This is a genomic window from Fluviispira vulneris, assembly GCF_014281055.1.
Taxonomy (GTDB): Bacteria; Bdellovibrionota_B; Oligoflexia; order Silvanigrellales; family Silvanigrellaceae; genus Silvanigrella; species Silvanigrella vulneris.
The window spans coordinates 173015-230685 of the sequence record NZ_JACRSE010000001.1 but is presented as its reverse complement, the minus strand read 5'-3'; the positions used below and the strand labels follow the sequence as shown (position 1 = coordinate 230685).

Here is a 57671-nt window from a genome sequence, read left to right as displayed (position 1 = left end):
TTAATTGATAAGAGAAGCTCATAAATCTTGCAATTAATATGCCCTCTCATATTTATATGAACAAGCTTTGCTACTTCTGTAAAAAAAAAAGACATTTGGTAATTTCATAATAAAAATTTGATCACATTGATTTTTTATGCGATATTAAATCTTATATAGCCTTTATCTTTTTAAGGCAGCAATTAAAAAATATTTTTAATATATAATTGTCTTGATTTCAGACAGAGCGAGCGACAAAATTTTGTTATGCGGCTCTCATTTTTGGATTCTGCGCTTCTTTTTTCAACTCTTTTTCTTGTTCAGTTAAAAACCTAATAATCATTAGAGCAATATCATCTTTTTGTGGAATACCTTCAAAAAATAAATAAGCATCATGAATGATACTTTTGATAAATAAATCAGGCTTATTCGCACAATGATTTTTCATCGACTGTTTAAATTTTTTCATTCCATATTCTTTTGCAGATGAATTTTCTCCTTCTATGATTCCATCCGTATAAAAAATAATCTGTTCGCCTGGAAGAAATGGAAAAGCCTGTGTCTCATATTTCGCTCCCTTTTCATAGCCAAGCCTTGAGCCGAGTTTAGGATAAATGTATTTGACTTCTGGTTGTCCTGAATTCAACGTAATCAAAGCTGGAGGAGTATGCCCCGCCGATGCTGCTATTATTTGCTGTGCACTAAAATCAATTAAAGCGGAGACCATAGTCATATAATAAGTTTTTCTCCCAGTCTCTGTTATACACTCATTGATAAATTCGAGCACATGTCCAGGTAATTTCTCATCCACTTTCATGCTACCCGATAGTATAAACTGTTTTATTATATCAGCAGCCCCGCGAGTGACAGCAGTGATCAGAGCTGCCGGTGTTCCATGACCTGTGACATCGCCAAATAAAACGAGAATTTTATCAGGCGCAACTTCATAAACTCCATACCAATCTCCACCACATTGACTGGCTGTCTTATAAAATGTTGAAAAGTCAAAATGAAGTGAATCTGGAATTTCATTCGATAAAATTGAATCTTGCACAGCACTCGCAAGTTCAAAGTCTCTTTCAATATTCGCTCTTTCTTTTTCTTTTAACACATGCCAGTAGTTTTCAATCGCTGTTGATAAAGAAACACCTAACCCTTTTACAATTCTATTTTCTTCTTCCCCATATTTGAATTCAGACAACGAAAATTCAATTTCAATGAGTCCAAGCATGACACCTTTTGAATTTAAAAGAGGAATGACAATTTTATTATTTTTTTCTTCGTTTTTAATATTATCAAATTTATCATGAAACTCTTCAACAGATGTAAGAATAAGTTTTAGGATAGGATCATTTTGTTCAAGCTCTTTGTCATCAGAAAGTCGTCTCATTCCGCGAGCAGCGTTGGATAATGCATTGCTTGTGTCGAGCCACACACTCACTTTCTTAGCGAGAATTAACTTTTGACAATAATTGCTATATACTTCCGATATTTCTTGTAAATCTTTACATTTTACAATTTCTTGAGATGCTTCAGAGAGTCCTCTGATTAAACTCAAACTATTTTCAATTTTAACAATCATATAATTAAAATTTTCTGTTAATTTATTAATCTCATCTTTTCCTTTTGTTGTTTTAATCTTTGTAAAAACTCCGGATGCTACGTTTAAACTGGCTATCATAAGCTTTCGAATAGGAGTGATAATTTCAATTTCTAGATAAGCATAAGTTAATAAAATAATAGAGACACATAAACCAACCGTTAAATAAACAAAACCTATCTTTTGTTCGTTCAATCTCAAAGCAATAAATTCTGTCGAAAAATGCATGATGGCTAGACCCAAAAATCGGGGTTCTGAAAACTCTGTTTCTTTCCACCATAAAGATCCTGTAATTTCGTAGGTCGTGTCTGTTAACTTTTCAGGTTTAAATAGAAGTTTAGAAGGGATAATAGTGAAAGGCATTTTTTTTGAATTTATTTTAGAAATATCCATGTTATATATTTTTTGAATATTTTGTGCATCAATTACTTCAATATCATTATTATTTCTATAGAGTCCATTAAATAAACTCCCAGTGTAATCGAAGATTAATATGTTTTTTACTGTACCTGTTTCAAATAATGGCTTCATACCTCGAATAGATATATCTTTATCCAATTCCCACAGAGATTTGGATAAAAACCCCAGAGAATTTGAGAGCATTAGAGAATGATTTTCTTTTGCATCTTTTATAAGTTCTTGCTCCATATTTTTAATTTGAATAATACTATAAATTGTCATAACCCCGAACGTAACGGCAAGTAAAAGTATTATTATTTTTGGAGCCAATTTCATGCAACTTCCCCAAACTCAAGCACATTTGGACAGAACATATTCAATTTCCCTTGAATACGGTTCAGGCAGGTATCGGAGTTTTATATGGGAACTTAAAATTTGCGCTTAGGAGGCATTTATTTTGGGTAACACACTAAAAAAACTGAGTCTTTACTGAGCTTCACTTTAAAGTTTTTGCCTGCTGAAAGGTATAGGCATTGACCAACTTCACAGGAAAATTCTTCTGAAATTTCGTTTATAAGTTTAATTTGTCCTTTTAGCAAAAACAATATTTTATAATCGTCGTTCTGTAAAAAATGATAGACACAATCCTGTTTTACAGTCACTCTTGTTGAGTCAAATTCATTAAATGAACAAACAATTTCTTCTAAAAATTTATCATTATTATCAATGACTCTAAGTTCAGAGCACACAGGAGGAAGGACATTCATAATTGAAATGGCCTCTACAGTATCCCATGTTGATTGAGTTAAAACCTTTTGCGCAAAACTTATAATTTTACGTTCATAGGTTGGTGTTTGAAACTCAATTACTTTGACACCATGTTGTAAGGCATGCGGAAGATAAGTTGGCACACAGACAACATCACCGATATTTAAATTTAGATATCCAACAAAAGAATCCATTTCCTGACGAAGTTTTCTTTCTATATCAAGCATATCTTTTGGAATTCTCTCTTGCCAAGATTTTATTTTATCGGCAGATATTGGTAAATTCAATTCAATACCTTCATCTTTACGAAAATCATCGAAAATTGCATCTATATCCCGTCGAATTGCTTCATATTTTTTAACACTGTTCAAAAATAATTCTTTATAATCTTTAGTATCCTTAAACATTTTAAGTTTATCAGGGTTAGCCCCCAATTTTATCCGACCACTTTCCGCAGAAATTTCTGTGACAACATAAACTTCATTTTTCTCCTCATGCAATTCAAAATAAAGATCACCAAAAACTTCATCTGGCAGAGGGTCAAGTATTTTCACCAGAGTCAAGTTTTTCCCTGCAAATCTTGTCCCTTGTAGAGTTTGAGGCATAGCAGAAAAAACCCAAGGTAAAGGCAGACTTTCATCCCGATTTGCGAAAGGTCGGATACAAGAAACACCTCTTTTTTCAACCCCAGTAAACCATATTTCTTGTCCCCAAGGTTTTTGGATTGAGACTGGTTCAAAGATAAATGGTTCATTAATTTTAAAAATAGCATTATTTTTTTGAGTAATTGTAATTTCATCAAACAATAATGAATCACAATTTACGGTTATGGTATTCTTGAAAAAATCCTCCCCACACTCAAACTCATAATTTTTATGTGAATGAAGATCTTTTATAAAAAAAGTCGGTGATAATTCTTTGACAATAAATGATTCGATTGTTAGCTGATCTTTATAATTTACAAGCGAATATATAATAATCAAAGATATAGAATTATTTTGCCATGGTTGCTCGAGATTAAAAGGAACAACACAATAAAATTGTTTTAAATTTTTTACATTAATTTGCTTATTTAAATAGTTAAGAACATTTTGAGCCGTTCTTTCTGGATCTGTACTTAAATCAGAATAAAGAACAGCATATTCCATATTTATTAAGGGTGATTCGTAATTCATATAATCCTTACTTTAAAATTGGCAAACAGGACAAAACCAAGAACTGCGCCCACTTTGAGCAATTCTTTTTATATATCCTTGACACCCACTCTTTAAACATTTTTCATTTTCTCTTCCATAAACTTTATGTAGATTTTGAAATGAACCTTTGTCACCTTTAAATGATCGATAAGTTGAAATACTAGAGCCACCTAAATTAATTGCTAGATTAAGTATGATTGGAATTTCTTTAGCCAAACTTTTCCATTTCAAGATCGATAAATCTACACAACGTGTCGTTGGCAAAATACCAGCAAGAAAAAGAGCTTCGAGTGCATAAATATTACCAATTCCACCTATTAATTTTTGATCCATAAGCATATCTTTAACAGAAATATTTTTATTTTTGACAGTCTCAGATAAAAATAACTTAAGAAGATCCTTTTCTAAAAGAGGATCACAACTTGTTTCTTTCTGCTCATTTGATTCACATATTTTCCAGAAGCCAAATCTTCTTGGGTCAACAAAGGCAAGAGACTCACCATTTTTAAAGTTTAAAGTAACATGTTGATGCTTTTCGACATCACTTTGATTTGCTGCTTTAAATGCGCCTGTCATACCCAAACTGACCTTCACAGCTCCACTTGATGTTTCAAGAATAATTTGTTTGCCTTCGCGATAGCAATTTAAAAACTCATTGCCACTGGCAAAAATTCTCTCTAATTTTTCCTTTTCAAATGGATATCTTAAATTGTCTCTATGAAATACAATATTTTTAAATTTTTTTCCTACATAATTGGAATGAATGGATTGAGCAAAATTTTGCACCTCTGGTAGCTCAGGCATAGGATCTCCGTCACAAAAACTTTATGTTATGAGAGCTCAATTTAAACAAGAAAAGAAGCCCATTCAATGGGCAAGACTAAGCTCAGAAGAACTGAATTTCAAGTTCTTTCATTGGTTACAACATATTGATTTCAAAGTGTTTTAAAAATCATACAAAGGAAGATTTTTCACAGGCAGAGATTGACGCCTTCCCATTTTTAAAAACAAAAGAAATATATGCTGTTTATAAGAGCAGTAATCAAACAAAAGGAGAACAGATGAGCCAAATATTCCGCACCGCAACAAGTCAAGCTATCCGTGAAATCATTGAAGAGAGTGGTGTTGAAGGCCGTTTTGGCCTCATATTAACAGAAGACAGTCTCGAAAAAATAACTCATAGAGTTGTTGATTTATTCGAAATGACTCTAGAACTGAGAGCTAAAACTCAAGAAATATTTGGAAATTTAGGTGCAACTGCAAAACCAAAATCAGTACAAGCAAATAAAATAGATAACAAAAAGAAAAATACTTTTTTCGACGAAGATTCACCATTTCCGAAAACAAAAAATGCATCTGAACTTTTGGATTATGGTTCTCATGATTCTATTGGAATTGATAAAATTCCAACCGCACCAGCTCATAATATTAAATTGCCTAGGAAGAGATTTGAATTGAGCCTAGAAGAAAGAGAAAGAATCAGTCGTAAATAAATTTATCTTTTTTCCTGCAACCAACGGGCAACTGAAGCTGCAAAACTTCTCGGCAGGAGCTTAGCAGAAAACGTCCCAATCTTATTACTTATACCTGGGATTACAACACGTTGAGAAGACAGAAGTCCTTTATAACCTGCATATGCCACGGTCGAAGAGTCGGCTGTCATGGTCGAATGGAATAATTTTAAATCATTACCCATCTTTGCTGCTGCCTGAAACCCAGATTGAGTAGGCCCAGGGCAGAGCACAGTGACTGAGACTCCCGTACCAGCTAATTCATTGGCTAATGCTTCTGAAAATGACAGAACATAAGCTTTTGTAGCATAATAAACAGCCATAAGAGGTCCGGGTTGATAAGCGGCCGTCGAAGCGACATTTAATATTTTCCCTGAACCTTTTTCGAGCATTGGCGTCAAAAAAAGCTTTGTCAATTCTGTCAAACTTGTAATATTTACTTGAATCATATCAGATTCAGTTTTTAACTCAATATTTTTAAAAAAACCATGTGCCCCAAATCCAGCATTATTTACAAGAATATCTACTTTAATTCCTAAAGTTTTTGTTCGTTTGTAAATTTCTTGAGCAGCTCCTATTTTTGCAAGATCACAGGCAATTATTTTACAACTAATTTTATATTTTTCGCTTAATTCATTGGCTAAGTGCTGAAGTTTATCTTCACTCCGCGCAATTAAAAGAAGATTATAATTTTCCTTTGCAAAAATATGAGCAAATTCAAGGCCAATGCCACTCGATGCGCCCGTAATAAGCACATTTCCTGCATTGCCAACGCTATTGATTTCGAGATTTTTCATACTCCAGGCTTAACTCCATTGCGTTTTAATAAAGATACCATTTTTAAAAATGCTGCAAGATCACCCGTGATTGTAACTTTACCAGTTACAAAAGCAATACGCGCCTTCAAAGTTCCTATTAATAATTTATGCAATGTTAAAGAATCCGTATATATTGTTGAACGGGATGATCCCATAATGACGTTATTAATTTGTGAAAGATCTACTGGCCAAGGGCAATTTTCGTCGACAGTAAAACGTACATGTTTGTCGTCGTTGGTCAATGCAACGGACCAAGAACCGATTTCATCTATCATGACGATAAATCGAGGTTTATTATCAACAACAAATAGATAATCCCCTCTGAGTGATATGCGCTCTGAAAACTCAAGATTTCTGAGTTCAGAACACACCCAAAAACGAAATCCATCTGCAATTTTCCAAAGACGTTGCTCTTCTGTCAGATGATTTGCTTCAGATTCAAAATTCTGTAATAATCCCAAAATATATTCCTTCCAATAAAACTATTTTTTAACGATTCCAAGAGAATTTGATTTGTACTTCCCCTGAATTCATTGTGAAGACAATAGTTCTATCTCCGTTTTGAGGCAAATTCCTTTTCCCAACATTTTGTTCTGCAGAAATCTCATCAATCACATGTGAAGGAAGTTTAAAAATTACTACATAAAATCGACTCCAGTGAGAGTTATCAGGAAAATACGAGGATAATATATCTTTATTTTTGTAAGGTATCACGCTTTCAGGTGAGTAAGATTTTCCATCTATAAAAAGTTGTAAGTTCCATAACTTATTATCATATAATTCTAATAAAGCCTTAGTTTTAATAAAATGGTTAACCACTATTACGAATGAAGTTGCATCACCCATAATATTTTTATCGATTTTTACTCCGACACCTTGTGTCTCTATTAATCTTTTTTCATAAGCTTCTTTCATTTCGGGAGACATCAACGTGGCGGAAGATTTAAAGAGCATCTCTAAATCTCTATAAATTGAATTTTCCCGATACCATTTTGCTAAAATGGAACCATATTTTTTGTCTTCAAGGGGGGGCACGGAATATGTAGAATTGCTTGAGTCTTGATCTTTTAAATCTATAGAATTACAAGCTATACAATTAAATAAAAAAAAGATAATTATAAATCCCTTAAAATGGGATTTTATTAATTTGGAAAGAAATGGTAAAATTTTTAAATAAAACACGTGTGCTTAACCCCTTCATACTAAAAACAATCACATAGATATCATGGGGCTTTTTGCATAAATACGTCAAGAAGCTGGAGAAAAAAATGAAAGCTCTAAAAACCTTTATAATGGAGGATTGGCTTGAAACATATCGGTTTAATGCGCCATTTAATCTTGGAGAATCAGGTGGTTCACCTCGCTCTGTCAAGGATTTGCTCTTAGGTTCAGGTGTATCAGAAGAAAAATCTTCTGAGATTTTTTTAGGCACTGTCTTAAACGACAGCCCCAATCGTGGCAGAGAGGACTTGCGCAAATTAGTTGCTGATATGCATCCTGGCGCTCAAATAGACAATGTTTTAATTACAACTGGTACGAGTGAAGCACTTTTTTTATTGTTTCGTTATCTATTGCCTAAAAAAATAGCATTACCACTTCCAGCATTTCAATTACTTTATGAAATTCCAAGTGCTCTTGGCGCACAAATCATTCCGTTGCCAATTCGTTTCTCTGAACATGGAAAACCATTTGCAGATATTTATGAATGGAAAAAAATAATAAAAGAAAATAATCCAGATTGTTTACTTATAAATAATCCTCACAACCCATCAGGCTTGGTTTTAGAAAAAACTTTTTTACTCGAACTCAAAAAATTAGCTAAGGAAATTACTTGTAATATAATTGGAGATGAACATTATCGCTTTTTATCATCCGAATCAGAAACTTTAGGGGAAACTCTTTTTGATACAAGTGAAAATGTATTTATCACGGGTTCTTTTATTAAATGTTTTGGCGTCCCTGGCTTACGCATTGGCTGGTGTGTGGGCAATAAAAAAGTATTAGACATTATGCAAAATGAGAAGAATTACACAACCCATACGGTCAATCCAATTACAGAATGGATTTCTTATGAAGTATTAAAAAATAAAGAAAGTTATTTATTTAAAACTGTAAAAGAAGAGTGGATAAAAAATAAACAAATTTTAAAAGATTATTTGGCTATTTCACAAACGGTTTATGGTGCCACTCCAGTGGGTGGACTTGTAACTGCATTGGGATTTAAAAACGTACATAGTCAAGAGGAAGCTGATAAACTAATAAAAAAAATAATAGATGGTGGTGTATTTATTTTACCACTATCCAGCATGGAATTTGGACGCTTTTCTTTTCAAAATGAGTTTGAATATAACGGTATTAAGCTTTCTTCAATAAATAAAGGATTCGGATTTCGTCTCGGACTTGGCTGCGCAAGTGAAAAATTCAGTCGCGCACTGAAAAGCATAGAGCATATAATACACAGAGCTGAATAAATCGATTTTAATCATAAAAATAATAATTTAAATTATTATTATTTTAAAAGATAATTCTTTAAACATTCTAAGACACGATCGATTTCGTCTCGTGTTGTGCTTGTTGACAAAGATAAGCGAATCGCATTTTTTGCAACAGTATTCCCTTTTCCGAGTTCCAATATAACTTTTGAGGGTAAATTAGCGCCACTGCTACAAGCTGAACCCGAGCTTGCGCAAATTCCTTGCATATCAAGTTCTACCAGCAAATCTTCACCTCGTAACCCTTTGTCACTGACTGAGAAATTGATAGTATTTGGCAATGCATTTTCTGCGGGTGAGTTCATAACTATGGAAGATATTTTTACAAGCTCTTTATAAAAATTATTTTTTAACTCTTCCATTCGAGCGATACTTTCCCACCAATGATCGGATAAAATATTTTGTGTCACCATTCCAAAACTCACAATACCTGGAAGATTCTCGGTTCCAGCTCTTCGATTTTTTTCTTGTGCTCCACCTAAAATAAATGGCTTGAATTTTCTCCCACGTCGTAAAAACAAAGCACCAATCCCTTGCAAAGCACCTAATTTATGTGCAGATAACGCGCAGGAATCTATACCTAACGAAAACCATTTTTCTATTTTTAATTTACCAAAAGCTTGAACCGCATCGACGTGAAAATGAATGTTTTTTAGGTTTTCAGATGTGACTTCACTGCTGAGACTAAGACTTAATTCTTCAATTTTATTTAATTCTGCAGAATCAGGCACAGTTCCCCAACGTTTATAATGCAAGAAATCACCTAACAATTTGGTCGGCTGGATAGAGCCTATTTCACTGTTTGCAGCCATAAGAGTGATCAATCTTGTCTTGTTATTTATACTTTTTACGATATCGTTTGCAGAAACAAAACCATCCACACTTGCTTTCACCCAACTGAGGTTTAACCCCTCTGCATTCTGGAGATACTCCAATTGCTCACGTACTGCAGGATGTTCTATTCGGCTAGCAACTACGTGCTGATTTTCAAAAGAGATATTATTTTGCCGCAAAACACCTGTGACTCCGAGATTGTCAGCCTCTGAACCTCCAGAAACAAAAAGAATTTCTGCAACATCGACTTTTAAAGCTTGAGCAAGACTTCTCCTTGCTTCTGTGATTGCAACTGATGCCGAGCGCCCAACAGAATGCGGACTCGAAGGATTGCCTGAGCACTGAGCTAATTTTGTCATTAACGATTGTAAATGCTCTGCCGTTGGCGGGCTTGTTGCATTGTGATCTAAATAAATCGTCTTCACTTGTAAGTCCTCGTTGACTTAGCTCGCGAAACTTTAATAACTTTTCTATTATTTTCCTGTTTCTTTGGTGCTGACTTGTTCTTTATTTTCTTATTCTTTGCAAATGCAATCGACAGCACTTCATTTAATGTAGATACAGGCATAACTTTCATTTCTTTTAGCACTTCATTCGGTATCTCTTCAAGATCTCTTTCATTCTCTTGAGGAATTAAAACCTTTTTAATTCCATATCGATGCGCAGCAAGTAATTTTTCTTTTATTCCACCCACGGCTAAAACATCACCTCGCAGTGAAATTTCTCCCGTCATAGCAAGATCGGATGCGATGGGTTTCCCAGTGAATTGACTGACCATTCCTAAGAATGCCGCTACCCCAGCACTTGGCCCATCTTTCTTAACAGCACCTTCAGGAAAGTGAATATGAAGATCTTTTTTAATCACACTATTTGAATTGACTCCACAAAGCTTTGCATTTGAACGGATATATGCAAATGCTGTCTGAACTGATTCTTTCATAACATCTCCAAGTTGGCCTGTCAGACCAAATTTCCCTGAACCTGGAGCACTTGAAGCCGTTTCGATGTACAAAACATCACCACCATTTGGGGTCCAAGCGAGACCTGTTGCAACTCCTACCGGTAACTCCGGTGGCCGTTTTTTATCTGAAAATATTTCGGGTCCTAAAAACTTTTTGATTTCTGCGAGAGTAATAAGCCTTTCAGTACGTTTCATATCAGTTAAAGATTTTTCCGATTTTTCTTTTACTTTATCATACCCAGCTTCAACATACTCTCGTGCAATTGAACGAATAATTCCTGCCAATTCACGTTTTAATTGTCTCACTCCTGCTTCACGTGTGTAAAGATGAATGAGATTTTTCATCGTTTCTTGATTGATTTTAACATCGATTACATTGGCCATACCGTGTGATTCAATCACCTGCGGTAAAAGATGTTCAAAGGCAATATGTGACTTTTCCTCTATTGTGTAACTACTCAATTCGACAATTTCCATTCTGTCACGCAAAGGAGCAGGAATAGAATGCAAGCTATTTGCAGTCGCAATAAAGAAAACTTTACTTAAATCAAGGGGAACATTTAAATAATGATCTGTGAACGTGCTGTTCTGTTCTGGATCAAGAACTTCAAGTAGAGCACTTGAAGGATCACCACGACCATCATTGGCAAGTTTATCAATTTCATCAAATAAGATAACAGGATCCATCGTTCCTACTTTTTTCAATGCATCAGCAATTTTACCTGGCATACTTCCGATATAAGTTCTTCTGTGACCACGAATTTCAGCTTCATCACGCACACCACCAAGCGCAATTCGAGCAAATTTACGCCCCAATGCTTTTGCAATAGATTTGCCTAGGCTTGTTTTTCCAACACCTGGAGGACCAACAAAAAGGAGAATTGGGCCTTTTAAAGAATCTTTCAAGGCACATACAGCTAAAAACTCTAAAATTCTTTTCTTAACTTTATCTAAACCATGATGATCTTGATCTAATATAGATTTTGCTTCCTTTAGGTTGATCTCATGTTGAGTATGAATTTCCCAAGGAATATCGAGCAGCCACGTGATATAAGTGTGGCTGACCATGAACTCAGGGGAACCAGGCTGCATGAGCCCCATTCTTTCCACTTCTTTCAAAGCAATTTCACGAACTTCAGGTGACATTTTGCTATTTAATATTTTCTCATGGAGATCGATTGGATCGCTTGAACCATTTGTGCTCCGCCCGTCCAGTTCTCCAAGCTCTTTTTGCAAAAGTTTAAGCTGTTCTCTCACGTAATATTTTCTCTGCTGTTTGCCCATTTCTGAGCGTACATCGGAGTTGATTTTTTGTGAAATTTCTAAAACTTCAATCTCACGCATAAGCAGCGTATGCACTTGTTTAAGGCGTTCTTCTAACTCTTCAATTTCAAGCAATGCTTGCTTGCTTCTAAAATCAACGCTTAAATAAGGTACAATCAAGTCAGCTAAATATGCAGAATCTTGAACATTATCTATAAATAAGCTGGCTTCATTGGGAATGTTGGGAGAAAGGCTAATTGCTTTTTGCACCAACTGCTTTAATGCACGGCCAATTGCAATTGCCTCTATATTTTCTTCAGCAGGTTGGAAATCAGGAATGTACTCAACCTCAGCAGAAATGCGATCCTTTTCAGTGCTGATGAAATTGCGAATTTTAAAACGCCTGACTCCTTGGATAACTGCACCATATGTATTATCAGGAAACTTCATTATTTTTAATATTTTAGCCTCTGTACCAACTGTATAAAGTTCACTTGGTTCAGGCGAATGCGTGTCTGGGTTTATCTGTGCCAAAATCCCAATTTTTCCACCAATTCGAATAGCGCGGTCAACAGATTCAGTTGTCCACTCTTTTCCAGCTGTAAACGGAAGAACATTGTGAGGAAATAAGACAATATTTTTGACGGGAACAATTTTTAAAATATTTTCTGAGGAATCATTTTCGTCCGATTTATCTAATACTTCTTTAGCTTTACCTGGAATAACTTTAATTTTTTTATTAATAACTACAGGTAGTTTCTCAGAGTCTTGCTTTATGACTGGCTCTTTTGCTTGTTTTTTATTTTTATCGTTCGGAGATAATCTATCGCTTTTTTTGTCTTCCATGATATCCTCTTACCGCCTTTGATAGCACTTACCAAAGGAATTTATTTACGTTCTGTGCAAATATGGACGCAATAGGGAATCTGTCAATATCCCAAAAGAATCTTATGCGCATGCATTGAAAGACTCTTGCCTCCTCTTAGAATATCTGCTACAGCCTTTAAGCTTGCGACGACTTCTTGGGGTTTTATACTTCCATTAAGCCAGTTGTTAAACTCATTTTTTGAAGAAAAAACTCTTGGAGGTTTTGCTATGTCACGTGTATGTGAGCTTTCTGGTAAAAGCGGTCTTGTCGGCAACCGCGTTTCACACGCTAAAAATAGAACTAAAGTTCGTCTACTCCCAAATTTACAAGAAAAGAAATTTTATGCTCAAGGTCTTGGCAAATTTGTGAAATTTCGCCTTAGCACAAGCGCTTTACGTACTGTAAATAAAATTGGTATTGAAGCTTATTGCGCTAAAGAAGGCATTAGACTTGGTTAATTTCAATCTACTGCAAAATAAAAAGGGTGGCTTCCAACTGCGAAGACCACCCTTTTTATTTTTTAATAATACTTTTGAATAATACTCGATATTTTTCCAGATTTTTTTGCCTTCAAATAATTTTTTTCAAATTCATTTATTATTTTTTCTGATTCAGGAAAATTTTTTCTTAAGCAAAAATAAAAATGAATGCTCGCAGGTTGTAAAAAATCTATCGATCTAAATTTTAAATTTTTGAACGCATGCCTTTTTGCTAAGTATTTATCAGCTTTTTCATTGCTAGAGACATATATATCCGCAGAATTATCGTCGACCATTTTTAGTACATCGACTAAATTTGCCGTTCTATAAAACTTTACATCTTTATCATCATGAAATTGTTCTTTAGCCCAACCATCTCCGATATATCCAACCATTTTAAAATTATTTAATTCATCTTTTTTTGAGATTTTAAGAATTTCTTTAATCTTTTTATTATCTTTAGAAAAAACCAAAGCTACATTTGAACTTATAATTTCAGTATTCTGAAAAAGTAGAAATTTCTCTCTTTCAGTCGTTTTGGCAGTTATATGTGAGTCAAATTCAGATTTTTTAACCAAGTCTTGCGCACGCCCCCAAGGAAATGAATCCACTTGCACCTGAAATCCCATCATATCGTGTAAAATCAACTGAGAAATGTCGATAAAAATACCTTTTGTTTGGCCATTTTCTTTAAAAGAAAAGGGAGCAAAGCTGTCATAAAATGCGATTTTAATTGTTTCTTTTTTAAGAGAGAAAGCTAATTGTTTAAATTGAATCGAAAAAAACACTAAAAAAATGAGAAAAAATTTCTTTTTAAGCATTTTTAATGGACTCCATGAATTTCCTTATCCAAAGACGCTATTTTATTCTTCATGAGAGTATGAGCATTATTAACAATATTTTCAATATCTTCAACATTGACATCCTTTGTTGGGATCGGATCAAGAACTTCAACGAGGACTTTACCTGAGTTCCATTTTGAAATGTCAATAGCATTTCTAAATGTACTAGAAACAATGGGTTGAATATTTACTCTGTTTTGAATAGCTGCATAAAAAGCACCTTTTTTGAAGCCGTTGAGACCACGTCCATGACTGCGAGTTCCTTCTGGAAACATCCAAAGTGAACGCCCCTGCTGAATAGCTGTGTCAACGACCTTCATCGTATCCATAGCTTTCGCATGATTTTTTCGATTGATAAAAAGGTTTCCACCTAAAAGAAAAATCCACCCAAAAATTGGTAGCCAAATAAGAGATTTTTTACCCATAACAACCGTTTGGTTGGGGAAAATCCCACCAAATACCACTGAATCAAAATAGGATTGGTGATTCGCAATCAAGACCGAGGAATTCATAACTTTGAGATTATTTTTTCCTCTATACTCAATTTTTACCCCGAGAAGTCTAATAAATACATGCGAAAGTATTCTTGAATATAGATAATTATTGTTCGGATTTTTATATCTGAAAATAAAAAAAATGAGACAAAATATATTGATTAATGTAAAGAGAATAACGATCAATGAATAACGAAGAATTTTAATTAAGAAACCAAGCATAAACCATCCAATCCTGAAAAGAACACTTGAAAAATATACGATTAACTTAACCTTGTAAAGACCTAAAAATATCAACAGAATACAATTAATTTGACATATAACTCCGTGTCATTTACTCTAAAATGAAAACCTTAAGAACTAAAATATTATGGATCTCCTGATATGTTGCAAAGTCAACTTAATCTATTCGATTCTTATACAAAACGGTTTCCTGGCCCTATTGCGGACAGTGTGTCGTTCAATTTTGGCCGCTATAATCACCACATCGTGTTTGGTTGTCTTATCCATGGTGATGAAGTTGGCTCATTACCAGCAATCAATCGGATAATTCAAGAATTATCAACACAAAAAATAAAATATGGAGGTATTGTTACTTTCATTTTAGGTAACAAGCAAGCGGCACTTCAAGAAAAAAGATTTCTTGAGTCAGATCTCAATCGATCCTTTTCAGAAAAAAATTCTGAACAGAATAATACTTTTGAAAAAAAACGTGCATTGGAAATCATGAAGGTTCTTAATAATTCAGATGTCTTTATTGATTTTCATCAGACCAATCTCCGATGCAAAAAACCCTTTTATATTTTTGAAATGCATTTAAAAAGTTACTTATGGGCACGTTCGATTGGCTTGACTGAATATTTTGTAACGCGGAAAAAAGGCGAAGCATATAACCCAGCAGGGATGTGTTCCGATGAATATGTCCGAAAACTTGAGAAAGTCGGAATCACATTTGAACTTGGAGTCAAAGGTTTTTATAAAAGTGCAGAATTAAGTTGTTTAAAAGCAATTCATAAAAGTTTATATCGTATGGATCAAATCTATTTATTCGGTAAGGAGATTAAAAATATTGCCAGAAGAAATTCTGACTTTACATTTTTAGAACGCAGATATTCTGAACCTTTTTCATCACCCAAAAAAATATTAATGGATGGTTTTTTTAATTTGCAAAAAATAAAAAAAGATCAAATTCTAGGTTATGATGAATTGAAAAAACCATTGCGCAGCCCTTACAACGGTTTCATTATATTTCCGCAATATCCGATCAGAAATAGCGAAGGAATTTCGATTGAAAAAAATGATCCCTATCTCTATTCAATAGCTTGTAAAATTGAGGACCCCAAACTTTTTATTTCTTAATACCTTGCTTTTATAGTCTCCCCTATGATTTACAAAAGATGTTAGCACCCATATTGGGTTTGTCTTCATACCATCGATGAGGTGAGCATGACACAATTTGCCAAAGTACAAGCTTCCCGATCTGCATTTTTACGCGCAGACATAATTGTTGTTTTTATCGCTATAATTATAGGCATGGGTTTTACAAACTTTTTATCAACCGGAAGCTCACCATTCATTGAGCAAGTAAAAATAGACACATCTATTTCTGCTTTGCCAAATTATGCACTTCTTTCATTTATCCGTAGTATGCTCGCTTTATTTTTAAGCTATATTTTTGCAATTATTTACGGAACACTTGCAGCAAATAATAAATCGCTTGAGCGCTTTTTAATTCCTCTTCTCGATGTTTTACAAAGTTTGCCTGTTCTAGCATTTCTTCCAGGTTTTGTCCTTGCCCTCATCTCAATTTTTCAAAGCAATCGCTGGGGGCTCGAGTTAGCTTGTTTACTTACTATTTTCACGGGACAAGTTTGGAATCTTGCCTTTGCTTATTATGAGTCACAAAGAACACTTCAACCTGAATTTAAAGAAGTCTCGAAAATTTATCGTCTCTCTGTTGTACAAAAATTCTTTTTTGTTGATCTCCCGAACGGATATCGCCCTTTAATTTATAATGGAATGATGTCTATGGCGGGGGGGTGGTTCTTTTTAACAACCTGTGAAGCATTTACATTAGGCAACAAAGATTTTCGTCTTCCGGGTCTTGGCAGTTATATCTCAGAAACTTTTACAACTGGAAATTATTTTAATTTTTGCTCAGCACTTTTTGTTCTTATTGTTATAATTATTGGTACAAATTTATTTCTTTGGAAACCTTTAATTGCATGGGTAACACGATTTCGTGATGGTGATGATGGGAAAAGCACTGCTGTAGATGAAAGTTGGTTTTTAAATATTATTCATCAAACAAGTATTCCAGATCTTATTTCCACTGGATTTAAACGCACAGTTTTATTTCTATTTCCAAAAGCAGATATTGCTGAGAGTGGCGCCACCCGTAAATATTTAATAGATAATATCGAAAAATGGGGCACCGTAATCAGTCCGGCAAATTGGATAAGCACTGATAAAGTAAATAAAATAAAACATTCATCTTGGCTCCCTTGGCTTGTTACCTTTGCTGTAGGAGGGCTTGTTTTTTCAATTCTTCCTAAACTTCCTTCTTTTGGTCAATCGCTTGCTTCTCTTTCAAATAAAGATTGGTTTACGTTAATTCATGCTGTTTTTTTAACAGGCTCAAAGGTATTTTTTGTAATTATTATTAGCACAATTTGGACAATACCCGTTGGTTTATGGCTTGGCTTAAATCCACGCCTTGAACGGATTTTCCAACCCATCATCCAAAACTTAGCAGCATTTCCTGCTCCTGTTCTCTTTCCATTTTTAGCTCTTGCGTTGAGTTTCTTAAAATTACCTAGTTTTATCAGCGCAACTCTTCTGATGTGTGTTGGTAGCCAATGGTATATTTTATTTAACGTCATTGGTGGTGCATCGAGAATACCTGCAGAATTAAAACTTGTAACTCAAATATATAAATTTTCTCTCTGGCACCGCTTTAGCAAGCTCTATTTTCCAGCTATCTTACCTTCACTGGCGACAGGATGGATCACGGCAGCAGGAGGGGCTTGGAACGCAAGCGTTGTTGCTGAAATAGTTGAATACCCAGGCGGTTCGTTGCGTTCAGAAGGAATTGGTGCTGAACTCGTTCACGCAACAACTTCAGGAAATTATCAAAAACTTATTGCAGCAATTATCTGTATAGTCGTTGCTCTTGTTATATTAAATCGCACAGTTTGGAGAACATTATATATATTTGCCGAACGAGTTAAGGATTAATTTATGAAAAAGAAAAAAGTTGTGCTTTCTGTGCGCTCTCTCTGCAAAGATTATCGCCGACCTAACGGAAATATGTTTACTGTTCTTGAAGGCATTAATTTAGATATTTTTGATGGAGAGTTCCTTGCTTTGGTAGGACTTTCGGGTTCCGGTAAGTCAACTCTCCTACGCTGTATGGCGGGATTATTAACGCCAGACAGGGGAACAGTGAGTTATGCGACCCCCTCACCAGAAAATATGCAATTAGGGGCTTTTGTCTTCCAAAGTTTTGCCTTATTTCCATGGATGACAATTCGTGAAAATATAGCAGTTTCCATGCCCAAACTCAGTCGTAATGAACAAAATGAAAGAATTGATCGCATTATACAAATGGTTGGTTTGAAAGGTTTTGAAGATGCTTTTCCACGTGAATTGAGTGGTGGAATGCGACAAAGAGTGAGTTTAGCGCGCGCTATGGTTTCTGATCCCATGATTATGTTCATGGACGAGCCCTTTTCAGCGCTCGATCCATTGACAAGCGAATCTCTTAGAGCTGAGCTCGTACGCATTTGGTCGCAACCTGATCGCAAAATCCGTTCAAGCGTACTTGTCACACATAGATTTGAAGAGGCCTTACAGCTAGCAGATCGAATCCTTATTCTATCCTCAAATCCAGGAACTATTTTCCGTTCAATTGAAATAAATTTACCTCGCCCACGTATGCCAAATTCTAAAGAATATAAAGAAATAGAAGAACAACTTGAAAAGGCATTTGGCCTCTTGCACCTTGATAAAGTAACAGATGAGCACGATTACGAAACTCTTGTGCCTGACATAACTCCAAATCAAAAAACGAATTTGACTCAAGAACAAAGCTCTGTAGTTATAAAAAGTAGCGAAAAACATCCTGCAAGTGAAAATAAAAAAGCAAAAGAGACTAGCCAAACAAAACAGAAGAGAGTGAAGCCCCTTATCAATACAAACCTCACTCTCGTTGAAGGTCTGGTAAGCCGTTTGAGCACAGAAGATGAAGAAACCGATCTATATGATTTATGTGAAGAAATGGGACAAAGTGTCGACCAAGTGCTACCAGCTGTTGCTGCTGGCGAAACACTTGGATTTATCACAACCCCAGGGATTCGTGTTGTCTTGACTGAACAAGGAAGGCTCTTTGCTACAGAACATGACACCGAAGTGCGCAGTGAAATGATGCGCAGCGCAATTTTGAAACTTCCGGTTGTTTATTCAATTTATGCTCTCGTCAAAAATGCCGGACAAGAAGGTCTCGAAGCTGATATAGCCATTGAACAAATCGTAATGATGCTTCCATTTGAAGACCACGACGTTCAATTTCAAACACTTCTCAAATGGTGCCGCTATGCCAATTTATTAATTTACGATTCTGATGAAGAAAAATTGTTTATACCCGATTAAATTTGTTAGGCTGTGCAACAACGCTTTGGGTAAAAAATCTCTAAGCCAATGATTCCTGAAATTCTGTTTACTTTCCTGATAAGGACTTGTGGAAATTATGAGTGGTAATTTTAATTCTATTTTTCAAAATAACGCTGGCTATGTTGAAGAAATGTTTGCTCGTTATAGTTCGGATCCAAACTCTGTTGGAATCGAGTGGCGAGCCTATTTTGAAGGCTTCAATGAAGGATTTGGAACTGCTTCAGCTCTCGCTAATGATACCCCTCATTTTCAAGAGCTATTAAAAAATGTCAGTGAAAAAACCCAAGTTCAAGCGAATTCTAAAGCTGCAGAATCTGCAGGATCCGAGGCACTCGCTTTTGAAATGAAAGTCGCTGAATTTGTTCATGCCTGGAAAGCAAACGGTCATTTACAGGCAACGACAAATCCACTCCCAATTCCACCTAAAAAATTTCCCATTTTAGCCCTTGAATCCTACGGTTTGACCACAAATGATTTAAAACGCGCAACACATGCGGGCGCTTTGATAGGCCTAGGTTCCATGAGCCTTGAAAAACTCATGATTGAACTGGAAAGAAGATTTGCAGGCACTGTTGGTGCAGAAATAGAACACGTTGATTCCGATGAAGAACGTAGATGGCTACATGCTGAGTTCTCAAAGATCTACAATCCAATTTCAAAAGAAACACAGAAGTCAATATACTCTGAATTAGCAAAAGCTGATTCCCTCGAAAAAACCATAGCAACCAAATACATTGGTAAAAAAAGATTTAGTATTGAAGGTGCTGACGCTCAATATCCTGCAGTCGAATCTTTTATCGATGAATCGACTAAACTAGGTGTTAAAGAATGCACTGTGGCCATCGCCCATCGTGGTCGTTTGAACTTTTTAGTCAATGTAATTGGCAAGCCGCTTGAGAAACTCTTCGCAGAATGGGAAGGATACTATCATGATGGATTACATGGTGACTGCGATGTAAAATATCACTATGGTTATGAATCCGAACGCAAATCTCGTACAGGGAATGAAGTTACTGTATCAATGCCATTTAACCCAAGTCACCTTGAATACGTCGATAGTGTGGTTATGGGAGACACAAGAGCCCGCCAAGCAATGTATCACAATGGCGATACCTCTAAAGTTGCTTCGATTGTTTTACATGGAGATGCAGCATTTTCTGGACAAGGCATTGTATTTGAAACAGTGCAAATGATGTCCTTAAAGGGTTATAATGTCGGTGGGACAGTTCACCTAGTAGCAAACAATCAAGTTGGCTTTACAACAGATCCAAAAGATTCTCGTTCTTCTACTTATTGTACAGACGTAGCTAAAGTAACGGGATCACCTGTGTTCCATATCAATGCCGACAACCTTGATTCCCTGCACAACCTTATGGTCTTAGCAGCAAACTATCGAGCTAAATTTAAAAAAGATATTTATATTGATCTTGTTTGTTTCCGTAGATATGGACACAATGAAGCAGATGAACCCGTTTTCACTCAACCACTTTTATATAAATTAATCAAAGATAAACCTGCACCATATGAAGAATATGCAAAATATTTATCCTCTGCACATGGTTTTTTAGAAGGTGATTTAAAAAGTGTGTACGACAATTTCCGCTCAGAAATGAATGCTACTTTTGATAAAGTAAAAAATAGTCACGCAAAAATTGAGCAATTCACTCCACCAAGAGATGCGGGAGAACTTAAACTTGCTTCAGAAAAAGACATGCTAAAAGCAGTAAAAACTCAACTATCCCTGAATAAAATTAAAGCTCTTGCACAAAAAATCTGCACAGTACCAGAGAGCTTCCGTGTAAATCCAAAACTCGGTCGCATTATTATTGCAGAGCGCAAAGAAATGGCTGATGGAAAAAAGAAAGTTGACTGGGGTATGGCAGAATTACTCGCATATGCAAGCCTCCTTGAAGAAGGCTATAGCATTCGTCTTGCAGGTGAAGATGCACAGAGAGGAACTTTCTCACACCGTCATGTTACTTTAGTAGATTCTGAAGATGCGAGTCTGTATACTCTTCTTTCTCCATGCGCTTCTGAAACAGCAAAAGTTGAAGTCATTAATACACTTCTCTCCGAAGAAGCAGCCATGGGTTATGAATATGGTTATGCTGTGCGCCAAGCAAAAGGACTCGTCCTATGGGAAGGACAATTTGGTGATTTTGCTAATGGAGCTCAAGTTATAATCGATCAATTTATCGCTGCAGGCGAAACAAAATGGTGTCAAACACAAGGTCTCGTTCTGTTACTTCCACATGGTATGGAAGGACAAGGAGCAGAGCATTCAAGTGCTCGTCTTGAAAGATTTTTACAACTGTGTGCCGATGGTAACATGCAAGTTTGTTACTTTACAAATGCAGCGCAAATATATCATGCATTCAGAAGACAATTGCATCGTAATTTCAGAAAACCTCTTATTTTAATGACGCCAAAAAGCTTCTTGAGAAGCCCACGCGCTTCAACGACTTTAGAAGAATTAGCTACAGGTCATTTTGAAGAAATTCTTGACGACCTACGCATTGGTAAATCAAACAAAGTTGAACGTGTATTATTCTGTACTGGAAAAATATCACTTGATCTCTTTGATGCCCTTGAAAAAGATGAATATAAAAACAAGGCTGAGACAACCGCTATTATTCGTATAGAACAACTTTATCCATTCCACATGGAAAAAGCTGTGAGCATACTCTCACAATACAAATCTGCAAAATGCATTGCTTGGGTCCAAGAAGAGCCTGCAAATATGGGTGCTTGGAGCTTTATTCGTCATGAACTTGAAAATGTTCTAAAAAAATCAGGGATATCAAGCCATCTAGAATATTTCGGCCGAAGAAGACGCGCAACACCAGCAGTTGGTATTGAAAAATGGCATTTTATTGAACAAGAACAAGTCATAAAAGCCGCTCTTGAAGCAAATACAAGCACAGAAGTGTGATTTTCTTATTCAACTTTATCCACTGAAATAGCTTTCCAGCCTGACAATTTTATCCGTCAAACTAAGCGCCATCGTCACATTGATGAATGGCGATTTTTAGTAAATAATTATAAATATTCAAATAAAATTGAACGAGGAATCCCATGGCAAAAAGAATCACCTTTACGCTTGTCGGTCTTCTTATAGTTTTTGGAGGAATATTCGGTTGGTATATTATGCGTCAGTATTTTATGAAAAAATATTTTGCGTCGTTTGTTCCTCCCCCTCAAGTTGTTTCCGTTGCCATTGCAAAGTCAGAAACATGGCAACCATTTTTATATTCGGTTGGAAATTTAAAGGCGGTAGACGGAGTAGAAATCAGTTCTGAAGTCTCGGGGCAAGTAAAAGCAATTTATTTTAAATCTGGCGAATTTGTGAAACAAGGACAGGCGCTTGTGCAATTAGATGATGCCAGTGAACAAGCTCAATTAAAAGATATCAGTGCACAATTGCAATTAGCTAAAGTAACAGATATGCGCACAAAAAAATTATTCACACAAGGTGCGACATCACAGGCATCGGTTGATGACTCATCTTCAAAAACAAAGCAACTCAAAGCAAACTATGAAAATATAAGCTCTGCAATTGCTAAAAAGTTAATTCGCGCTCCATTTAGTGGAAAAATTGGAATAAAACTTATTAATGTTGGACAATATATTTCTCCAGGTTTATCTTGTGCCAGTTTACAATCTTCGCATATTTTAAATGCACATTTCACATTACCACAACAAGAAGTGAGTAAAATTGCTTTACGTCAGGAAGTCATCGTTGTCAGTGATGCATATCCTAATTTAAATTTTAAGGGAACGATTACCGCAATTGATTCTAAAATTGATGAATCAACCAGAACTATCGAAGCACAAGCTACAATTGAAAACATTGATAATAAATTATTACCAGGCATGTTTGTAAATGCAAAAATATATTTACCACCAATTCCAAATACGATCACTTTACCGCAAACGGCAATAACTTACACTCTCTATGGAGATTCTGCCTTTCTAGTCCATCTCAGCGATAAAAAGTCAGAAACTGGACAAGAATTAGGAACAGTCAGTCGTATCCTTGTTAAAACAGGGGAAAAAAGAGACAACACTGTGGTCATTTTAGAAGGAATTAAAGCTGGTGATATGATTGTAAGCAGTGGACAGCTTAAACTTGTTGATGGTTCATCTATTGTTATTAATAACTCTGTAAAATTATAAATTTTATGTGCAGAGGAATAAAATGAAATTCACTGATATTTTTATTCAGAGACCTGTTTTATCTACAGTTGTAAGTCTTCTTATTTTTATAGTCGGTTTAAAATCTGTTTTTAATTTGGATGTGAGACAATATCCTAAAGTTGAAAACACTGTGATAACAGTAACGACAACTTATCCCGGTGCCAATGCACAACTTATGCAGGGATTTATTACTCAACCGCTTCAAACTTCCATTGCATCGGCTGATGGGATCGATTATATAAATTCAACGAGCAGCCAAGGTGTGAGCACAATTCAAGCACATTTAAAATTAAATTTTAATTCCGCAACTGCATTTGCTGACATTTTAGCAAAAGTAAATGCAGTGACAGGACAATTACCTCGAGATGCGAATAATCCAGTTATCACAAAAACAACTGGAAGCTCAATTGCGTTACTTTATATAAGTTATTCTAGTGATAAAATATCGAGTCAGCAAATATATGACGTTTTAACTCGAATCGTTCAACCCAATATTCAATCTGTATCAGGTGTCGCCAGTGCAGATATTCTTGGAGGAAATCCTTTTGCAATGCGCATTTGGTTACAACCTGACAAAATGGCAGCATTAAATATCACTGCAGATGATGTGAATAAAGCTCTCACATCAAATAGTTATTTATCTGCGGCAGGTCAGCTCAAAGGACAATATACCATCACAAATATAAAAGCAGAAACTGATTTACACAGTGTAGAAGAATTTAACAATCTCGTGGTTAAAGAAACAAAAGGTAAACTCATACGGATGCGAAATATTTCAGAAGTTGAACTGGGTTCAGAAAACTATTCTTCTTCTGTTACTTTCAATGGGAAAAAAGGAGTTTTTATTGGAGTCAATTCTGTTCCAACAGCAAATCCCCTGACCGTTGTGCAAGATGTAAGAAAAATATTACCAGATATTTTAAAATCACTCCCCCCTTCTCTCAATCAAGTCGTTGTGTATGACTCAACAGAATTTATTTCAGCGTCAATTAAAGATGTTATTAAAACTCTTGGTGAAGCAACAATTATTGTCATAATTGTTATTTTCTTATTCTTAGGCTCACTCCGCTCTGTCATAATCCCAATTATAACGATTCCGCTTTCTCTTGTCGGTGTCTGTTCCATAATGTTTTTACTTGGATATACAATTAATTTACTCACACTTTTATCCATGGTTCTAGCAATTGGACTGGTTGTTGATGATGCCATCGTTGTCGTAGAAAATATCCAGCGTCATTTAGAAGAAGGAAAAAATGCATTTGAAGCCTCTTTGATCGGTGCAAAAGAAATAGCATTACCGGTTATAACAATGACCATCACCCTCAGTGCAGTGTATGCACCTATCGGATTAATGGGTGGGTTAACGGGTGCGCTATTTAAAGAATTTGCTTTAACTTTAGCTGCTTCAGTCATCGTTTCAGGTGTGATTGCATTAACATTATCGCCCATGATGTGTTCTAAAATTTTAACAACTGGTGACACAAGCAAAGGCTTTGCCCATTGGATAGATCATAAGTTTACTGATCTCCAAAATTTTTATGAAAAAAAATTAAAATCTATACTAAATTTTAGACCTGTGGTCCTTTTATTTGGAGGAGTTGTACTTATCAGCGTTTTCTTTCTTTTTATTTTAACACCTAAGCAGCTTGCTCCGCAGGAAGATCAAGGATTTTTATTAACAATTGCGACAGCACCAAAATACGCAAATATCCGATATTTAGAAAAATACACAGATCAAATCAATAATATATTTAGTAAATATCCAGAACGAGCAGCTCACTTTATTGCAAATGGCAGAGGCAGTGAAACCGATGCTTTTGCAGGATTTGTATTCAAACCATGGAGTGAACGACAAAGAAGTGCTAAAGATTTGCAAACAATTATCCAAAATGATTTGAATGAAATATCAGGTATAAAAGCGTTTATCTTTGCTTTACCTGATTTGCCAACAGGTAGCTCAGGATTTCCTTTGCAAATGGTACTTAAATCAACAGATAATTACACAAATATTTATTTAGTCATGGAAGAACTAAAGGCTATTGCAAAAAAAAGCGGACTTTTTATAGTTGTTGATAGTGATTTGAGTTTTGAAACTCCACAATTAAATATCGCAATCGACAAATCGAAAGCAGCTGATGGAAATATATCTATGCAGCAAATAGGCCAACAATTATCGACATTTTTAGGTGGTAATTATACTAATCTTTTCAGCATGGACGGAAGAAGTTATAAAATAATTCCTCAATTAGCAGATAATGATCGCTACAATCCTTCTGATCTTAAGAAAACTTATATAAAAAATAATTCTGGATCATTTGTTCCGTTATCAAACTTTATTAATTTTAATATCAGCTCTGAACCCAATTCACTAAATCAATTTCAGCAACTCAACTCTGCTACATTTTCTGCCGTCATGATGCCAGGACAAACAACTTCAACAGGTATTGCTTTTTTAAAAAAGGCTGCTGATAAAATTATGCCCTATGGGATGACTTACGATTTTTCTGGTGATTCTAGAACAGAACAGCAGGAAGGAAATGCACTGATTCTCACTTTTGGTTTTGCTTTGATCATTATTTTTCTAGTTTTGTCTGCTCAGTTTGAAAGTTTTAGAGATCCACTTATCATCATGATCAGTGTGCCTATGGCAATTTGCGGTGCACTTATACCACTTAATTTAGGTTTTGCTACCATTAATATCTATACAGAAATTGGTCTTATTACACTTATTGGTCTTATAACGAAACATGGGATTTTAATGGTTGAATTCGCCAATCAATTGCGTCTTGAGCAAAATTATGACATTCGCACAGCAATTGAAAAGGCAGCTTCAATTCGCTTACGCCCAATACTGATGACAACGGCCGCAATGGTTTTAGCTGTAATACCTCTTATAATTGCTTCTGGTGCAGGTGCTGCAAGCAGGCATGATATCGGAATTGTTATAGCATCTGGACTGACAATTGGTACCTTATTTACGCTCTTTGTCGTACCAACTATGTACACATATTTAGCAAAGCAAAATATACACTTGAAAAAACTAAAAAATGAAAAAGAAGAATCTTAAGTTTAATACCTAGGAAAAAAATTTCTATTCTTACATTTTTTTGAAAATTAACATTTAAAATTCAACCCTTATATATATTCATCCGATTTATAGAGCATTGCAGGAATAACTCGGAGAGTATTTTCTAGTGCATATTTATTTGAGTTTCTACAAATTAATTATTTATATTATTCTATTTATTTCTTTTTCATTTAAATTGCATGCTTTTGCTGAAAGTAATTTCGCCGAAAATTCTCAATGCACTCAATATGAAGTGAAAGATAAAGAAACAATAATTCAAATACTCAGAAAAAACTCACTCATCCCAGTTTTCGGCAAAGAAGGCTCACTGCAAAAAACTTATGAAATAAATAATTTGGATAAAAAAACTCGAAAAGAACTCATCCATGCGGGAGATAAGTTATGCTTGCCAATTCGTATACGATTTCCAAAAGACTTTAATAAGCAGATAGTTAATGATAAAGATAATGTTAAAGTGAGTAAAAAAACAGATGAAAATTCTAATATGGATGCATTAAATAATGATGCAGAAAAGGAAAATTTAACTCAAAAATTAGAAATAGAAAAACATAACAACAATAAAGAAATTGACAATAAATTCAATAACAAATGTACTACATATACTGTTAAAAATGGTGATACAATTATCCAAATTCTAAAAACCCATAAACTAAGACCGATCTTTGGCAAAAATGGCAGTTTACAAAAAACCCTAAAAATAAATAAGCGTGAGGGAAAAAAAGGATATCTTATTCGTCCTGGAAATTCACTCTGCCTACCAGACAAAACAAATAATTATAATTTAGCAGATAACAAAGCTGATAATCAAGAGAAAAATGAAGACATTCTTAAAGAAAATAAAAAAATGACTGAAGAAATATTACATTTAGATTCTTCTTTACCTATTGTTTTGCCCACAGAGGATGATGGAAAAAACACAGATAAAAATATTGATTCTAAAGATAAAGTCATTACTAAAAATAATGATAAAATTGATTCTAAAGATAAATATAATAACCCAAATAATGAAGATTTAGAAGAAGAAATTAAACAAAATCAAGACCATCAAACGAATGTAGATGTATCAGAAACAGAGCAAACAAGATCACCTATGAAAATTGAGGAGAAAGAGAAAATAATAGAAAAACTAAGTGATAAAAATATACCCATAGCAAAATTTGCAGAAAAAAAAAGAAATACAAAAATAAAACCTGAGAAAAACAAGAAAAAAATTGATAAAGAAGATATCAATCCTGCAGTCCAAGCTGAAATTCAACAATGCGATAAATATACAACAGAGAAAGAAGAAAATATAATACATATTTTAAGAAAAAAAAATATGATTCCTCTTTTTGGTGAAAATGGATCTTACCAGAAAACCATAGAACTCAATAAAAATCTTGCATTTGATAATGCATTCTTAGAAAAAGGCACTACCATATGTCTGCCAAATATGCCAACAACTGTCAATAATAAAGAAAAAAAATTGCTTGCTTCTGATAATACAATTGAACTTGAAAAAAATAAAAATTTTGAAGAAAACCCTAATCTTTTTTATTCAGAATTGGGAGTTAAATATCTACGCCTTAAAGGCGAAAATACAGATAATAATTTAACATCAACTCTTCTATCTCGCCCAATAATTTTTACTGAAATTGGTTTAACTCAACGCTGGAATAAAGATTTGGAAACATACTTTGGAATAAATTTATCAGTAACACAAATAATGCAATCCGATACAAATGTTGTCATCGGTGATAGTATTCTAAGATTAACAAATATTCTTGCTGGTATAAAATATAATTTTTATCCAAATTTATATGGAAATTTTCAATTATCTTATGGAGATTTTGTAGTTTTTCGCTCAATAAATGATACAACGCTACAAGTTGAAAAAATGTCCACAACACTTTTGCGCAGCACAATTGGCTATACTTTCCTAAGTTATGATAAGTTGTCATTTCAATCGGAATTAAGTTATTTACTCAGCACACCATTTACGAATGAAGTTTATAATGCATATATTGGACAAGGTTATGAATTAGGACTTGTACAGTCATATAATGATAAAGGTTGGGGTTTTAAAACGAAGCTTTTTTACCTAAGAGATTATACTTATGTGCCTCCAGTAAAATTCGATTACACTGAGATAGGTATTCTATTTAAATTTTTTGGAGAGTTACCTTAATTTAGATATCAAAAACTCATACCAATTGGCCCAGAAAATGCCACTCCCGAGCCTGTAGATAAACAACCACTTAAAGATCCATCAGTGATGGATATTTTGCATTTAATGACTGTATTGCTTCCCCAATTTGCTATATATAATGTGTCATTTATAATAGCAACTCCCTCAGTGCTACTATATGAACCTGAGGAAGGAGGATTCACAGTTGAACTTGTCGCTATGCCGCAACTCGTTAACGAACCATCACTCACGTTCACAGTGCATTTAACAACTGCATTTGAACCTGCATTGGCAATATACATATAATTATTAAATACAGCTATTCCAGTAGGCCCCCCCAATCCAATTCCACCGTAGGGAGTGCAAGGAGTGATAATATTTCCGGTTGCAGTATTAATACTGCATTTATTAATAGCATTTCCACTTCTGTTGGTAACATAAAGATATGGAGTGTTTAAATAAACATATGACAGACCTTGTACCTGCATACCAACTAACGTAGTTGCAGTGCAACTAGTTAATGCCCCAGTGCTTGTATTAATCGTACATTTAGTGACTGTCGTTACACCCCCAACATATAAGTAAACAGAATTTAATCCTTTACTTATCGTAACACCATAAGATGAAGTTGGCATCGCTGTTGTTACTGAAGTGCAAGGAGATGTCATTGCACCTGTAACTTGATTGATTACACAGACAGAAATTCCTGCGCTGGAATTATTTGTTACATATAAAAAATTATTGTAACGCGCTGTTCCAACAGGTGTAACAAATGTTGGAGTTCCCGCCACACATCCAGATAATGAGCCATCGCTCAGAATATTGCATATATTTGCTTTTGTTGTTTGACTATTGCCTATATACATAAATTTCGGATAATTTTGTAAAGATGAACCTAATGTAGATTGAAATGCTCTTCTGACAGTTTCCATATTTAAAAGACTAAATGCATTAGTAGTCCAAGCTGCTGCCATAGCCATATAATCTTGCAAACCTGTTCCAGCTGTATTGTTAAAAGATCCTAAAATTAATCCTCCATTTTTTGTGGATGACGATGTATCTGTATGTTGAAATTCATTTACTTGCATATTCAAGGAAGTGCCATTTAAAGAAACAGCCCAATAATCAAATCGAGAAGGTGCAAATGGATAACTTATCACAGAAGGATTAGAGGAGAAATTTTCAAATTTAATTGATGAGAAGTTTCCACCATAGCCAAAACTATTATTTGTAGAAGATCCTGTATAGCCAATTATACCTCTATCATTTGCTGTCGTTGTAGGACTTCGTGCTACTGCTATTAATGTTGATGAACTGCTACTAAATAAACTTGGGATTGTTGCTAGACCTGATGAATTGGAAATTATTCCTCCTGTATTATCCCAAGTCAATCCAGATGCTATGGTACCATTATGCAGGTCACAATATAAATCAAAAATTTTTGTCCCAATTCCTGCATTTTGACTTGCAAGCAAAGGATAAAAAACATCGGGTATAGGGATTTTATTGGTTATAATTTGATTTATGAAGCTTTTTATTTGATTTTTCCCAGTTATATTTAAGGTGTTTCCACCAATCAAACTGACTCGATTTGAATAATCACTAAGAATTGCTGTTGTGTTTATTCCAACACTGTTATCAGGAGAAGAATTATACGCAGTGTTTGATGATATTGGATTTGTACATGTTACACTGAAGGAAATAATTTTACAAATATCTGAGCTAGTCGTCACATATGTTACGTTTGGATTTGTTGCACTAATTGAACCCGTTGCGCCAGAAATGGCAATCATATTTGCATAAAATTGATAAGTACAATTACTCGTATCAGTCCACGTACCAATATTTCCAACTAAAGAAACACCAGAGCCAGATACAATTCCAGAACCAGAAGCAGGTCCATTTGTTATTGTTGGAGAAGCCGTAATTTGTGGAGCATCATACTTAAAACTTGTCGATGGACTTGAAGGTGATGAATTTCCAGAAGAATTACTTGCTACAATAACAAAATAATAAACTGTGCCAACGACTAAACTAAGACTTTGTACTTGATTGTTCGTACAGGAAGTTCGAACAGCGTTATTTGGTAAAACAGTGCAAAATAAATTAGAAGATGTTATAGCAACTGAAGAATTTGTCGAAGCATAAACCAAATAAGTTACATTCACATTTCCAGCGGCATATGCATTCCATTGAGCTTGAATATTTCCTACACTTGGAATCGATAAACTTAATCCTGAAGGAATTGTTATTGGTAATGTTGGCAAAGAAAGTGTATTCGAACTAATCGTAGAACTTCCGCCTGTTGCGTTATTAGTAGCCTGCACTACAAATGAATAATTTGTATTTTCGGTTAATGCAGAAACGATACAAGAAATTTGCGTGCTTGATGCTGTTACGTTATTGAGTGAACACCCCGATATGTTCGCTGCATTTACAGCACTTCCATTTTGTTTAATTATGAAATTAACAGGACTGTTGCCAATATTAAATAACCAATTGAGAGTGATACTTGTCCCTGTAACATTTGAAGAGGTAATTGCTAGATTCGTTGTTGAAGAAAAAGGAGTTGTAGCAGATGCGTCAGGTGTTAATAGAATACTTGCTGGATTAGGTGCATTATTCGATGCAGTCACAGCAAAATAATAATTTTTATTCTCTGATAATCCTGTTACGTTACAGGTATTTAATGCTCCTGGAGCCGTCGGTGTGATTGCAGGAGAACAGTTTATTGCAGCACCAGTAACACTAGCATTTGCAATATCAGATTGAAAAACAGTATACGTAATATTTTCACTACCCACACTAAGTGTCCAGCTCAAAGTTAGAGTTTTATCAGTTACGTTAGATACTGATACAATAAAAGAACTCGCTGGATCAAATTGGGTAGTTGCACTTATTACGTTCGAGTCAGCAGAAGTTTGACTTGAATTCCCTCCGATTGCATCTGTTATTGCAATTGCTTTAAAATAATATTTTGTATTTTGAACAATTCCTGTATTATCCACGCACGATAATGTTGTGGGGCTTGCTGAATTCACATAAGCAAAGCAGCCAAAAACGGCCGTATTATCGGAAGTATTAAATCCACTTTGGGTTGAGTGATAAATTTTATAAGTCGTCCCAACATTTGCAAAATTATTATTTACTTGAATTGTTGCACTATTATAACCTAAACTTATGATCTTTATATTTGCAGGGGCGTTTGGTGTTGTCACAGTGGACATTTCTGCATTTGCCATTACAGAGCCATTGGCATTTTTTGCCGTTACTGTAAAGAAATACTGGGTTCCAGGATTCAACGAGGTAATAAGACTAGACTGTGTTGAGCCTGCTCCAGGAGTTACTGTAACAGTTGTAGTATATAGCAAAGAACTTGTGCCATAACTGATATCATATGAATTCGCACCTGCTGCACTTCCCCAGGTGACAGTTGCAGAATTAACTGTCGGTGAAATAGAAATAATTGAAAATGTAGAAATGGGTATCCCTGTTACTTCTGTGCTTTGAAAATTCCCCCCAACAGAACGGGTGACTAATAATGCAAAATAATAAACTTGACCATTTGTCAGTCCACTGATCACACACGAACTTCCTAAAAGCGCATCACAACCTAAAGTACCAGAAGATAATGCTTGTCCGGGTACAGTTGAATAATAGACTTTAAAGTTTGTTGCATTTGCAATTGTATTGTCCCATAAAACAGTTACCTGCGATGAACCTGCAGAAACCATTAAGTTCGCAGAGCTCAATGGTGTTCCACTGACCTCAGCTGATAAAGTTTGAGCAGTGGAGTTCACTCCTGTATTATTTCCAACAATCGTATAATAAACGGTTTGATTGGCAGTCCCTGCAAACGAACAGGGTGATGCAGTGCAAGCGGTGACTGTACCAGAATTATTTGGAGAAGATTGATTGGCAACCAATGACTGATAAACCTTAAAACCTGTCGCACCAGATCCTCCTGACCATGCTAGATTAATTTGTGTTGTTGTCGTTGATATATTTATAGAACTGATCGCAGTTATTGGAATAACTGAAGTTGGCGAACTTGCAGAGAGTGAACTGCCATTTGAATTTGATGCCGAAATTGTATAATAAAAAGCAGCACCATCTGCACTTACGGTATCAACACAGGTTAATGGATTTGATATATTTGTACACCCGCTAACAGGTGCATAACCACTTGCAGCCGAACGAGATCGACTCACACTATATGTTATTGATGCATTCCCAGTCGAGTTGGATACCCAATTTAAAGTAACAGTATTTCCTGTAGCAGAAATAGTAGGTGAATTTGGTATCTTTGGTAAAGTAACGATCTGCGTTTCAGGCGTTGATGTAACAGTATTTTGAGAATTTGTTGCAGTAACAACATAATAATAAATTTTACTATCTGTTACGGTTGTATCTGTATAAACATTATTTGAAGGGTTTGTTGCTAATAAAACTCCATTTGCAACCACTCCTGGTACTGTCGAACGATACAATTTATAAGTTACAGAATTGCTTCCGAGCACACTCGTCCATTTCAACGAAACAGAAGTGTCAGTTACATTAGTAACAGAAATTACAGGAGGATTTTGTATTTTCGTACTCATCTGAAATTCATTGGAATTAATTCCCATAGCTCCTGGAGCATTATTGGTTGCCGAAACCATGTAATAATAATTTGTATTTTCAGAAAGACCGCTATCTGAAAAGCTCAAACCGGTTCCCGTAAAGATTGGACTGCCCCAATTGCTCGGATTGCTTGTTAAAGATCGATATAAATTATAAGTCACCGGTGCGGTTCCAGCACTCAATGACCAATTTATCGTTGCAGAGTTATTCGTTATATTTGTCACTGAATTTATAATAGGTGCAGTCTGTAATGCGGTTGTGAAATTAATAACTGGAGAAAATTGCTCGGTCGCATTCAACGCACTGTTTTTTGCTGAAACTTTATAATAATAAGTCGTATTTTCTGACAAACCTGTACTTGAAGTCGAGAGATTATTTCCTGTATAGATAGCCGAGCCCCACGAACCATTCGCACCTGTCGTTGATTGATAAAGATTATATATAACAGGAGCATTTCCTTGGTTAAAATTCCAATTCAGCGTAGCAGAATTTATATTTACATTCGATACGAATAAGTTCGTTGGTGCTGTGTTAAGTGAAGTGATTCCTTGAACTGCGGGGGTTGAGACAGCTGATTCTCCAGCTGAATTCAACGCAGAAATAACATAATAATAAATTGTATTTTCATTTAAACCACTATCTGTACACGTGTTCGTATTTGTTAAAGACGAAACCGAACAAACTGCTGCAGTTGGGTTTGCTACAAATGGAGTTAAATTAATATCTGAGCGATATATTTTATAGGTCGTTAATGGATTACCTGTTAATATATTCCAACTTAGCGTTGTAGAGTTTTTTGTAACTGAAGTTATGCTTAAACCCGTTGGGGTTCCCACTTGTTGAACCAGTTGTACTTCACTTATGGCATCAACTGCTCCGGAATTATTTTTTGCTGTTACCATAAAATAATAAGTAGAACCTGCACTCAATCCTGTGATTAAATAAGGTTGTGATACACTTGCCGCAACTGAGACATTTCCTTCTGAATAATTGCCAGAACTTGTTCCGTATTTAATGTCATAACTCGTTGCTCCCAAAGCTAATTCCCATGTTATATTTGCTGAGGTAGAACTTGCTGACGCAAGCGATGTTATACTAAATGAGCTTATGGGAGTCGCTAAAAACTCAGAACCAATAAAGGTACCACCAACAGATCGAGTGATAGCAATGACAAAATAGTATTGAGTGCCATTGGTCAATCCTGTCACAGTACAGGAAAGTGATAATCCCGCATCGCAACCCAATGTTTTACCAGCTATTCCAGCAGTTGATGAAGTTGAATAATAAATCTTATAATTAGTTGCGTTAAGAACACTGCTCCAACCAATAGTCACTTGCGATGTTTGAGCTACCACAGAAGTTATGGGTGTATCATTCACTGTTACAGAAATTTCATTCGATGTTCTTGTAGCTGTAGAATTAATGCCAGTATTGCTTCCAACCAACGAGTAATAAAAAATATTTCCTACGCTTGCTGAAAGCACACATGGGGTACTTGTGCAGGTAGTGGCTGTGCCAGCAGGTGGTGCTGATCCACCCGCAGTTGTAGAACTATACACTAAGAAATTTGTAGCACCACTACCCCCACTCCAGTTCAAAGTGATCTGCGCAGATGGAGATGTTGTAATATTCGTTGTCGGCGTAAATGAAGAAAATTGAGCCACAGGGGTGACTACACTTGCAGCGCTATAAGAAGGAGAGTTCCCACCTAAAGTAACAGCTTTCACAATATAATAATAAGGCAGTCCATCTGCAGTCGGAACAATGTCCGTACAGGTTCGACTTGCATCGGTAATATTTAGACAGCCACTCACATCAACAGGAGTGTCACCTACAAGTCGATATCTTTGCACGTTATAAGTAATAGTAGCATTCCCTGCAGAAGGACTTTGTGCCCAAGTCAATGTAATAACTCGATTGATTGCCGAAGCAGTGGGAGCCGAAGGCGTATTCGGTAAAGTAACAACTTGCAATGCTGGAGAAGATGTAATCGTATTTTGCCCATTTGTGACAGTGACTGCATAATAATAATTCGTACTTGCAGACAGAGAAGTATCTGTATAACTTGTAGCAGAATTTGAAGAATATATTTCATTTCCAATTGTTGTATTGACTGTACTCGTTGCAGAACGAAAGAGTCTATAAGTTACACTCGAATTGCCATTAGCCATGGACCAATTAAAACTTGCGGATGAAGTCGTAACAGATTGTAAGCTTAAAGAAATCGGACTCCCTAAACTTGTAATAATCGTTGTTTTAGCTGACTGAATTCCTATAGAATTTGGTCTATCATTATTTGCTATTATTGTATAATAATAATTTGTATTTTCTGAAAGTGCTGAGTCAGTATATGATTTAGTTGCTCCCACACTCAGGGTATTCGAATAAATTATGCTCCCCAAATTTCCTGCAGAACTGCTCAGAGAGCGATAAATTATATAATTAACATTCGCATTTCCTGCAGCGCTCGTCCAATTTAAATTAATACTACTACTTGTCACTGAAGGAGAAGTCAGAGTCGAGGCTGTAAGCAATGCAGAAGTTATACTTTTTTGCTGTGAAGCACCCGAAGTTCCACTGCTATTCGAAGCAGTTAATGCATAATAATAAACCGTATTTTCGACAAAAGGGCCGCTGTCAGTATAAGTTGTAATTTGTGCAATTTGCGTGGAATTCAAACTTGCTATTTTATTTGCAATATTGCTTGTATCGACAGGGCTTACTGTTGAACGATAAATATTATAAGTCACATTTGCATTTCCACTCGATCCCATCCAACTAAGATTATTCGTAGAACTATTTGGTGCAGAAAGACTAAGACCTGTAGGTATTGAAGGAATTGTTAAAGCGATCGCTTCGCTTGAAAAAGGAGAGTCACCTCCTTCATTAGTTGCATAAACAACATAATAATAGGAGTTTCCTGCAAGTAAAGAACTTGCACTTTCGCTACAAGTCAATGCATTTATTTGTGTGCAAGTTGCAACATTTTCATATGGTCCACCCGACTTAGAACTTTTTGCTAAAGTATAACGTAGAGTTCCTGCTCCTACTGCTACATTCCAATTTAATGTCACCTGACTTGAGCTTACCAATGGTGCGCCTGCAAAAGTAGGAGCTGAAGGTGGATTGATTATAAGAGAAGAGCTCATAAGACTTGTTATTGTGCCAGCTGGATTAGTTGCTGTTACTGTATAATAATAAGTATTCCCATCGAGCAATCCAGTTAATAAATAAGCATTTGATATGGATGCAACGGACTGATTGAGTGAAGCAGAATTTGTTCCGTATTGAAGAGAGTATGTTGTATTTCCAAGACCGCCAGAAACATCTATCCATTTAATAATCGACGCATTTGAAGTGCTTAAAACATTTAATGAAAAGGGTTGAGGAGTTGCAACCGCTTCACTTTTAGATGCTGTTTTACCATATCGATTTCGAGCAAAAACTTTAATGTATAGAATCTGCCCATTCGTTAAGTTTGCAACCGTGCAAACTGTTTGCTTAATCGCAGTACAGCTATTTGCATTGATAGAGTAATTTCCCGAAGAAGTCCCATAAGAAACAGTATAATCATCTACTCGGGTCGATGAGCTCCATGCCAGTTGTATTTTATTATTAGAAACAAGAACACCTGTTATATCAAATGATGAAGGAGTATTTAAAAAATAGTTATCACCATTTTGAATATCTGAATGCGATCCCCCTAACGGATTATAGTTACAGCCCAAAATAAAAAGTTGAGCAAATGTATAAAAAAAAATTATTTTTATGAAATTTATATGTAAACGCATCAAAATCAGACCTTCTCGAGTTCATTTATCTTGAAAATAAATAAAATCATGAAAAATCTGTATAGAAATTTTTGCATAAAGACATTGGAATGACAAAACTAATATAACTTCTTTTTTAATGTATATTCGAGTTCATTAAGATTTGTATGTAATAATTTCCTATTTAAATAAAACGACTCCTGCGAATGCAAAAAATTATTGCGCAATCCATGGAGAAATTCATTGGTTTTATTTTCTTTTAAACAGTTTAAAAAGTTTGGTTTTAAAAAATTGATAGACTGAGCAACTTGAACAAGCGCTGCTTCGGAGTTTTTCTTCAGTGTTTCAATTGGAGTTTCCATTAATCGGTTATGGTATGCAAAATAAGCGTGGTTACCTATTTTTTGCATACAATAGGCACCCTTAGTAAAGGTTGCCCCCATGCCGTTGAGAGATTTTGCTATAGGAATATACACAAACTTTATTCTATCTGAAAATCTTTTGACCAGCTCATTCATACGTTGATTCATCTCATAACTTTTTGGATTTTCATAATCAAAAATGTAGGAAATTGTTATACTTGAATTTAAATTCCCAAGAGTAGGATATAGAGAGAAATCTACATCAATCAAGCTCTCCTTTGAGTCGTCGGTAAAAATTTTGATTCGTTCTTTAGCAATAAATTCTTTTAACTTTTCTTTTAACTTTTCTGCGGTTTTTTTTGCTGTCAATTGTTGAATTAATTGATTTTTAAGATCTGAAAAATTTTGCCCAGAAAAAACTGCAGGGCCATATTTTTGAACATTCTCATCATAATAATTTTTTGCTTCAACTTCATCAACTTGGGAGACTTTCAATAAATCAGCGTAGTTTTTGATACTATCATAGTCACTCTGTTTCTCATTATCATTTGCTAACGCAATAAGCATAGCGGTCTTTTCATAAAATTCTTTTCTAGCATTAAAAATATTACTTTCTAAATTCTCTAACTCTATCAGGGAATTTAAAGGCAATGAGGTCGTTGTCCAAGTTTTTCCATCAACTTTAAAAACTTTTTTTCCAAAATAATTATCCTCAATAAATGAGCTTCTATTATTCATTCTTGTTTTATAATCATCATAAATTTTTTGAGTAATAAATCCTATTATAAAACCAAGAATTAAAATTAAATACTGCACTCGTAAAATATATTTTTTTAAAAAAGCCATGTTTTCTCCACATAGTTGTTTTTTATTCTAATAATTATATCAATATAAATTTGAGCAAATATAACAAAATCTTGACATGTTTTATGCAAAAAATTCCTAGTCAAAACTCCTCTTTTTTTAACAAACAATGCCCACCAAATACGCATCAAAAATTCCGAAATATATGAATAAATTTAGAGTTTTGGAGGAAGACAATTTGACCTGCGCAAAGCAAAATACTTTGCGAATTAAACATTTATTTAATTTAATTTTAATATTATTATTATCAATAATATCTTGCATATGTTTGTCTCAAGAAAAAAATAATACGACATATAAAATTAAAGAGGGCGACACAGTTCTATCTATTTTAAGAAAAAATAAACTCACTCCTATATACGGAAAAAGAGGATATTTATCCGAGATAATTAAGCTTAATCCTGAAACGATTCATGAAGAAGGCAACCTTATTTTTCCAAATGATGTAATTATTTTGCCAATTAAAAGCCTTGAATTATCAATACCTGATAATGTAAGCTATACAGAATATAAAAAATCTATTGAACATTTTAAAATAAAATTTAACCATTTTAAAGGAAATGATGAATATGTTTACTTGATATATACAGTTAAAAATGGTGATATGATAAGCTTGCTTCTGCAAAAATTAGATGCAACCCCCATATATGGTACCTATGGATCTTTAAATTTTACGATAGAACTAAATCCTAAAAAAAGAATTACAAAAGGTGATCTTATCTTTCCACGAGAAAAAATACTCTTATATGTTCCAATGAAAATAGCCCTTAACTTAATGAAAAAAGATGAAAAATCTGTATTAATTCTTAAAGAAAAGCCAAAAGAATTATCTAAGAATTTTTTCCAAAACTCCAATAATTTTTATACTTATGCTGAATTAGAAAAGTTATACAAAAGTAGAGAGAACTCAAAGTTAAATCTTAAACTAAAGAACGAAAACCAAATGGAATTTATTGATAATGGAAAATCATTAGATAATAAAAATTCCGAAAATGATGCATTAGAAAACAGAAAAGACAATACGAATAACCTGGAAAATAGCAATGACAAAGAGAGTCTTTTGGATAATAAAAAAGACAATGCGAGTGTTCTGGAAAATAAAAGCAATGAACCAACAAAAATAAATTATGATGAAAATGCATATAACAATATAAATATTACAAATATAGATATTCAACCTATTCAACTTACAGGGAAAATTGAAAATGGCATCATAAAACTCACATGGGATACAAAAAATAAAGAATATTCAAACATGTATGAAATAAAAAGATCTATTAAAAGTAAAAGCTCATATTTTACAATAAAAAAACTAACAACTAAAAATAATTACGAAGATATCAAATTACAACCAGGAACACAGTATTTTTATACCGTAATTTTGCACTATGGAAAAGAGAAAAAAATTAAATCTAATGAAATCTCTTTAGTTGTTGAACCGAAACAACCGCACCTAAAAGCAACTATGAATAATGGAAAAGTTTATCTAAGTTGGTCCACAAATAATATTTTTAAAGGATTTAAATATGAAATACTTCGCTCAGAAAATGAGTTGGAAAAATTTAAAGTCATAGTGAGTAATTATTTAAAAAATGCTTATATAGATAAAAATATATCACTAGGAAGTAAATACTATTACAAAGTCAAAATATATTATGAGAATGAAATAAATATTTTTTCAAATATAGTTGAAATTTCCTCAAAAAACTTAAAACCAATTCTTACTGGTAAAATAGAAAACAATAATGTAAAACTCAATTGGACAAAAAATATTGGCAATAAAATATTAAAATATAGAGTTAAAAGATCGCTAAATAAAAATAGGGATTTTGTTACAATAGCAAATAATATTTCAGAAAGCAATTACATTGATGAATCCGCACTTAATGGCAGTACATACTACTATTATGTTGAAATAATTGATGACGAAATAAAGCCAACTGTCACAAACAAAATTAAAATAAATACCTTACCCCCTATCCCTTATAATTTTAGGGCTCAGCTCGACACGAACAATAATATTCATCTTTCTTGGGATATTGACAAAGGAAATAATTCTATTAAATATCGCTTGAGTCGAAGCCTATCGAGTATGCAAAATTACGAAATTATACAGGATAATTTAACTGAAAAATCAGTTACAGACTTCAATGCAAAAAAAGGTCAGAGATATTATTATATTGTATCAGCAGTAGATGAGACTCATATTTCTCAGGATTCATTTGAAATCACTATTGTCAGCCCCCCCGATAAAGTGACAAATTTTCATGCAGAACTCATTGAGCATAAAATATATCTTCAATGGGACTCTGTAAAAACAAATATAGATATGCATTTTATTCTAAAAAGAAAATCAGAAAAAGATGACGATTTTATCACTATATCAGAAGATATTACTACAAATAATTATACTGATTTAGAAATTCTCCCACAAGAAAACTATTCATACATGTTACTAGCTAAAAATGAAGGTGGGATATCTCTTGAATCAAATGTAATAAAAATTAATTCTTTCTTTGGAAAACACACAGCAAATTCTTTGGGTATAACGAATGGTATTTCCTATTACACCTTAAAAGAGACTAATCAAAATAATGGAAGCAACGATACATTTTATACTTCTGCTAGTCCCTATGCACAAATTGAACATACACAGAACTGGACAGATCATTTGCGCTCACATTTTACTTTAGGAGCAACATATTTTGATATGACAAAATCTCCCATATATGTATTTTCTCAAAGACAGTTTTATCTGTTTCATGCAAATGCAGGTGTGCAATTTGATTTAAACGATAATTGGAAAATCATGTATGATTATTCATTACATGAAAAAGTTTTACTACAAACAGATGGTTACGATCAGGCTAATACACTTATAAGAAATTTTCAGAAATTTGAAGTCCTAGCTAGTTATACCTTTTATAAGTACAATACTCTATTCGCACATGTAGAAGCAGGCCCTTTGATGACAGCGCCTGTTCAATTTTCACCTGCAAATCTACAGTTTGGTTATGAAAGCGCATTAAAATTAACTCAACAAAATAATAAATTTGCTATAGAAGCAAGGCTATTTTATAGATTAAATCCTGTACAATCAGAAAATATTTTGTCTAAAGAATATGAAATAGGTTTGAGTGGAAAGATTATATTTGATTTAGGCTTTCAATAAATTAAAATTATTTTTTGTTTTTATTTTAAAATACTTTTAATCCTACCTTAATGCGACCTAAGCATTCTAAGATGCATCAAATATAATCATAATGGACATAAGATTCTAATTAATATTTACAGTTTCCAGGAGTACGTGGAAAGGGAATTACATCACGAATATTACTCATTCCTGTGATCCACATAATCAGCCTTTCAAGGCCAACGCCAAAACCGGAGTGTGGAACTGTTCCAAAACGTCTTAAACTCACATACCATTCCATGGATTGAGTATCAATTCCTAAGTGATTCATACGCTCAATCAACACACTTTCGCGGTCTTCACGTTGACTTCCACCAACAACTTCACCAATTCCAGGCATAAGAATATCCATTGCTCGTACTGTTTTGCCATCATCATTTAAATACATATAAAATGCTTTGAGTTCTGCAGGATAATCAAAGACAATTGTAGGTGATTTAAAGTGCTCTTCACAAAGGTAACGTTCATGTTCACTTTTTAAATCACATCCCCAAAAAACTGGGTTTTCAAAGTCTCTTTTACACTTACTTAAAATATCAACTGCTTCTGTATAACTTACGCGAACAAATGGACGTTCAAGAGCCATTTGTAAATATTCTCGAGTATCGTGCTGTGTTTTTTGCACACAGACATCAATATCATCTGAACAATTTTTAAGGATATCCGCCACAACATAACGGATCATATCTTGCGCAAGTTGCATGTTGTCATTGAGATCGGCAAATGCCACTTCGGGTTCAATCATCCAAAATTCAGCCAAATGGCGGGAAGTGTTTGAATTTTCTGCTCTAAAAGTTGGCCCAAACGTATATATTTTATTAAGGCCCATCGCCATCAGTTCACCTTCAAGTTGCCCAGTTACACACAACATAGCTGGCTCAGCAAAAAAGTCTTGGGAAAAATCAGTTTTTCCTTCCTTTGTTTTTGGTAATTTATCAAAATCAAAATTTGTTACCTTAAAAGACTCTCCGGCCCCTTCACCGTCTGCTGTGGTCAAAATTGGGGTGTGTGCATAACAAAATCCACGTTCTTCAAAAAAACGATGAATCGCTGTGCTCACTCGGCTTCTTATTCTAAAAACGCTTGAAAAAGTTGATGTTCTTGGACGAACATGAGCAACTTCACGCAAATATTCTAAACTCATTTCCTTTTTTTGCAGAGGAAAAGTCTCAGGATCGGCAAATCCGTAAATATGAACTTTTTTAGCTTGCATTTCATATTTCTGTCCTTTTCCAGGACTTAAAACCAATTCTCCCTCAATTTTAACAGAGCAGCCGGTCGTTAGTTTTTCAACCTCAGAATAATTCTCCAAAGAAGCATCAATCACTATTTGCAAAGACTTCGCACAAGTTCCATCATTGAGTTCTATAAAAGAAAATTTTTTCGAACCGCGCTTGGTTCTAACCCAACCAGCAACAGTGATATGCGCTGGAGAAACCTTATCCGCATGAATATCGGCAAGCTGAGTTAATTGAGAAAGTAAAGTCGTCATTTTGCACCTTAATTGAGCTTATTATTTCTTATAAAGTCATGAAGAACATTTGCTAATAAAACAATTTATTCATCCATTCAAAGCAGGAAGTATGTCACAAATAGAGCAATTGTGCAATAATCCATTTGCATAGAAAAAATCTCCGATCAAAAGGAATCAGCGACACATTCCCTTTTTAAGAAAGGATGCGAACAAAAATGCAAATACAAATATCCAAAAGTAGGTGGCTAAAAATTATTACATTTATTGCTCTAGTTTTTTATACTAAACAAGGATATTGTCAGGGATATAGTTCGAGTGGAGGCGCTTCTTTTTCTTATAAACGGCAGAACGAGCGTGACAGTGAACGATGGTCTCTCAGCACATTTTTCTTTGAGCGAAATAAATTAAAACAATCTGACCTTCTTATTCGCTTTTACACCAGTGGAAAAGACTCCAAAAACTCACCGCGACTTGAGCCCTATGTTTATGGAAATTGGTACAACGCATTTGATACCAATGGAAGCACATGGGAAGGCTCAGGAGGAGGAGGGAGTGTTTATTTTAATAATTTCATTTCGGGAATTTTTAAGGTCACGACACCAAACCTTGTTTTAGGAGTTTTTGGCGAGCACCGGGAAGAACCGTCGCGAGGTGTCTCAAAATTCGATTCTTTTGGTCCTTCCATCCGATTTTTTGGTAGGAATCAACAAGACTCAGCTCTGTTTATCAACTTAAGAAATACACAAAGAACACTGGAAGGCCAATATTTTGAAGAATGGAATTGGGAAGCAGGCGCGGTGATTTATATAGCTCAAGCACTTCGGATTGAAGGTTCATGGCTTTTTTCAAATGACGAATGGCGTGCATTGCCATCGGCATATGCTGCTCAACAAGGTTATAAAGTGGGGGGAGGTATAGAAATTGGCATATTAAGAATCAGTGGTTTTTTTGAAAATAATAGTTTTACAATTAAAAATCCTGCTGCAAATGCTAGACAAAATTTTAACGAATCGAGAAGAGTGGTTCAAGTAGGTTTATCAATCTAAAATTCAAGCCGATAGGTTAAGAAGATTATCTAAAATTCTGGCGAAAGTATATTTATGTCAATAAACCTCAAAGAAGAAGAATTTCAAAATCCAATTGCACTCAGTGATAGTTATTCTGCGAAAGAAATCATACTCCAAACTTTAATCACAAGTATCGATGATCCTTTTTTAGTTATTGATTCAAATGGAATTATTGAACATTGTTCTTCTGGAAAAAACTCGATTATATTTGACAGCTTACAGGCTAGAAATATAAATGAATTAAAAAACTTTGATAATTTATATACTGAAATTTTTTCAATTTATGAAAAAATTTCAGAAAGTAAAAAAAATATTATAATTGAATATAATCAAAGTGAAACTTCGGAATTTTATTTAATAACAGCTACATTCTTAAATTACAATATACATAATTTAAATTTTATTCTAGTTAAAGTTAAAGATTTTTCATCTGAAAAAAAGTATGAAAAGTCTTTACAATCTGCATTTTTATTTTATGAAAAACAAAGTTATGCTTTAAATTCTGCAGCAAGCATAAGTATTACAGATAAAAGTGGAAATATTATTTTCGTCAATGAAAATTTCTGCAAATTAAGTGGATATACAAGTCAAGAACTTTTAGGAAAAAATCATAATATTTTAAATTCCCACACTCATTCTAGAGCGTTTTTTGCCGACCTTTGGCGCACTATCTTAAAAGGAAACAGTTGGAAGGGTGAAATTCAGAATAGAGACAAAAATGGGTCACTTTATTGGATAGAAACAACGATCGTCCCAATTAAAAATGAAAACGATGAGATCATTCAATTTATTGCTATTCGCTATGATATTACAGAAAAGAAGAAAAACGAATCTCTGATGATTCATACCGCAAATATGGCTTCTCTTGGTGAAATGGCTGGTGGTTTAGCACATGAAATAAACAATCCTCTAACAATTATTCTTGGAAAGATTTATCATATAGAAAGAAAAATAGAATGCACTGACTTTGATAAAGACAAAATAAAAGAGAATTTCAATATTATCGATAAATCTCTTGCACGCATAGCAAAAATTGTTTCTGAATTTTTGAAATTCGCCAAACATTCTGATTATGAAGCTATGCAATGCATTCCTATTGCACAGATTATAGAAAGTGCTCTCTATTTTTGTAGAGAAAAATTTAGAACCAATGGGATTGAAATCTATTTAGATAATATATGCCAGAGTGCTATTTACTGTAAACCCATAAAGATTTCGCAAGTGATATTAAATCTATTAAATAATTCTTATGAAGCAATTGCAAACTTACCAGATAAATGGATTGAAATATCCATTTTAGAAAATTCTCCGGATGTCATATCCATAGCAGTTACCGATAGCGGTCTTGGTATCAATGAAAATATTCTTCCACATATGTTTAAGCCTTTTTATTCTAAAAAAGAAACGACACCAGGATTGGGTTTAAGCATTGCAAAAGGTATTATTGAAGAACATAAGGGAACAATTCATTATGATTTAAACTCAGAAAACACTCGATTTATTGTAACATTAGCAAGGTTTAAATCTTAAACTCTCAATTTTTCAAAATTTATTTTAGCAGAGGCTAAAATAGCAAACATATCAACTAAAATGACATTCTTTTCTTGAACTTTACCAATTCCTGTTACAATTCCAAGATTTGAAACACTACAAATTTCTGGAGTTATGTCAATTTGCTTATTGGTAAAATCTAAGACATCTTGAACAGAGTCGACAATAATACCAACTTTATTTGTCCCGGTATCTACGATTATGATACAAGTTTGTTTTGAATACTCTGTTTCAATTAAATGTAGTTTAAGACGCAAATCCATTATTGGAATTATATGTCCACGTAAATTAATAACGCCTTTGACATATTTTTCGGTATCAGGAAGCTCTGTAATTTTATCCATTCCAATGATTTCTGAGACACATTTTATTTCAAGGGCAAATATTTCTTGTCCCAATTGAAAACTTAAATAGCGCCCTTCAGATGCACATTTTTGAGACTTTGCAGACATTACATTAAGGCTCCCATTTTAAAATCCCTGGATTGTGCCAATATTTGGTTTTGGCTCATCATCAAAACCTTCTTTATCTGAATCAAATGGAATCAATTGTTTTGCTGATTTTTTTATAGAAGAATCAGAAGATACTGCTGTGTTTACAGGGTTCATATTCTCGTTTAAGTGAGAATTGTTTTTCTGCAATTTAGATAAAGAAGTTTTTGTAACAAAATTATTTTTTTCAGCTTTTTCTGTTTTTAATTTTCTATAAGTCAAATTATTTGCCCTAATATTACTCTGCTTATTGTTTTGCATTTTTCTATTTTGAAGTTGCAAAATATTTACTTCGTTCAAAGACTCTTTTTTAACCCCTTCGACAACATATTGTAAATCAGAAACTATTTTAGTGACTTCTTTTGAGCGCAAACTCACTTCCTCACTGATATCTAAAGATTGTTCAGCTATACCCGCATTTGCTTGTGTGATTTGATCCAACTGATTCATTGCTTTGCTAATTTGAGAAATTCCCACTGCTTGTTCATTGTTTGCATTCGCAATTTCTGTTATGAGCTCCGAAACTTTTTTTGAATTCGTTACTATTTCATGCAAAGTTTCGGAGCTATGGCTTGCCACCATCACGCCTTTTCCACTTTTTTCTACACTTTCTTTAATCAAAATCGTAATATCATTTGCTGCTGAAGCACTTCTTTGGGCTAAATTGCGCACAGCCTCAGCCACAACCGCAAAACCTTTGCCGTGCTCCCCTGCGCGCGCAGCCTCAACGGCAGCATTTAAAGCGAGTAAATTGGTTTGAAAAGCTATCGAGTCGATGACTCCAATTATTTCATTTACTTTTTTACTCGATTCAGCAACTTCATTCATAGCTGCACAAAGTTCAAGAATTTCTTTTTCTCCTTCTTCAGCAGAACTTTTAGCAATTTGTGCCAGTTTATTCACTTCTTTTGCGTTGTTGGCATTTTGTTTGACCATACTGGAAAGCTCTTCTAGCGAACTCACAGTTTCCTCTAAAGAAGAAGCACTTGAAGTCGCTCCATGAGAAATTGTTTCACTTGCTTTTTTCATTTTTTCACTTGAGAGAAAAGTTTCTTCACTTGAAATTAAGAGTTTGCTTGTTCTGTCTATGATTTTATTGCAGATATTTCTTACAACGGCTATACTATAAAATAGTAAAAACAAAGTAAATAATGGTCCGCTGATTAAAAGAATGTTTCGATAGTTATTAATATCTGTATTGGCATTTTCGCCAATTTCTCTGGTTAAAACGATTCTTGTTTTTTGCATTTGCGAGATTGATTCTTCGAGCTCAACTGCGAGAGGGTAAAGCTTTTCATGCAATAATATCTTTACTTCTAAACTCATATTGTATTCATTTTTTTTCATAATATTAACAAATTCATTGCCAAATTTATTAAATTGAATAAGCTTAGGCTCAACAGATAAATATACTTCAGCTATTTTCCCAGTGTGTGGAGTACTGTCAAATTCTTCTTTAAGTTTTTGCAATGCTAAAAGACTCTCCTGAGTTTTCTTAAAATTAGCTAAAATTTCCTCTTGTGAACTCGAGATAAAAATAGCTTGGGCAAAACGGATTGTAGCGTGCACTTGTCCAATCATTCTTTCTGTATTTATTGTCGATGGGATTCTTATCAGTGTCATATATGTAAGAGTCTTGGAGGATTCAGAAAGTTTTTGATAAGAATAAATGCTGAAGCCTATTAAAATAACGACTGGTATAAAAATTAATCTTAGCATTCTTCCACGTATTCCATGGAGCCAATCCGCTATAGCCATAGCCTAATCCTCTTGTAACCTTAAATTTAAAACGAGATCTCTTGCTCTGACAAATCGGCTGAAAATAATCTCGAATAAAGTAACATTTTAAAAATGCCTAACTCCAGCAAGTTTGACAGAGGGACAATTTTCATGTCAAAACTTCACTTAACATATCAATAAGTATCAATATTTTTTTAATAACGCCGAAGATAAGCTCTAAGATTATCTTTAAAAAAGCATAAGTAAATTAGTTAAGGGTTTAAAATGAATGAAGAAATAAATGAGAGTATCAAGGGTCGTTATCTTAGTTTTTTCTTGGGTAAAGAAATGTATGCAGCGCCCATAGAGAATATCTGGGAAGTAAACGCTATGATCGAATTCACAGCCGTACCACAAACACCTCCTTTTGTGAAAGGCGTGTTAAATTTAAGAGGTAAAGTGATTCCTGTCATCGATCTCTGTTGTAAATTGAATTTAGCACCAACCACTTTTAATCGCTATACGTGCATCGTTGTAATGCAAGCTCATACTAGACAAATTGGTGTGATAATAGATTCCGTTGATTCTGTAATTGAAGTGCCAAAAGAAAGTATCAAGTCGAATCATTCATTTTCAGAAGAAAATGATATGAAATATATCTCAGGCATGGGTAATATTGAAGGTAAAAGCCTTATCATTCTTAATATAGAAAGCATTCTCTCCGATGAAGAACTCCTAATTAAATAGGTAGAGTTTTATTTTGTTTTAATTCTCGATTGATACAAGCATCCATTATACTTTTCGCAATTTTCTGTAATGGTAAAACGATATGAGAGGCTCCTATTTCTATCGCTTCTTTGGGCATACCAAAGACCACACTCGTTTTTTCATCTTGCACAATATTATAGCTACCAGCATTTTTCATTTCTAGTAACCCTTGGGCACCATCATATCCCATTCCAGTTAAAACCACTCCGATTGCATTCTTACCGACCAATTGAGCGACAGATGAAAAAAGTGGATCGGCTGCAGGCTTCACTCCATGTAAAAGAGGACCGTCTTTTAAACGCACACAAAACTGCGTCCCATGCCGAGCTAAAATCATGTGAAATCCACCAGGGGCAATTAACACACGTCCAGAGTGTACAATGTCGTTAGACTCCGCTTCCTTTACTTCAAACGGACAAATGCTATTCAGAGTGTCAGCAAAACCTTTGGTAAATTCTTTAAGCATGTGCTGAACGATAACTGTGCCGGGAATATCTTCTGGCATATGTGATAAGAGGTGCTTGAGAGCTTCAGTACCGCCTGTAGATGCTGCAATTGCCAATATAATTCTGTTATTTTTAGTTGTTTTTGAAGGTTGCGCCTTTTTAACATTGGTTTTTAAAGGATCAGAAATATTCATTGCACGGATATTTGATACATTTGCACCCGCTGCAGCTCGCACTTTTGCAATGAGTTCAGCGCCAACCAATTCCATAGGAGTCTTTTTATCTAAGATAGGTTTTGCAAATATATCCACAGCCCCAATCGACAGGGCTCTTAGTGCAGTTTGAGAGTTTTCTTTGGCATAACTACTAATAACTATAGTTGGAATGGGAAAATGCTCCATTACTTTTTCTAAAAATGTGAGACCATCCATGTTAGGCATTTGGATATCAAGAGTCATGACATCAGGTTTTAACTCAACAAGTTTTTCCCGAGCAACATAAGGATCTGGTGCAAATCCCACAACTTCGATCCCTGGATCTGAGGAAAGCATATGAGCAAAAAGTTGGCGAACAATATTAGAATCATCAACGATAAGCACCCTTATTTTTCTCTCGGTTTGCATGATCAAATGCTTCTCCTTTTCGTTTATAATCTCATATTATTCAACGAACTCATGAAAAACTTCAAAAGTGTTTGTTATAAACTTAATTTTACGACTCAAATTCCCACCTACATTGTAGTCTATCACAGGAATTTTTAGTTTTTCCAATTCCATAAAGGCCATTTCAACATTTAGTTCACCAACACTTTCTTTAAAAATGTTTGCCCCTATTATATTTCCGCCTCCATAGAATTTAGCTTCAATTTTACACGATTCTCCTCTTAATTCAGCCTGTAATTTTTTTGAGAGATAATTTATGGCATTACATCCATATTTCAAACTCGAGTCATTTTCTTCCATTGGTCTAGGCAATAAAAAATGATTTAATCCACCAATTTTTTTTTCAGGACAAAATAATGCCACAGCAACGCAAGAACCTAAGACAGTTGTAATCGTTGTGGGCTCATTTGTTACATAAGCATGTCCTGGATATAAAAAAATAGATTTCATCCTATTCCTTCTGCTATTTTGCATTTTTTATAAACAGATGGCGCGATGGATTTTAGAGATTCGGGGCCATTTAAAATAGATTCAGAATGGCCGAGTAATAAATATCCATCATAATTTAAACAATTCTCAAATTGTTTTATTGTTTTTGCAACTTGTTCTTTTTCAAAATATATCAATACATTTCTACAAAAAATAATATCGAATTTATGTTGAAATGGATAATATTCTTCAATCAGATTAAACAATGCAAAATTTATTTTTTCTCTTATTTCTTTAATCACTCTGTAAGACCCAATATATTGTCCTTTACCCTTTTCAAAATAACGTTCAATATAATGAGCAGGAACTTGTGACATTTCTTTTTCACCATATAGACCAATACTTGCTTTATTTAAAACATTTGTATCGATATCTGTAGAAAGAAAATGCAACTGCCATCCTTCATTTTTTGGAATAGTTTCATCTAAAATCATTGCTATAGTATAAGGTTCTTCACCAGTACTCGATGCTGAGCACCAAACTCTTATATCATAAAGGCATTGTTTTTTTTTCTTTTCTAAAATTTCGTGAATTAAATTTGGCATTAAATCAAAATGATGTTTTTCACGAAAAAAACTGGTCATATTTGTTGTCATTGATAAAATAAATTCGTTTATTATTACCTGATCACCTTCAACTAATTTTGCATACAATTCTCTATAATTTTTTAAATGAAATTGCTTTAGAATGCGAACAGTCCGACTCGCAAGTAAAGTCTGATTTTTATCACTATAAGGTAAATTTATTCCTGAATGATTTTTTAAAAAATTAGATATTTTGTTGAAAATATTTTCTTCAATTCCATTTTCTATATTTAAAGCATTATTTGGGATATGTAACTGCATAGATTCTTCATCAAAATCTTTCATTTTTTCCTCAATTTGCTTCGGATAATTTTTGTGGATTTAATTTTTTCTCATAGGATATATTATGATTTTTATCTTTATGTGCGCTAGATATAAGTCCTTCTAAATCAAGTATTAGACCCACTTTTCCATCACCGAGGATAGCTCCTCCGCCAATGCCTTTCACATGTTTAAAAACATCGCCTAAGCCCTTAATCACAATTTGACTTTGCCCTAAAACTTCATCAACCAACAAGGCCACTTGTGTGCCTCTTTCTTCAACCACAACCACAGTTTGCGTTCCATCGATAGCTTCACTTTCTGTTGAATTCATTTCATTTTTTACCCATTTTCTCAGTCGGATGAGAGGAAGAAAATTGCCACGCACTTGAATCACTTCATTTTTATTACTTAAGCGGGTAATAGAATGAAAATCAGGTTGCAAAAGCTCGCAGATATTCTCCATGGGAAGAGCATAAACATCATTGTTGACTCTAACTTTCATCGCATCAGCTATGGCGGTCGTTAATGGAATCCACAAGCGGAAACGTGTTCCCTCACCTGGGCGACTCGTTATTTCAATATTACCTTTTACTTGTTCAATATGTGATTTCACCACATCAAGTCCGACCCCACGCCCCGAAATCTCACTGACGACTTCAGCTGTCGAAAAACCAGGAGCAAATAATAAATCATAAACTTGTGCATCGCTCATATGCATATGATTTTCATTATTCGGTAAAAGTCCTTTTAATAAAGCTCTTTTAATTACCTTTTCTCTTATAATCCCGCCACCATCATCCTCTATATCAATAAAAACTCTTCCTGATTGGTAGCCCGCAGCAAGATTGATTTTCCCAATTTCATTCTTTCCTTTTGCGAGCCGATCTTCTTTGTTTTCAATGCCATGATCGAGAGCATTACGACACAAATGCATAAGAGGATCACCCAGTGACTCAAAAACTGCGCGATCGATTTCTGTTTCTTCACCTGTCATAGTAAAATCAACAGGTTTATTTAGTTTGAGGGAGAGATCACGCACAGCTCTATTTACTTTTAGAAATAAAGGTCTAATAGAAGTCATACGCATTGATAGAGCTTTTTCCTGCAATTCGCGTACGATTTTATCCAGTAAAACGAGAAGTGAGCTCAAATGTTGATCCTGGTTAACAGTTAAAATTTCATTACATATCAATTGACTTTTTACGACTACCAATTCGCCAACTAAATCTAAAACAGAATCAATTCTATCTGCACTTAACTTAACAATTGCGGATTTACTTTGATTTTGTTCCTTTTCACTCATTGCTTTCATTAAATTATTATTTTTTATTTCATAATTTACATTATCATGAATTATATTTTTTTGCTCTACGTCGGTGTTCTCGTCTGCGCACTTAGATAAAATACTTAAATTTTCAGAATTTTTCTCCTGTTTCTGCATTGAATTAAAGAGCAATTCTTCACTATTATTTACTACTTTCTCAGCAGTCGTATTTTTAGGCATATTTTCTTCAAATACATAAAACCCTTCATCTTTGTTTCCAGAAATATTCGTTCCAATATTGCTTATATTTCCATTTTGATCAGGCAAATGATTTAGACTGACAAATTTATTGATTCGTTCAACCAAATCAACACAATTTGGTTCTGCTGTTAAGTCTAGTTTTAATGTTGCCACAAAGCTTTTTAAGCGATCGTTAATTTCTAAAAGAAGAGAAATAATTTCCGTTGAGCATAGTTCTTCTTTTACTCTTAATATACATAATAATTCTTCCGCAGCATGAGCAAAGTGACTAAAATGCAAAAATCCTATTGAACCAGAAGACCCTTTCATTGAATGAACTAAGCGAAATATACGATTAAGTTCTTCTTGTTTACTTCCCACATTTTCAAGGTTCATAAAAGCTTCTTCACATTCTTCTAACATAAAATCACATTCTATTAGAAATGATTTTTTTAACTCAGTGAGGAATTCTTCTTCTGTTTTTATTATATTTGTCATTATCATTCCTTAAAATATAAATAGTTAAATTTATTTATTGATTTTTTTAGTATTTGTATTTGAAAAAATGACTCTAATATTTTGCATAGCTAATAATTTTTGTGCTGCATGCTTAACTCTTGGAGAAATATACTGCTCCATTTGCACTGTTTCTGTAAAATTTTGAATATCTTTTTTGGCTTGCTTTATCGCCAGAGAATAATTTAAAGCTTCCTGCACACGATTGACTAAAACATGCGGTGCGAAAGGTTTATTTAGAAAATCAAATGCTCCGAGCTTAAGAGCTGAAATTGTAGCTTCCTGATCACCATAAGCAGTTAAAATTATAAATGGAGTTTCAATATCGAAACTACGCAATTGGCGTAAAAAGTCTAAACCATCTAAAATAGGCATACGTAGATCAGAGAGTATCACATTAAAGGGTTCCTTTTTATGTTTATCCAATGCATCTTGCCCATTATTGGCCGTTTCAACCCAATCAAATGATTCGCTCAGAAGATCCTCTATGGCACTGGCTAGGCCATCTTCATCGTCCACAACTAAAATACGTCCCGTTACTTCATTTTCAGCTGTGTCCATGAATATGCTCCTTCCGTTGAAAAAAGATTCTTTCCACATGTTACTGCAAAAAAAATGGAGGAGATATTTACTTTTATGCTTATGCTATGAGAATGACATCACCTTTTTTCAACAAGGAACTTGCTTTTGTGCTTTATTTTTCGAGGATAATAAGATTTTTTCTTTGTCATAATAAACATGCATCAACGTCAATGGCCATGCAGGTGCACACATTCCTGTTTTTGTTCGATCTTTATGGACAAAAGATTCGGTTATGGTGTTTAAAGATTTTTTTCCGGTAGCCATCTCCACAGCTGTACCCACCATATTGCGAATCATATTTTTTAAGAAGCCTTCCCCCCAGATATCGACGATGATCATTTCTTTGTGGATGGGGTGAATCCAAGCATCGACAGCTAAAACTTTCCGCACTGTTGTCTTAGCAGAGCAATCGGACGATCGAAATGCAGCAAAATCATGTTCCCCTTCAAACTGTTTTAATATTTCACAAACGCTTTCTGGTGAGATTTTGCTGCGCACATGCCAAGCTCTCTTTGTTAAAAATGCGTGTTCAGCAAAACCATACCAAATAAGGTAACGGTAATGTTTTCCTGCGGCATGAAAGCGGGCATGGAAGTCTGAATTGACAAATTCAGCTGAAGAAACACATATATCAAGTGCTAAATGGGAATGTAATATGCCATTCATTCCACGAACAATTCGTTCACAATTTGCTTGAGTTTTTGTATGAAAATTTAAGACATAATATTGTGCATGCACACCAGCATCGAGGCGACTGCATCCACATAAAGTAACTGTTTCACCACTGAACACATTCCATGCGTTGGTAATAGCCTCTTGCACAGTAAATGCATGTGGCTGATATTGATATCCACTGAATTTTTCACCATTCCAAGATAGAATGAGTTTTAAATTTCTATATTCACTGAGTTCCATTTAAATCACCTGAAAGAATTAATAACTGCTCTTTTAATATATTTATTTTATCCCTCAATTCTGCTGCCAACTCAAATTCCATTTTTTGCGATGCTTTTTGCATCTCTTTAATCAGCTTTTGAATATGCTTATCAAGTTTTTTGGGACTGTGTAAAATGTTTAAATCTTCTAAATGCGAAACTGCTTGCAGTAATTTCTCTTGGTATTCATCACCATAATCTAAATTATAAAGCTTCCTTAAATTTTCTGGAATTTTCTTTAGAACGGTTTGTGGTGTAATATCATTTTCTTGATTATATTGCAGTTGAATTTTTCTTCTTCTTTCTGTCTCTGCTAAACAAAATTTTATACTTTCTGTTTCTTTATCAGCGTACAATATCACTCTACCATTTGCATTTCTGGCAGCCCTTCCAACTGTTTGAATAAGGCTTGTTCTACTTCTTAAAAAACCTTCTTTATCCGCATCGAGAATTGCAACCAACTCCACTTCAGGAAGATCTAACCCCTCACGCAATAAATTGATTCCTACCAAAACATCAAATACGCCTAAGCGTAAATCTCGTAAGATTTCTACCCGTTCAATACTGTGAATTTCTGAATGTAAATATTTTACTTTTATTTTAAATTCAGATAGATAATGAGTGATTTCTTCCGCCATTTTTTTTGTTAAAGTCGTAACAAGCACACGATATTTTCTTGAGATAGTTTGTTGAATCTCTATTAATAGATTATCAATCTGTCCTTGAGCTGGTTTTACAATAATAATAGGATCGATAAGTCCAGTTGGACGTATCACTTGTTCTACGATTTCATTACCTGATTTTTCCAACTCATATTTAGCAGGTGTTGCCGAAACATAAATTGTTTGCCCCATTCTTTCCGTAAATTCTTCGAAATTGAGAGGACGATTGTCTAATGCAGATGGTAAGCGAAATCCATAGTTCACCAAAGTTTCTTTACGTGCTCGGTCACCTCGATACATGCCACCAATTTGTGGAATAGTAACATGACTTTCATCGATGACTAATAGATAATCTTTGGGAAAATAATCGAGCAAAGTCGAAGGAGGTTCTCCTTCTTTCCGCCCATCAAGGTAACGTGAATAATTTTCAACTCCTTGACAATAACCAATTTCACGGAACATTTCTATATCATGTAATGTTCTCTGCTCAATCCTTTGTGCTTCTAAAAACTTCCCATTTTCTTTAAAAAGTTTTAATCGTTCAAGGAGATCTTTAGTAATTTCTGCAATAATATTTTCAATTTTTTCTTGTTCAAGTACATAATGGGTTGCAGGATAAATTCCGACTTTATTAATATTTTCTATTACTGTTCCACGCAAGGCATCGATATAAGATATTTTCTCGATCTCTTCTCCCCAGAATTGAATACGAATTGCTTTTTCTTTTTCATAAGTTGGAACAATTTCAACAATATCTCCACGCACCCTAAATTTTCCTCGTTCTAAGGAAATATCATTGCGATTGAATTGAATAGCAATTAAATGTCGAATAAAATCATCCCGTGAAACACTCATACCTTTTTCAAGTAAAATGCGTGCTTTTAAATAAGACTCCGGCTCGCCTAACCCATATATGCAACTGACAGAGCTTACAATAATGACATCTCTTCGCTCAAACAGAGCACGGGTGGCACTGTGCCGCATTTTATCGATATCTTCATTAATCGTTGCTGTTTTATCTATAAAGGTGTCTGTGCTTGGGACATAAGCCTCGGGCTGATAATAATCATAATAACTCACAAAATATTCTACTGCGCTCTTTGGAAAAAGTTCTTTAAATTCTTGAAAAAGCTGAGCTGCAAGAGTTTTGTTATGCGCTATGACGAGAGTCGGTTTTTGTGTCTGAGCAATCACATTGGCAATGGTAAAAGTTTTGCCAGAACCAGTAACGCCAAGCAAAACCTGCTCAGCAATGCCATTTTGAATTCCACTGACTAATTTTTGAATGGCTTGTGGTTGATCACCCATTGGCTCAAGCGGCCACTTTGTCTCAAATTTCTCGTCGCTCATAGAGCACTTCCTTCATTAATTTTCCTTAATAATATCCGCAACCGTTTCGCACCATACAGGATGAGAATTCAAGGATGTGACTAAAGTTAAGTCCTCTCCTCCAAGTGCTAGCCACTGCTCGCGTGCGCGCATTTGAATTTCTTCGAGTGTTTCTAAACAATCTGCCACAAATGCAGGACAAATAACTGCGATTCGTTTGAATCCTTTTGCAGCAATTTCGGGGAGAACAAGGTCTGTGTAAGGTTTAATCCACGGATCTCGCCCTAAGCGAGATTGAAAACTCGTCATATGATTTTCATCTGTTAACTTTAATAACTTAACAAGTGAACGGGTTGTAGCATAACTTTGCGCACGATAACAATATTTATTTTCAGCTTTAATAGCTGAGCAGCAATCTTTCTTTTCTAAACAATGGTCTTGATTAGGAGATATATCTGATTTTCTAACATGTCGCTCAGGCAATCCATGATAACTAAACAAGACAAAATCTGCTTGAAATTGATCTATTTGGGGTTTTGCAACAGCATAAAAACTGTCAATAAACCGTTTATCATCATAAAAATAAGAAATATATTTTAAACGAGGTACATTCCACATAGAATTACAAATTTTTCCAATTTTCTCAAAAACAGTTCCTGTTGCTGCTGATGAGTATTGAGGGAATAAAGGAAATACAATTATTTCATCGACATTTTTTTCTAAGAGTTTTTTAACCGCTGATTCCATTGATGGACTTTGATACCTCATACAAAATTCTATCGCATAAGAGTCGCCTAATATGCGATTCACATTTTCTGCGAGCGCTTTGCCATGCAAAAGCAAAGGTGATCCTTCATTTTTCCATATCATTTTATATGCATGGGATGATTTTTTGCTGCGGAAAGGTAAAATAATTAAATTTAATAACAAAAAGCGGGCAATGGCTGAAATATCTATCACTCTTGGATCGGAAAGAAATTCTCGTAAATACTTTCTCACATCTGGAACCTCTGGGGTGTCAGGGGTACCCACATTAACAACTAAAACACCGATTTTCTTGTTTAAATTCATTTAATATTCCAAAATCCTAAAATTAAGTTTATTGTTGAAGTGCAGATGCAACAAAGTCTATCTCAAATAGAATACTCCCCGAGATACAACCAAATGTGTTTGTTATCACTAATGAACC

37 protein-coding genes are annotated in these 57671 nt (G+C 34.5%); 14 read left to right on the top strand and 23 right to left on the bottom strand.

Annotated elements, in window-relative coordinates; all coding sequences use genetic code 11:
- Positions 1 to 244: 244 nt before the first annotated feature.
- The 3 genes from H7355_RS00870 to mutM form a co-directional block, all read right to left on the bottom strand.
- Complete coding sequence (locus tag H7355_RS00870; RefSeq protein ID WP_186643996.1) at positions 245 to 2314, bottom strand: SpoIIE family protein phosphatase; 2070 nt, start codon at positions 2312 to 2314, stop codon at positions 245 to 247.
- 116 nt (positions 2315 to 2430) lie between these two features.
- A complete protein-coding gene (locus H7355_RS00865; protein ID WP_186643989.1) occupies positions 2431 to 3921 on the bottom strand; it encodes a hypothetical protein in 1491 nt (496 codons plus the stop codon).
- A gap of 12 nt (positions 3922 to 3933) precedes the next feature.
- On the bottom strand, positions 3934 to 4746 hold the full coding sequence (gene mutM / locus H7355_RS00860) for a bifunctional DNA-formamidopyrimidine glycosylase/DNA-(apurinic or apyrimidinic site) lyase (protein WP_186643981.1): 813 nt from the start codon (positions 4744 to 4746) through the stop codon (positions 3934 to 3936).
- Positions 4747 to 5003: 257 nt separating this feature from the next.
- On the opposite strand from mutM, the gene H7355_RS00855 reads away from it, so the two are divergent.
- Positions 5004 to 5435 carry a hypothetical protein gene (locus H7355_RS00855; protein ID WP_186643979.1) on the top strand — a complete coding sequence of 144 codons (432 nt, stop codon included), beginning with the start codon at positions 5004 to 5006 and terminating at the stop codon, positions 5433 to 5435.
- Positions 5436 to 5437: 2 nt separating this feature from the next.
- On the opposite strand, the gene H7355_RS00850 is transcribed toward H7355_RS00855, so the two are convergent.
- From H7355_RS00850 to H7355_RS00840, 3 genes are read right to left on the bottom strand one after another with little or no spacing between them, the layout of a single operon-like run.
- Positions 5438 to 6250: an SDR family NAD(P)-dependent oxidoreductase gene (locus H7355_RS00850; RefSeq protein ID WP_186643977.1), complete on the bottom strand. Its 813-nt coding sequence runs from the start codon at positions 6248 to 6250 to the stop codon at positions 5438 to 5440.
- Positions 6247 to 6732: an SCP2 sterol-binding domain-containing protein gene (locus H7355_RS00845; protein WP_186643975.1), complete on the bottom strand. Its 486-nt coding sequence runs from the start codon at positions 6730 to 6732 to the stop codon at positions 6247 to 6249. Before H7355_RS00845 ends, H7355_RS00850 begins: the two co-directional genes overlap by 4 nt.
- Positions 6733 to 6760: 28 nt before the next feature.
- Positions 6761 to 7453, bottom strand: coding sequence for a hypothetical protein (locus H7355_RS00840; protein ID WP_186643973.1), 693 nt, complete (start codon positions 7451 to 7453; stop codon positions 6761 to 6763).
- Between the two features lie 86 nt (positions 7454 to 7539).
- Between H7355_RS00840 and H7355_RS00835 the strand changes: the two genes are divergently transcribed.
- The gene (locus H7355_RS00835) at positions 7540 to 8742 is read left to right on the top strand and encodes a pyridoxal phosphate-dependent aminotransferase (protein WP_186643971.1); all 1203 of its coding nucleotides are present in this window, start codon (positions 7540 to 7542) and stop codon (positions 8740 to 8742) included.
- Positions 8743 to 8780: 38 nt separating this feature from the next.
- Here the strand turns inward: H7355_RS00835 and H7355_RS00830 are convergent, their stop codons facing one another.
- Positions 8781 to 10022 carry a cysteine desulfurase family protein gene (locus H7355_RS00830; protein ID WP_186643969.1) on the bottom strand — a complete coding sequence of 414 codons (1242 nt, stop codon included), beginning with the start codon at positions 10020 to 10022 and terminating at the stop codon, positions 8781 to 8783.
- On the bottom strand, positions 10019 to 12667 hold the full coding sequence (gene lon / locus H7355_RS00825; RefSeq protein WP_186643967.1) for an endopeptidase La: 2649 nt from the start codon (positions 12665 to 12667) through the stop codon (positions 10019 to 10021). The genes H7355_RS00830 and lon overlap by 4 nt, the downstream gene beginning before the upstream one ends.
- Positions 12668 to 12793: 126 nt before the next feature.
- Here lon and rpmB point away from each other — a divergent pair, with 126 nt between their 5' ends.
- Positions 12794 to 13147, top strand: coding sequence for a 50S ribosomal protein L28 (gene rpmB, locus H7355_RS00820; protein ID WP_222435623.1), 354 nt, complete (start codon positions 12794 to 12796; stop codon positions 13145 to 13147).
- A gap of 62 nt (positions 13148 to 13209) precedes the next feature.
- Here the strand turns inward: rpmB and H7355_RS00815 are convergent, their stop codons facing one another.
- Together H7355_RS00815 and H7355_RS00810 are read right to left on the bottom strand one after the other, a co-directional pair.
- Positions 13210 to 13989: a substrate-binding periplasmic protein gene (locus H7355_RS00815; RefSeq protein WP_186643965.1), complete on the bottom strand. Its 780-nt coding sequence runs from the start codon at positions 13987 to 13989 to the stop codon at positions 13210 to 13212.
- 2 nt (positions 13990 to 13991) lie between these two features.
- Positions 13992 to 14726 (bottom strand): lysophospholipid acyltransferase family protein, encoded by a 735-nt coding sequence (locus H7355_RS00810; protein ID WP_186643963.1) that lies wholly within the window; start codon positions 14724 to 14726, stop codon positions 13992 to 13994.
- A gap of 162 nt (positions 14727 to 14888) precedes the next feature.
- Between H7355_RS00810 and H7355_RS00805 the strand changes: the two genes are divergently transcribed.
- The 7 genes from H7355_RS00805 (at position 14889) to H7355_RS00775 (ending at position 28627) form a co-directional block, all read left to right on the top strand.
- Positions 14889 to 15863, top strand: coding sequence for a succinylglutamate desuccinylase/aspartoacylase domain-containing protein (locus H7355_RS00805; RefSeq protein ID WP_186643961.1), 975 nt, complete (start codon positions 14889 to 14891; stop codon positions 15861 to 15863).
- Between the two features lie 87 nt (positions 15864 to 15950).
- Positions 15951 to 17741, top strand: coding sequence for an ABC transporter permease subunit (locus H7355_RS00800; protein WP_186643959.1), 1791 nt, complete (start codon positions 15951 to 15953; stop codon positions 17739 to 17741).
- 3 nt (positions 17742 to 17744) lie between these two features.
- Entirely contained in the window at positions 17745 to 19154 is a 1410-nt protein-coding gene (locus H7355_RS00795) for an ATP-binding cassette domain-containing protein (RefSeq protein ID WP_186643957.1), read from the top strand.
- Between the two features lie 97 nt (positions 19155 to 19251).
- Positions 19252 to 22107, top strand: a complete 2856-nt coding sequence (locus H7355_RS00790) for a 2-oxoglutarate dehydrogenase E1 component (RefSeq protein WP_186643949.1) — start codon at positions 19252 to 19254, stop codon at positions 22105 to 22107.
- Between the two features lie 143 nt (positions 22108 to 22250).
- Positions 22251 to 23351 carry an efflux RND transporter periplasmic adaptor subunit gene (locus H7355_RS00785; RefSeq protein WP_186643947.1) on the top strand — a complete coding sequence of 367 codons (1101 nt, stop codon included), beginning with the start codon at positions 22251 to 22253 and terminating at the stop codon, positions 23349 to 23351.
- 22 nt (positions 23352 to 23373) lie between these two features.
- Positions 23374 to 26439 carry an efflux RND transporter permease subunit gene (locus tag H7355_RS00780; protein ID WP_186643945.1) on the top strand — a complete coding sequence of 1022 codons (3066 nt, stop codon included), beginning with the start codon at positions 23374 to 23376 and terminating at the stop codon, positions 26437 to 26439.
- 127 nt (positions 26440 to 26566) lie between these two features.
- The gene (locus tag H7355_RS00775) at positions 26567 to 28627 is read left to right on the top strand and encodes a LysM peptidoglycan-binding domain-containing protein (RefSeq protein ID WP_186643943.1); all 2061 of its coding nucleotides are present in this window, start codon (positions 26567 to 26569) and stop codon (positions 28625 to 28627) included.
- Between the two features lie 8 nt (positions 28628 to 28635).
- On the opposite strand, the gene H7355_RS00770 is transcribed toward H7355_RS00775, so the two are convergent.
- Together H7355_RS00770 and H7355_RS00765 are read right to left on the bottom strand one after the other, a co-directional pair.
- Positions 28636 to 37041, bottom strand: coding sequence for a fibronectin type III domain-containing protein (locus H7355_RS00770; protein WP_186643940.1), 8406 nt, complete (start codon positions 37039 to 37041; stop codon positions 28636 to 28638).
- 98 nt (positions 37042 to 37139) lie between these two features.
- Positions 37140 to 38228, bottom strand: coding sequence for a hypothetical protein (locus H7355_RS00765; protein ID WP_186643932.1), 1089 nt, complete (start codon positions 38226 to 38228; stop codon positions 37140 to 37142).
- 196 nt (positions 38229 to 38424) lie between these two features.
- Here H7355_RS00765 and H7355_RS00760 point away from each other — a divergent pair, with 196 nt between their 5' ends.
- On the top strand, positions 38425 to 41418 hold the full coding sequence (locus tag H7355_RS00760; protein ID WP_186643930.1) for a LysM peptidoglycan-binding domain-containing protein: 2994 nt from the start codon (positions 38425 to 38427) through the stop codon (positions 41416 to 41418).
- 109 nt (positions 41419 to 41527) lie between these two features.
- Here the strand turns inward: H7355_RS00760 and asnS are convergent, their stop codons facing one another.
- The gene (asnS, locus tag H7355_RS00755) at positions 41528 to 42931 is read right to left on the bottom strand and encodes an asparagine--tRNA ligase (protein ID WP_186643928.1); all 1404 of its coding nucleotides are present in this window, start codon (positions 42929 to 42931) and stop codon (positions 41528 to 41530) included.
- A 197-nt stretch (positions 42932 to 43128) separates the two neighbouring features.
- On the opposite strand from asnS, the gene H7355_RS00750 reads away from it, so the two are divergent.
- Together H7355_RS00750 and H7355_RS00745 are read left to right on the top strand one after the other, a co-directional pair.
- On the top strand, positions 43129 to 43959 hold the full coding sequence (locus H7355_RS00750) for a hypothetical protein (protein WP_186643926.1): 831 nt from the start codon (positions 43129 to 43131) through the stop codon (positions 43957 to 43959).
- A 54-nt stretch (positions 43960 to 44013) separates the two neighbouring features.
- Positions 44014 to 45510: a PAS domain-containing sensor histidine kinase gene (locus tag H7355_RS00745; protein WP_186643924.1), complete on the top strand. Its 1497-nt coding sequence runs from the start codon at positions 44014 to 44016 to the stop codon at positions 45508 to 45510.
- On the opposite strand, the gene H7355_RS00740 is transcribed toward H7355_RS00745, so the two are convergent.
- Together H7355_RS00740 and H7355_RS00735 are read right to left on the bottom strand one after the other, a co-directional pair.
- Positions 45507 to 45983, bottom strand: a complete 477-nt coding sequence (locus tag H7355_RS00740; protein WP_186643922.1) for a chemotaxis protein CheW — start codon at positions 45981 to 45983, stop codon at positions 45507 to 45509. The genes H7355_RS00745 and H7355_RS00740 overlap by 4 nt on opposite strands.
- An 18-nt stretch (positions 45984 to 46001) precedes the next feature.
- Complete coding sequence (locus tag H7355_RS00735; RefSeq protein ID WP_186643920.1) at positions 46002 to 47780, bottom strand: methyl-accepting chemotaxis protein; 1779 nt, start codon at positions 47778 to 47780, stop codon at positions 46002 to 46004.
- A 246-nt stretch (positions 47781 to 48026) separates the two neighbouring features.
- Between H7355_RS00735 and H7355_RS00730 the strand changes: the two genes are divergently transcribed.
- Complete coding sequence (locus H7355_RS00730; RefSeq protein ID WP_186643918.1) at positions 48027 to 48488, top strand: chemotaxis protein CheW; 462 nt, start codon at positions 48027 to 48029, stop codon at positions 48486 to 48488.
- Here the strand turns inward: H7355_RS00730 and H7355_RS00725 are convergent.
- The 8 genes from H7355_RS00725 to hemH all read right to left on the bottom strand — a co-directional run bounded on the left by H7355_RS00725 (position 48481) and on the right by hemH (position 57553).
- Positions 48481 to 49578 (bottom strand): protein-glutamate methylesterase/protein-glutamine glutaminase, encoded by a 1098-nt coding sequence (locus H7355_RS00725; RefSeq protein ID WP_186645375.1) that lies wholly within the window; start codon positions 49576 to 49578, stop codon positions 48481 to 48483. The genes H7355_RS00730 and H7355_RS00725 overlap by 8 nt on opposite strands.
- Before the next feature lie 36 nt (positions 49579 to 49614).
- Positions 49615 to 50067, bottom strand: a complete 453-nt coding sequence (locus H7355_RS00720) for a chemotaxis protein CheD (RefSeq protein WP_186643916.1) — start codon at positions 50065 to 50067, stop codon at positions 49615 to 49617.
- Positions 50064 to 50975 (bottom strand): CheR family methyltransferase, encoded by a 912-nt coding sequence (locus H7355_RS00715; RefSeq protein ID WP_186643914.1) that lies wholly within the window; start codon positions 50973 to 50975, stop codon positions 50064 to 50066. Before H7355_RS00715 ends, H7355_RS00720 begins: the two co-directional genes overlap by 4 nt.
- 7 nt (positions 50976 to 50982) lie before the next feature.
- Positions 50983 to 52956: a chemotaxis protein CheA gene (locus H7355_RS00710; protein WP_186643912.1), complete on the bottom strand. Its 1974-nt coding sequence runs from the start codon at positions 52954 to 52956 to the stop codon at positions 50983 to 50985.
- Between the two features lie 30 nt (positions 52957 to 52986).
- Complete coding sequence (locus tag H7355_RS00705; protein WP_186643910.1) at positions 52987 to 53535, bottom strand: response regulator; 549 nt, start codon at positions 53533 to 53535, stop codon at positions 52987 to 52989.
- 108 nt (positions 53536 to 53643) lie between these two features.
- The gene (gene truA / locus H7355_RS00700) at positions 53644 to 54471 is read right to left on the bottom strand and encodes a tRNA pseudouridine(38-40) synthase TruA (RefSeq protein WP_186643908.1); all 828 of its coding nucleotides are present in this window, start codon (positions 54469 to 54471) and stop codon (positions 53644 to 53646) included.
- A complete protein-coding gene (uvrB, locus tag H7355_RS00695; RefSeq protein WP_186643906.1) occupies positions 54458 to 56503 on the bottom strand; it encodes an excinuclease ABC subunit UvrB in 2046 nt (681 codons plus the stop codon). Before uvrB ends, truA begins: the two co-directional genes overlap by 14 nt.
- Positions 56504 to 56518: 15 nt before the next feature.
- A complete protein-coding gene (gene hemH / locus H7355_RS00690) occupies positions 56519 to 57553 on the bottom strand; it encodes a ferrochelatase (protein ID WP_186643904.1) in 1035 nt (344 codons plus the stop codon).
- Positions 57554 to 57671: the final 118 nt, after the last annotated feature.

What these genes read in the sequence shown, in the direction of transcription:
- H7355_RS00870 (WP_186643996.1), bottom strand. Translation starts at nt 2,314, where the DNA reads ATGAAATTGGCTCCAAAAATAATAATACTTTTACTTGCCGTTACGTTC.
- H7355_RS00865 (WP_186643989.1), bottom strand. Translation starts at nt 3,921, where the DNA reads ATGAATTACGAATCACCCTTAATAAATATGGAATATGCTGTTCTTTAT.
- mutM (WP_186643981.1), bottom strand. Translation starts at nt 4,746, where the DNA reads ATGCCTGAGCTACCAGAGGTGCAAAATTTTGCTCAATCCATTCATTCC.
- H7355_RS00855 (WP_186643979.1), top strand. Translation starts at nt 5,004, where the DNA reads ATGAGCCAAATATTCCGCACCGCAACAAGTCAAGCTATCCGTGAAATC.
- H7355_RS00850 (WP_186643977.1), bottom strand. Translation starts at nt 6,250, where the DNA reads ATGAAAAATCTCGAAATCAATAGCGTTGGCAATGCAGGAAATGTGCTT.
- H7355_RS00835 (WP_186643971.1), top strand. Translation starts at nt 7,540, where the DNA reads ATGAAAGCTCTAAAAACCTTTATAATGGAGGATTGGCTTGAAACATAT.
- lon (WP_186643967.1), bottom strand. Translation starts at nt 12,667, where the DNA reads ATGGAAGACAAAAAAAGCGATAGATTATCTCCGAACGATAAAAATAAA.
- H7355_RS00815 (WP_186643965.1), bottom strand. Translation starts at nt 13,989, where the DNA reads ATGCTTAAAAAGAAATTTTTTCTCATTTTTTTAGTGTTTTTTTCGATT.
- H7355_RS00810 (WP_186643963.1), bottom strand. Translation starts at nt 14,726, where the DNA reads ATGCTTGGTTTCTTAATTAAAATTCTTCGTTATTCATTGATCGTTATT.
- H7355_RS00805 (WP_186643961.1), top strand. Translation starts at nt 14,889, where the DNA reads ATGTTGCAAAGTCAACTTAATCTATTCGATTCTTATACAAAACGGTTT.
- H7355_RS00800 (WP_186643959.1), top strand. Translation starts at nt 15,951, where the DNA reads ATGACACAATTTGCCAAAGTACAAGCTTCCCGATCTGCATTTTTACGC.
- H7355_RS00795 (WP_186643957.1), top strand. Translation starts at nt 17,745, where the DNA reads ATGAAAAAGAAAAAAGTTGTGCTTTCTGTGCGCTCTCTCTGCAAAGAT.
- H7355_RS00790 (WP_186643949.1), top strand. Translation starts at nt 19,252, where the DNA reads ATGAGTGGTAATTTTAATTCTATTTTTCAAAATAACGCTGGCTATGTT.
- H7355_RS00785 (WP_186643947.1), top strand. Translation starts at nt 22,251, where the DNA reads ATGGCAAAAAGAATCACCTTTACGCTTGTCGGTCTTCTTATAGTTTTT.
- H7355_RS00780 (WP_186643945.1), top strand. Translation starts at nt 23,374, where the DNA reads ATGAAATTCACTGATATTTTTATTCAGAGACCTGTTTTATCTACAGTT.
- H7355_RS00770 (WP_186643940.1), bottom strand. Translation starts at nt 37,041, where the DNA reads ATGCGTTTACATATAAATTTCATAAAAATAATTTTTTTTTATACATTT.
- H7355_RS00765 (WP_186643932.1), bottom strand. Translation starts at nt 38,228, where the DNA reads ATGGCTTTTTTAAAAAAATATATTTTACGAGTGCAGTATTTAATTTTA.
- asnS (WP_186643928.1), bottom strand. Translation starts at nt 42,931, where the DNA reads ATGACGACTTTACTTTCTCAATTAACTCAGCTTGCCGATATTCATGCG.
- H7355_RS00750 (WP_186643926.1), top strand. Translation starts at nt 43,129, where the DNA reads ATGCAAATACAAATATCCAAAAGTAGGTGGCTAAAAATTATTACATTT.
- H7355_RS00745 (WP_186643924.1), top strand. Translation starts at nt 44,014, where the DNA reads ATGTCAATAAACCTCAAAGAAGAAGAATTTCAAAATCCAATTGCACTC.
- H7355_RS00740 (WP_186643922.1), bottom strand. Translation starts at nt 45,983, where the DNA reads ATGTCTGCAAAGTCTCAAAAATGTGCATCTGAAGGGCGCTATTTAAGT.
- H7355_RS00735 (WP_186643920.1), bottom strand. Translation starts at nt 47,780, where the DNA reads ATGGCTATAGCGGATTGGCTCCATGGAATACGTGGAAGAATGCTAAGA.
- H7355_RS00730 (WP_186643918.1), top strand. Translation starts at nt 48,027, where the DNA reads ATGAATGAAGAAATAAATGAGAGTATCAAGGGTCGTTATCTTAGTTTT.
- H7355_RS00725 (WP_186645375.1), bottom strand. Translation starts at nt 49,578, where the DNA reads ATGCAAACCGAGAGAAAAATAAGGGTGCTTATCGTTGATGATTCTAAT.
- H7355_RS00720 (WP_186643916.1), bottom strand. Translation starts at nt 50,067, where the DNA reads ATGAAATCTATTTTTTTATATCCAGGACATGCTTATGTAACAAATGAG.
- H7355_RS00715 (WP_186643914.1), bottom strand. Translation starts at nt 50,975, where the DNA reads ATGAAAGATTTTGATGAAGAATCTATGCAGTTACATATCCCAAATAAT.
- H7355_RS00710 (WP_186643912.1), bottom strand. Translation starts at nt 52,956, where the DNA reads ATGACAAATATAATAAAAACAGAAGAAGAATTCCTCACTGAGTTAAAA.
- H7355_RS00705 (WP_186643910.1), bottom strand. Translation starts at nt 53,535, where the DNA reads ATGGACACAGCTGAAAATGAAGTAACGGGACGTATTTTAGTTGTGGAC.
- truA (WP_186643908.1), bottom strand. Translation starts at nt 54,471, where the DNA reads ATGGAACTCAGTGAATATAGAAATTTAAAACTCATTCTATCTTGGAAT.
- uvrB (WP_186643906.1), bottom strand. Translation starts at nt 56,503, where the DNA reads ATGAGCGACGAGAAATTTGAGACAAAGTGGCCGCTTGAGCCAATGGGT.
- hemH (WP_186643904.1), bottom strand. Translation starts at nt 57,553, where the DNA reads ATGAATTTAAACAAGAAAATCGGTGTTTTAGTTGTTAATGTGGGTACC.